General features: G+C 65.5%; 48 protein-coding genes and 3 pseudogenes (1 of these 51 running past the window's edge). 24 read left to right on the forward strand and 27 right to left on the reverse strand.

The window, feature by feature from the left end; all coding sequences use genetic code 11:
• A protein-coding gene (locus tag HCN51_RS39440) for a DUF6119 family protein (protein WP_168017182.1) crosses the window boundary here: on the forward strand, positions 1 to 337 show its 3' end. It extends 1,337 nt beyond the left edge of the window; only the last 337 of its 1,674 coding nucleotides appear in the window; its start codon lies off the left edge, out of view; the stop codon is at positions 335 to 337.
• 550 nt (positions 338 to 887) lie between these two features.
• Here the strand turns inward: HCN51_RS39440 and HCN51_RS39445 are convergent.
• The gene (locus HCN51_RS39445; protein ID WP_168017183.1) at positions 888 to 4,385 is read right to left on the reverse strand and encodes a DEAD/DEAH box helicase; all 3,498 of its coding nucleotides are present in this window, start codon (positions 4,383 to 4,385) and stop codon (positions 888 to 890) included.
• Positions 4,375 to 5,139 (reverse strand): Hachiman antiphage defense system protein HamA, encoded by a 765-nt coding sequence (locus HCN51_RS39450; RefSeq protein WP_168017184.1) that lies wholly within the window; start codon positions 5,137 to 5,139, stop codon positions 4,375 to 4,377. Before HCN51_RS39450 ends, HCN51_RS39445 begins: the two co-directional genes overlap by 11 nt.
• A gap of 402 nt (positions 5,140 to 5,541) precedes the next feature.
• Between HCN51_RS39450 and HCN51_RS39455 the strand changes: the two genes are divergently transcribed.
• Positions 5,542 to 5,682, forward strand: a complete 141-nt coding sequence (locus tag HCN51_RS39455; RefSeq protein WP_168017185.1) for a hypothetical protein — start codon at positions 5,542 to 5,544, stop codon at positions 5,680 to 5,682.
• A gap of 1,121 nt (positions 5,683 to 6,803) precedes the next feature.
• Here HCN51_RS39455 and HCN51_RS39460 read toward each other — a convergent pair.
• The 4 genes from HCN51_RS39460 to HCN51_RS39475 all read right to left on the reverse strand — a co-directional run bounded on the left by HCN51_RS39460 (position 6,804) and on the right by HCN51_RS39475 (position 11,880).
• Positions 6,804 to 8,396, reverse strand: a complete 1,593-nt coding sequence (locus HCN51_RS39460) for a tyrosine-type recombinase/integrase (protein ID WP_168017186.1) — start codon at positions 8,394 to 8,396, stop codon at positions 6,804 to 6,806.
• Between the two features lie 201 nt (positions 8,397 to 8,597).
• Positions 8,598 to 9,878 (reverse strand): tyrosine-type recombinase/integrase, encoded by a 1,281-nt coding sequence (locus HCN51_RS39465; protein ID WP_206068410.1) that lies wholly within the window; start codon positions 9,876 to 9,878, stop codon positions 8,598 to 8,600.
• Positions 9,879 to 10,072: 194 nt separating this feature from the next.
• Entirely contained in the window at positions 10,073 to 11,713 is a 1,641-nt protein-coding gene (locus HCN51_RS39470) for a hypothetical protein (protein ID WP_168017187.1), read from the reverse strand.
• Complete coding sequence (locus HCN51_RS39475; protein WP_168017188.1) at positions 11,710 to 11,880, reverse strand: hypothetical protein; 171 nt, start codon at positions 11,878 to 11,880, stop codon at positions 11,710 to 11,712. Before HCN51_RS39475 ends, HCN51_RS39470 begins: the two co-directional genes overlap by 4 nt.
• 136 nt (positions 11,881 to 12,016) lie before the next feature.
• Here HCN51_RS39475 and HCN51_RS39480 point away from each other — a divergent pair, with 136 nt between their 5' ends.
• The 5 genes from HCN51_RS39480 to HCN51_RS39500 all read left to right on the forward strand — a co-directional run bounded on the left by HCN51_RS39480 (position 12,017) and on the right by HCN51_RS39500 (position 16,851).
• A complete protein-coding gene (locus HCN51_RS39480; protein ID WP_168017189.1) occupies positions 12,017 to 14,647 on the forward strand; it encodes a TOTE conflict system archaeo-eukaryotic primase domain-containing protein in 2,631 nt (876 codons plus the stop codon).
• A gap of 116 nt (positions 14,648 to 14,763) precedes the next feature.
• Positions 14,764 to 15,009 (forward strand): hypothetical protein, encoded by a 246-nt coding sequence (locus HCN51_RS39485; protein ID WP_168017190.1) that lies wholly within the window; start codon positions 14,764 to 14,766, stop codon positions 15,007 to 15,009.
• Positions 15,006 to 15,395, forward strand: a complete 390-nt coding sequence (locus tag HCN51_RS39490) for a PIN domain-containing protein (RefSeq protein WP_168017191.1) — start codon at positions 15,006 to 15,008, stop codon at positions 15,393 to 15,395. Before HCN51_RS39485 ends, HCN51_RS39490 begins: the two co-directional genes overlap by 4 nt.
• A 65-nt stretch (positions 15,396 to 15,460) precedes the next feature.
• The gene (locus HCN51_RS39495) at positions 15,461 to 15,688 is read left to right on the forward strand and encodes a hypothetical protein (RefSeq protein WP_346433957.1); all 228 of its coding nucleotides are present in this window, start codon (positions 15,461 to 15,463) and stop codon (positions 15,686 to 15,688) included.
• Positions 15,685 to 16,851 carry a hypothetical protein gene (locus HCN51_RS39500; protein WP_168017192.1) on the forward strand — a complete coding sequence of 389 codons (1,167 nt, stop codon included), beginning with the start codon at positions 15,685 to 15,687 and terminating at the stop codon, positions 16,849 to 16,851. The genes HCN51_RS39495 and HCN51_RS39500 overlap by 4 nt, the downstream gene beginning before the upstream one ends.
• A 1,042-nt stretch (positions 16,852 to 17,893) precedes the next feature.
• On the opposite strand, the gene HCN51_RS39505 is transcribed toward HCN51_RS39500, so the two are convergent.
• The 5 genes from HCN51_RS39505 to HCN51_RS39525 all read right to left on the reverse strand — a co-directional run bounded on the left by HCN51_RS39505 (position 17,894) and on the right by HCN51_RS39525 (position 22,603).
• Positions 17,894 to 19,126 (reverse strand): MFS transporter, encoded by a 1,233-nt coding sequence (locus HCN51_RS39505; protein WP_168017193.1) that lies wholly within the window; start codon positions 19,124 to 19,126, stop codon positions 17,894 to 17,896.
• 221 nt (positions 19,127 to 19,347) lie between these two features.
• Positions 19,348 to 19,728 (reverse strand): nuclear transport factor 2 family protein, encoded by a 381-nt coding sequence (locus tag HCN51_RS39510; RefSeq protein WP_168017194.1) that lies wholly within the window; start codon positions 19,726 to 19,728, stop codon positions 19,348 to 19,350.
• 216 nt (positions 19,729 to 19,944) lie between these two features.
• Entirely contained in the window at positions 19,945 to 21,246 is a 1,302-nt protein-coding gene (locus HCN51_RS39515) for an MFS transporter (RefSeq protein ID WP_168017195.1), read from the reverse strand.
• 145 nt (positions 21,247 to 21,391) lie between these two features.
• Positions 21,392 to 22,213 carry an isocitrate lyase/PEP mutase family protein gene (locus HCN51_RS39520; protein ID WP_168017196.1) on the reverse strand — a complete coding sequence of 274 codons (822 nt, stop codon included), beginning with the start codon at positions 22,211 to 22,213 and terminating at the stop codon, positions 21,392 to 21,394.
• A 9-nt stretch (positions 22,214 to 22,222) separates the two neighbouring features.
• Positions 22,223 to 22,603 (reverse strand): nuclear transport factor 2 family protein, encoded by a 381-nt coding sequence (locus HCN51_RS39525; protein ID WP_168017197.1) that lies wholly within the window; start codon positions 22,601 to 22,603, stop codon positions 22,223 to 22,225.
• Between the two features lie 271 nt (positions 22,604 to 22,874).
• Here HCN51_RS39525 and HCN51_RS39530 point away from each other — a divergent pair, with 271 nt between their 5' ends.
• Positions 22,875 to 23,462 carry a GNAT family N-acetyltransferase gene (locus HCN51_RS39530; RefSeq protein ID WP_206068412.1) on the forward strand — a complete coding sequence of 196 codons (588 nt, stop codon included), beginning with the start codon at positions 22,875 to 22,877 and terminating at the stop codon, positions 23,460 to 23,462.
• A 49-nt stretch (positions 23,463 to 23,511) separates the two neighbouring features.
• Here HCN51_RS39530 and HCN51_RS39535 read toward each other — a convergent pair whose 3' ends face one another.
• The 3 genes from HCN51_RS39535 to HCN51_RS39545 all read right to left on the reverse strand — a co-directional run bounded on the left by HCN51_RS39535 (position 23,512) and on the right by HCN51_RS39545 (position 25,459).
• Positions 23,512 to 24,150 (reverse strand): sigma-70 family RNA polymerase sigma factor, encoded by a 639-nt coding sequence (locus HCN51_RS39535; RefSeq protein ID WP_168017198.1) that lies wholly within the window; start codon positions 24,148 to 24,150, stop codon positions 23,512 to 23,514.
• A 144-nt stretch (positions 24,151 to 24,294) separates the two neighbouring features.
• Positions 24,295 to 24,486 (reverse strand): hypothetical protein, encoded by a 192-nt coding sequence (locus HCN51_RS39540; protein WP_206068413.1) that lies wholly within the window; start codon positions 24,484 to 24,486, stop codon positions 24,295 to 24,297.
• A gap of 217 nt (positions 24,487 to 24,703) precedes the next feature.
• A complete protein-coding gene (locus HCN51_RS39545; RefSeq protein WP_240973728.1) occupies positions 24,704 to 25,459 on the reverse strand; it encodes an SDR family oxidoreductase in 756 nt (251 codons plus the stop codon).
• Between the two features lie 204 nt (positions 25,460 to 25,663).
• Between HCN51_RS39545 and HCN51_RS39550 the strand changes: the two genes are divergently transcribed.
• A complete protein-coding gene (locus HCN51_RS39550) occupies positions 25,664 to 26,341 on the forward strand; it encodes a DNA-3-methyladenine glycosylase family protein (RefSeq protein ID WP_168017199.1) in 678 nt (225 codons plus the stop codon).
• Positions 26,342 to 26,366: 25 nt separating this feature from the next.
• On the opposite strand, the gene HCN51_RS39555 is transcribed toward HCN51_RS39550, so the two are convergent.
• The 5 genes from HCN51_RS39555 to lpdA all read right to left on the reverse strand — a co-directional run bounded on the left by HCN51_RS39555 (position 26,367) and on the right by lpdA (position 30,251).
• Positions 26,367 to 26,672, reverse strand: a complete 306-nt coding sequence (locus tag HCN51_RS39555) for a DUF427 domain-containing protein (protein ID WP_168017200.1) — start codon at positions 26,670 to 26,672, stop codon at positions 26,367 to 26,369.
• Between the two features lie 160 nt (positions 26,673 to 26,832).
• Positions 26,833 to 27,153 (reverse strand): DUF6510 family protein, encoded by a 321-nt coding sequence (locus HCN51_RS63140; RefSeq protein ID WP_428981567.1) that lies wholly within the window; start codon positions 27,151 to 27,153, stop codon positions 26,833 to 26,835.
• Complete coding sequence (locus tag HCN51_RS39560) at positions 27,150 to 27,971, reverse strand: FAD-binding oxidoreductase (RefSeq protein ID WP_346433958.1); 822 nt, start codon at positions 27,969 to 27,971, stop codon at positions 27,150 to 27,152. The genes HCN51_RS63140 and HCN51_RS39560 overlap by 4 nt, the downstream gene beginning before the upstream one ends.
• Positions 27,964 to 28,473, reverse strand: coding sequence for a molybdopterin-dependent oxidoreductase (locus tag HCN51_RS39565; RefSeq protein ID WP_346433959.1), 510 nt, complete (start codon positions 28,471 to 28,473; stop codon positions 27,964 to 27,966). The genes HCN51_RS39560 and HCN51_RS39565 overlap by 8 nt, the downstream gene beginning before the upstream one ends.
• A 350-nt stretch (positions 28,474 to 28,823) precedes the next feature.
• A complete protein-coding gene (gene lpdA, locus HCN51_RS39570; RefSeq protein ID WP_206068414.1) occupies positions 28,824 to 30,251 on the reverse strand; it encodes a dihydrolipoyl dehydrogenase in 1,428 nt (475 codons plus the stop codon).
• 324 nt (positions 30,252 to 30,575) lie between these two features.
• Here lpdA and HCN51_RS39575 point away from each other — a divergent pair, with 324 nt between their 5' ends.
• The 4 genes from HCN51_RS39575 to HCN51_RS39590 all read left to right on the forward strand — a co-directional run bounded on the left by HCN51_RS39575 (position 30,576) and on the right by HCN51_RS39590 (position 33,375).
• Positions 30,576 to 31,493, forward strand: a complete 918-nt coding sequence (locus HCN51_RS39575) for an NADP-dependent oxidoreductase (RefSeq protein ID WP_168017203.1) — start codon at positions 30,576 to 30,578, stop codon at positions 31,491 to 31,493.
• A 72-nt stretch (positions 31,494 to 31,565) separates the two neighbouring features.
• Positions 31,566 to 31,991, forward strand: a complete 426-nt coding sequence (locus HCN51_RS39580) for a GNAT family N-acetyltransferase (protein ID WP_206068416.1) — start codon at positions 31,566 to 31,568, stop codon at positions 31,989 to 31,991.
• Between the two features lie 281 nt (positions 31,992 to 32,272).
• Positions 32,273 to 32,722 carry a hypothetical protein gene (locus tag HCN51_RS39585; protein ID WP_168017204.1) on the forward strand — a complete coding sequence of 150 codons (450 nt, stop codon included), beginning with the start codon at positions 32,273 to 32,275 and terminating at the stop codon, positions 32,720 to 32,722.
• A gap of 26 nt (positions 32,723 to 32,748) precedes the next feature.
• Complete coding sequence (locus HCN51_RS39590) at positions 32,749 to 33,375, forward strand: TetR/AcrR family transcriptional regulator (RefSeq protein ID WP_168017223.1); 627 nt, start codon at positions 32,749 to 32,751, stop codon at positions 33,373 to 33,375.
• 75 nt (positions 33,376 to 33,450) lie between these two features.
• Here HCN51_RS39590 and HCN51_RS39595 read toward each other — a convergent pair whose 3' ends face one another.
• Positions 33,451 to 34,068, reverse strand: coding sequence for a GNAT family N-acetyltransferase (locus HCN51_RS39595; protein WP_168017205.1), 618 nt, complete (start codon positions 34,066 to 34,068; stop codon positions 33,451 to 33,453).
• Between the two features lie 208 nt (positions 34,069 to 34,276).
• Between HCN51_RS39595 and HCN51_RS39600 the strand changes: the two genes are divergently transcribed.
• On the forward strand, positions 34,277 to 34,645 hold the full coding sequence (locus HCN51_RS39600; RefSeq protein ID WP_168017206.1) for a GNAT family N-acetyltransferase: 369 nt from the start codon (positions 34,277 to 34,279) through the stop codon (positions 34,643 to 34,645).
• A gap of 175 nt (positions 34,646 to 34,820) precedes the next feature.
• Entirely contained in the window at positions 34,821 to 35,243 is a 423-nt protein-coding gene (locus HCN51_RS39605; protein WP_168017207.1) for a DUF5709 domain-containing protein, read from the forward strand.
• Between the two features lie 190 nt (positions 35,244 to 35,433).
• Here the strand turns inward: HCN51_RS39605 and HCN51_RS39610 are convergent, their stop codons facing one another.
• The gene (locus tag HCN51_RS39610; protein WP_168017208.1) at positions 35,434 to 36,378 is read right to left on the reverse strand and encodes an NADP-dependent oxidoreductase; all 945 of its coding nucleotides are present in this window, start codon (positions 36,376 to 36,378) and stop codon (positions 35,434 to 35,436) included.
• Between the two features lie 412 nt (positions 36,379 to 36,790).
• Between HCN51_RS39610 and HCN51_RS39615 the strand changes: the two are divergent.
• A pseudogene (locus HCN51_RS39615) lies at positions 36,791 to 37,976 on the forward strand (IS110 family RNA-guided transposase).
• A 263-nt stretch (positions 37,977 to 38,239) separates the two neighbouring features.
• Here HCN51_RS39615 and HCN51_RS39620 read toward each other — a convergent pair.
• The 3 genes from HCN51_RS39620 to HCN51_RS39630 all read right to left on the reverse strand — a co-directional run bounded on the left by HCN51_RS39620 (position 38,240) and on the right by HCN51_RS39630 (position 42,664).
• Positions 38,240 to 39,328 carry an integrase core domain-containing protein gene (locus HCN51_RS39620; RefSeq protein ID WP_206068420.1) on the reverse strand — a complete coding sequence of 363 codons (1,089 nt, stop codon included), beginning with the start codon at positions 39,326 to 39,328 and terminating at the stop codon, positions 38,240 to 38,242.
• A gap of 292 nt (positions 39,329 to 39,620) precedes the next feature.
• Complete coding sequence (locus tag HCN51_RS39625) at positions 39,621 to 41,276, reverse strand: glycoside hydrolase family 44 protein (RefSeq protein WP_168017210.1); 1,656 nt, start codon at positions 41,274 to 41,276, stop codon at positions 39,621 to 39,623.
• Positions 41,277 to 41,689: 413 nt separating this feature from the next.
• Complete coding sequence (locus HCN51_RS39630) at positions 41,690 to 42,664, reverse strand: LacI family DNA-binding transcriptional regulator (RefSeq protein ID WP_346433960.1); 975 nt, start codon at positions 42,662 to 42,664, stop codon at positions 41,690 to 41,692.
• Positions 42,665 to 42,815: 151 nt separating this feature from the next.
• Here HCN51_RS39630 and HCN51_RS58400 point away from each other — a divergent pair, with 151 nt between their 5' ends.
• From HCN51_RS58400 to HCN51_RS39655, 7 genes and pseudogenes are all read left to right on the forward strand, one after another.
• Positions 42,816 to 43,574: a Gfo/Idh/MocA family protein gene (locus HCN51_RS58400; RefSeq protein WP_346433961.1), complete on the forward strand. Its 759-nt coding sequence runs from the start codon at positions 42,816 to 42,818 to the stop codon at positions 43,572 to 43,574.
• A gap of 188 nt (positions 43,575 to 43,762) precedes the next feature.
• The gene (locus tag HCN51_RS60265; RefSeq protein WP_240973745.1) at positions 43,763 to 43,999 is read left to right on the forward strand and encodes a PmoA family protein; all 237 of its coding nucleotides are present in this window, start codon (positions 43,763 to 43,765) and stop codon (positions 43,997 to 43,999) included.
• A complete protein-coding gene (locus HCN51_RS60270) occupies positions 43,996 to 44,313 on the forward strand; it encodes a DUF6807 family protein (protein WP_240973742.1) in 318 nt (105 codons plus the stop codon). Before HCN51_RS60265 ends, HCN51_RS60270 begins: the two co-directional genes overlap by 4 nt.
• A gap of 30 nt (positions 44,314 to 44,343) precedes the next feature.
• Complete coding sequence (locus HCN51_RS39640; RefSeq protein WP_168017212.1) at positions 44,344 to 45,288, forward strand: carbohydrate ABC transporter permease; 945 nt, start codon at positions 44,344 to 44,346, stop codon at positions 45,286 to 45,288.
• Positions 45,281 to 46,201, forward strand: a complete 921-nt coding sequence (locus HCN51_RS39645) for a carbohydrate ABC transporter permease (RefSeq protein WP_168017213.1) — start codon at positions 45,281 to 45,283, stop codon at positions 46,199 to 46,201. Before HCN51_RS39640 ends, HCN51_RS39645 begins: the two co-directional genes overlap by 8 nt.
• Positions 46,202 to 46,254: 53 nt before the next feature.
• The gene (locus tag HCN51_RS39650) at positions 46,255 to 47,553 is read left to right on the forward strand and encodes an ABC transporter substrate-binding protein (protein WP_168017214.1); all 1,299 of its coding nucleotides are present in this window, start codon (positions 46,255 to 46,257) and stop codon (positions 47,551 to 47,553) included.
• Between the two features lie 49 nt (positions 47,554 to 47,602).
• Positions 47,603 to 48,205 (forward strand): annotated as a pseudogene (locus tag HCN51_RS39655) (IS256 family transposase); the annotation flags it as partial.
• Positions 48,206 to 48,227: 22 nt separating this feature from the next.
• Here HCN51_RS39655 and HCN51_RS39660 read toward each other — a convergent pair.
• Positions 48,228 to 49,772 carry an ISL3 family transposase gene (locus HCN51_RS39660; RefSeq protein ID WP_346433962.1) on the reverse strand — a complete coding sequence of 515 codons (1,545 nt, stop codon included), beginning with the start codon at positions 49,770 to 49,772 and terminating at the stop codon, positions 48,228 to 48,230.
• A gap of 5 nt (positions 49,773 to 49,777) precedes the next feature.
• Here HCN51_RS39660 and HCN51_RS39665 point away from each other — a divergent pair.
• A pseudogene (locus HCN51_RS39665) lies at positions 49,778 to 50,626 on the forward strand (IS256 family transposase); the annotation flags it as partial.
• 464 nt (positions 50,627 to 51,090) lie between these two features.
• Here the strand turns inward: HCN51_RS39665 and HCN51_RS39670 are convergent.
• Both HCN51_RS39670 and HCN51_RS39675 read right to left on the reverse strand, forming a co-directional pair.
• Positions 51,091 to 51,546, reverse strand: coding sequence for a hypothetical protein (locus HCN51_RS39670; protein WP_168017215.1), 456 nt, complete (start codon positions 51,544 to 51,546; stop codon positions 51,091 to 51,093).
• Between the two features lie 49 nt (positions 51,547 to 51,595).
• A partial coding sequence (locus tag HCN51_RS39675; protein WP_206068424.1) for a hypothetical protein occupies positions 51,596 to 52,813 on the reverse strand: 1,218 nt, incomplete at its 5' end.

Consider the following 52,813-nt stretch of genomic DNA (forward strand, 5'->3'; position numbering starts at 1 on the left):
CATCCACGTCAAGGCACCCACTGGGTCGGGAGAACTGAGCCACCTCTTTCGCCAGGCTCTCACGTCCTACGACGCCCTCCGCTACGACCCCGAAGCACGGGAAGAACTGGACAAGCTCGTCAAGGCCACCCGCCCCGGCATGTCCGTCCCGGCACGTCCTACGGTGATCTTCGCGATCGCACTGAAGAGCAAGAAGAAAGGGCAACCGGCTACCTACCGCCCGCTGACCGTGGATACCTTGTTCACCTTCTCCCAGGTCTCTCTCATCCATACGGTTCGGGTATTCGACCTGGTGCAGGTGAAGGTCGAGGTCATCGACATCAGCCCACAGCCATGACAGCCGTGCGGGGCCTCTCCTTCACACTCCTCCGCCGGGATATCGCATGCCTACGCATCGGGCGTGACGGATGACCACGACGATCCTGCGCTTCGCTTCCAGGCCCGGGGCTTGTCCAGGCGCTCCTGCGTGGTGTCGGGGGCGTGGTCATGTCGCAGACGATGGGTGTGGAGTCGGGCGGGATGTCCATGAAGGGACGCCTTTCCGTTGACAAGGGCTTCTGGTGGCCTCTCTGGTGCCGTGAGGCGGCCTCGAACACGTCCGTGCCCGCGGACTTGTCACCGCGGGCAGCATCCCGATTCGTCGGCCGTGATATCCAGCCCTTCCGTGCTGAACTCCAGCCGCAGCCCGGCCAAAGCAGAATCGCACGGCCTGCGGGGCCTGACCACCAGGACATGGGCAAAGCGGCCATATTTGGCGACCGCCAAAGAGTGCGCCAAAGCTCATTGCACACATTGAATTCATAGAGTCGCCCATGGTTTCGTCGGGGTATTCGAGTTCTTGAGCCCCATGCGGTCGAACCCCCAGAGGTCCAATCATGCGTCAACGCTTATGCCTTCGGCGCTTTCGGGAGCAGGTCGTCTGGGCCGCGATAAAGCAGGCGGATGCCGATGCCAGTGCGAAGTCGTCGAGCACGCAACACGCCCTGGCGCTCGCGGTTGAGGCGAATGGCGGCCTCTCCGAGCAGGTCGTAGCCGCTGGACCAGATCTCAATCTTGTCTGGTCCAGTGTCAGTCACGCGCAGCCAGGTACCAGGCTCAGGTACCGTCCCGTACCAGGTGACCTCCTGCAAATCCTCGACCCTGCGGCCCCATCGAAGCGAGCGCTGTGCCCGCGAGGGGTTCACGAATGCCACCCAGGCTGACCGTGACTCGGGTGTAGGCCAGTTTTCGCTCAGGGCCTGCGCAGGGTCAAGGTCGTCAATCCATTGGCGCATTTCGGCAGCCGAGTCGAATGTGGCGGCAGTGCTCTTGACTGCCGATATTGCCGCGAGGCGATGGTCGAAGCCAGAGCGTATGAGGATCGAGGCGGCCCGATTGAACGTTCCCGTCTCGATTGCGGTTACTGCCGTGCCCAACAAGGCGTCGGCCTCGAGGTTGCCTTGGGCAGTTTCGTAGACCCTGGCAGCTTCTATTCCCCAGACCAGCCGGTAGATGACGTCGGCCTCGATGAACTGCGCTATCGCGACGCGGTCGCCGGAAAGGTCGCCGAGGGCCAGACCGTGAACCCAGTGCCTCAATACCTCGTGCCAGTTGTCGAGCACTGTCTCGGGAGCGAAGACTTCCATCGCGAACAGAGTGTCGGCGATCGCCACGAGCAAGTCGGCGGCGGTCTCGTGGTCTGCGTCGGCGATGGCGGCTTCGGCTTGGCCCGCCGAGGCGATGATGCTTCCAGATACTTGGGCGAGCTCGGACCCGGCGTTGGCACCTAGTCCAGCCAAGAACCAGCCGCGGCGTTGGGACGGTGTGGACGTTTGCCACAAGTGCCTAGTCCGGCTGTACACCAGTCCGCGTACGGCAGCGGCTATCGTGTCGTCGTAGCGGCGAAGTTGCCGTTCCCACAGCGAATCGCGCAGAGCATCCGTGACGATCTGCGTCGCGGCGTCGGCGACATTGTCCAAGCCGCTGTCTCCGACGACGCTCAGGATGCCGATGTCGAGCAACGCGAGGTTCGACTGCCAACTCTGGACAGCGGCGGCCCGTCCCTCATCAGTCTCCTGGGACACGATGGGCAGGGACCAGTCGGGGCCGCCAGTGAGGTATTCGAGAAGGGGCTCCACCGAAGTGAGCCTCTGCGATGCGTACATCCTTTTCAGGAGTTCAACGCCGATATCGATGAGACCGGATCGCAGGACCTTGCCGCCATCTCCCTGCGTGAGTGCGAGCCACTCTCGCCAATGTCTTTGAGTTGGCTTGAAGATCGGATAGAGAACGAGCCCTTCAGCGTCAACGAACGCGCGGCCCGCACGCCCGATCACGTTCGCGAACTCGGAACCCTTGAGCACGTCCCTGCCGCGGCGAAGGCCGTGGAAGAGGACCGCCGACGCGGACAGGTTCAGTCCCTGGGCGAGAGTCGGTGAGGCAATAGTGACCTTCAAGCTGCTCCGCTGTAAGAGTCGCTCGATCTCGCGCCGGAAGGGACCGGGTAGCGCTCCGTGGTGGATGGCCACGCCTAACCGAAGACACTCCAATATCGGATGGTCGGCACCGAACCACTCGGCGCCCACGGCGAGCGCATCGTGAAGGTCGACGTCCGTGGGCAGGACGGAGGAAATGAGGTCTCTGCGGTAGAGATCGATGATCGCGCGAGCGTACGGCTCCACGGAATTCCGCTGGGGGCAGAAGACGAGGACGGTCTGGCCTTCTTCGACCAGACGCCACGTGGTGGCGATGACGTGTTCACGTTGGTCCGCCGGGAACATCTTCCTGCGCCGGCCGCTCGGCTTCTTCGCCTCGAAGTAACGCGGGATGAACGGTTGGTCAGGCCCGAGAGTGACAGCCAGTCGCGCATGGTCTTTACGCCACTCGACAAGGCCGAAGCGCTGCTGCGTCGGGCGCCACTCCTCGCGGTGCAGACCGTCCGGGTCATCATCAGTGATCCATGCGACGAAGTCGTCGAGTTCGCTCCCGGACGGAAACACGGCCGAAAGACACAGGATGCGGCGCGTCGAAGCGTCTGGACGACGCAGGAGCCGCTGGATCTGGGCTTCGTAGCGGACCTCACGCTCGGTGGCTCCGATCATGTGCCCCTCGTCCAGGACGACGAGGCCGACATCATCGAGCACAGACGGGTCGGATCGAAGCGCGAAATCCAGCTTCTCCGGGGTCGCCACGACAATTGCGCTGGAGCGCAGGGTGTCCTCGTCGACGTCGCTCGTCCCCATGCTCCCGTAAAGGGACGAGACGCGGATGCCCAGCGGCGAAAAGGTTCGCGCGAGGACCTGCTCAGTCTGGGCGGACAAGGCTCGCAGCGGGGTGACGTACACCGTACGTCGGCCCTGTGCAAGACATGCCAAGATCGACAGCTCGGCGATACGGGTCTTGCCAGCGCTGGTCGGCAGCGCGACAACGAGATCCCGTACGTCCTGAAAGATCCTGCCAACGACGTGGAGTTGAGAGGGCCACAGGTCTATCTCCGAACGTTCCCGCGCCAGGAGCGACTCAACGAAGGTCCGCCGGAGATAGCGCCATCGTTCGACGTTGTCAGCAGCTCCTGGCGGTGGTTCATTCGGGATGTTCGTCTCAAGGCTCGTGTCGAACAGGCCACCGAGCAGATGCCGGGTGAGCCGGTAAACCCACCACGGGCCGGGGGCGCTCACGTCCGAGGACGCCTGCTCGCCAAGCCGCAGCTCTTCGAGGGCCGCATCGAGCAGGTCTCGGCTACCGATCTCGATCGCGAACAAGGCGGCCGAGACCGCCGCAAGATAGTTCTCGCTGAGGAGGAGGACGACGGGGCCGACCTGGTCCGGTGGTGTATCTTCCTCCGTACTGCTGTCCGCTGTGGTCAGGTTCGACAACAGAGCGTCATCGGAGAGTTGGGGAGAGGCACGCAGCGACTGCGCTCGCTGCTCGATCGAACTCAAGTCGCGCAATACGAGGTCGGCCAGCGTCTGTTCCATCGGCGTTAACCGCCCCGACTGTCGGCTCGCGCGGATCAGCGAAAAGGCCCGCGCGGCGTAGCCGCCGAGATGGCTGGCCGCGCCGGCGATGAGTCCATGAAAGACCAGGTCTGCTTCGGGCGTCGCGTTCCGGGTGGCAGCCTCGAGGGCGTAGGAGCTTTGGATAAACCCCTGCTGTGCGACGGCGATCTGCTCGGTCGTGTCGTTGTCCGCGGCCTCCAACAGCTCAAGACTGGTGGCCAGTAACGCGTACCCGTAGTTGAGCAGGTCCGCGTCCAGAAACGGACTGAACGTGGGCGCGTCCCGAGGAAGAACGCCATCGCGCCGGATCATGGATTGGGCCTGCCCACGGGCCAGCAGGCGCCCGCGAAAGCCAGTGTCGGTGGCTATGGCAAGACTTTCTGCCAGATCCCGTGCCTCACGAGCCACCGACGGTCACCCCTTCGTAGGCGTTCTCAATGAACTCTTTGTGGCCGCGGACCCGAAGCGTGATTGTCAGCTGTGGCACGGCGCCTGAGTACGCCTGGAGATCGGCTGCCACATGTCCACTCGGGTCGCTGCTCGTGAAGAGGAACATCAGGTGACTCACGCGGTCGGGGCGGACGCCTTCCAAGAGCTGCATGTCAAGCACGGCCTCGCCGACATCGCCGTCGACCGAGGACAGGAGCCGCTCGGCGAATTGGGTGAGCGAGTGCGGCGAGGGCAACTCATCGTTGCGCGCGAGACCTTCGCGAGCCTCCGCGACGGTGCCCTTGCTCAACGTGACACGGCTTTTCGCCTCTGCCTTGGTGATGTGGGGCTTGCCATCGGCGTCGAGCTTCGCCCCGAGTACGTCATCCCCCCTCATCGCCCACTCTTGATGGTCGCGCTGAATGAGTCGGCTCGGTCCAACCACATAACCGCGCTCTTCATGGAGGTAGGCCGTCGCGAGGATCTCGCCCATGTCCCCGGAACGAGCGCTTGCCTTGGTGGGAAACTTGTTGCGGAGGAACTTAGCCACAGCGTCCTTCCCAAGTCGCTCCGCGATCAGCGCAAGGGACTCAGATTCGGCGTACGCGTTTGGGAGAGTCGCTGACAGGGCCGCAACGCCCGCGGCATCGTCGCACGACTCGATGATGCCGGCATGATGATCGCCAACGGGCACGAATGTCTTGAGGGTGCACCAGCTCCTGAAGTCAGTCATGCCCTCCGCCCACACGTCCGTTCCCCGGGCCCTAGTGTTCGCTGATCGAACTGTACCTTGTAGGACCTACCTATAGAATTCGATGTCTGACCTGCCGGTTCTTGGCGGCCCATTAGCTGGCCATCTCATTGGTTAGCGGCCTTTCAGAGGTACGACGTCTGCTCGTCGTGATCGGATGCATCTGCGCGCGGGACTCATACGGCCGATGGCCGTTGTAGAAGGTCCTGCCGACGCAAGTGCGCGACTCGTACGGGACCGTGCAGCACAAAGGCGCCACCAAGGGCATCATGATCACAACCTCCGGACATAGACCCGCTACAATCCGTAGGCGGCAAGCCGCTCAACCTGATCGACGGTGCTGGCCTGCTCGCCCTTCGTCACCAGCACAACATCCCCGCCCTCGTGAGACGAAGAAGCCACGACGCCAACTCCAGCCTCGACATACGCACCATCTCGCCATGGGTGAAGGGCAGCCGGTTGCTCGGCGACTTCAAGTCCCACCCGCCCTACCAGGCCGACCTGCGGCTTTATCCGGGTCTGTAGTAACGTCATCCGATCAGCCACATGTGAGTCACGTCGTCTCCCGGGCCGTGCCGATCTTCCGGTTGGTTGCCCGCAGCACCTTCAGCACCAACCGCGCCTCGCCCGAGCGCTGTCGTGATACAGCTGCGGCAGCACCGAAACGTAGTGTCGGCGGTCAGCACGATGCCGGCATGCCCCAGCGTGTAGAGCTCGAATGTCTCGCTCCTGCGTTGACCTGCGGCTTTTGGCCGGCTTACCGATCTCGAGCCGCGCCATCTGAACGATCGCCCAAAATTGCTTGGGGAACGCTTAAGCCGAAGGTTAGAGGCCAGCGCGTCCAACGAAACCGCAGATCGGACGTTGTAGCTGAAGTGTTTGAGCATCACCAGGTTGCTGAGTTACGAGCAACGGGTACGGATTGCTAGCGGATGATTGCTCGGCGGTTGCTCAAGGCGCGAAGTCATCCCGCGAGTTCGGCTCTACGCAGCAGCGCTAGATTAGGACAAACTACGCATAATGCCGATGGTCAAGAACGCATGGTTGCTCGGTGGTTGCTCGCGTGTACATCCCACAACCCGGCACGGGATAACACTGGCCGACACGTCGGCGTGGACGATCCCGGCCACAACGATACAAAACAACACTCGATGACACGGAGTGATATTTACCGAGGATTCTCATAATCCGTGGGTCGTGGGTTCAAGTCCCACCCGCCCTACTCACCAATACCGCATTCGACCTGGGGTTTCTCGGTTCTCGTCGGCCTCGAATCGCGTTGTTGATCATGGCTGGTTGCTCGGTGGTTGCTCTTGTGTACGGACCGTGTACGGCGGTAGATCATTTAGACCGCGATCGTCAGTTCAGACCCCGGTGACGACCATCAGAAGATCAAGTCAGAAGGCCTGCACGGCGCCCCCGGTCAGCGACGGCCTGATGAGCAGTCAAGCCTTGTCCAAGTCGGCTCGTCTCCCCCGGCCAAGCGTTCCTGACCAGCAGATAAAAGATCCGCTGCTTCTCGCAGGGATCCTCTCGGCCCCGTTCATGCGCAGACCGGGGATCGATCGGCTGCACCCTCCGATAGCCGTTGAGAGCAAACAGGCAGGCCCGCCGGAGAATCGGCGGGCCAGCCTGGATCGGGTGGCTCAGGTAGTGGTCGTGCCGGTGTGGGTCGGCAGGCTGATCAGCCGGGCAGTCTGGGCGCCTGCAGCAGCGGTATTGACGAGGGCCGCGGTGGATTCCGCGGCGGCCCGGGGCACCTCCGGGTAGACGCTGGTGTAGGTGTCGCGGGTAAAGGTGGAGGAGACATGTCCAAGGGTCTCCTGCACCACCTTCAAATCGACCCCGGCAGCCAGCATCAGCGATGCCGCCCCATGGCGGAGATCATGAAGCCGCACCGGCGGTAGCCCTACTTGGAAGGCCAGCTGGTAGAACTGGTCACTGACCTGCTGCGGATGCAGCGGCCGGCCGATCTCGTCGGTGAAGACGAACCCGCTGTCCGTCCAGGCCTCGCCCGCGGCCAGCCGCTCGGCGGCTTGCCGCTTGCGATGCGCGCGCAGCGCGGTGACGGTGTCCTCATCCAAGGCGATGGTGCGGTCGCTGGCCTCGGTCTTCGGCCTCCCCTGCACCGGCTCCCAGCCGAGCTGGGTGATCTGCCAGTGCACTCCAGCGGTTCCGGCGTTCAGGTCGACGTCCTTCCAGCGCAATCCGACCGCTTCCCCACGGCGCAGCCCGCGCAGAGCGATCAGCCGGTACAGCGCGGACAGCCGGTGGGTGGCCGCCTGGGCGAGGAAGGTGTAGGTGTGTGCGGGCGTCCACACCATCACGGGCGACGGTCGCGGCACGGATGCGTACACGTTGATCATGCTGGCGCGGCTGAGCCGGGCCCCGCGCCGCCGCTGCTCGGCGTCGACCCGGTGCTGTAGGTCACGGTTCCAGTCGGCGACCCGCTCGTCGGTCCACACCAGCGCCTTGGGGCGGTCGGCGTCCGGGAGTTCGACCACCGCGGCCGGGTTGAAGTCGATCAGCCGGTCCTGCTTGATCGCGATGTTCAGCGCGTGCCGGAGCGTGGCGCGGATGCGATGCATGGTGGCCGGGCCGACCGGCCGCCGGTACCGCACCCTGGCCCGCTGCTCCGCATCGCCGCTGGCGCGGGCGGTGGTGATGACGTCGTTGAACTCCTCGATCGCATCGAACATCCCCGCCACATCCGACACCCGCAGCCGATCCAGCCGGATGTCCCCCAAGTAGGGGACGAAGTACAGGCGGATGTGCGCCTCATACGAGCGGCGCGTGGTGGCGTCGATCTTCCGCTTACGCCGCAGAAACTCCTGCATCCACTCCGCCACGGTCACGGTGGGGTTGAGGTCCTGCCGGGTGCGGACCTTGCGCCGCACCTCCTCCACCGGTGGTAGCGCCTTGGTGTCCTTGAGCATGGACAGCATCAGCTCGGTGATCTTCCGCTGGATGTGCGGATCCTCATCCAGCGCCAGCAGCGCCCGGGCGTGCTCCAGTTCGGCCTCGACCTCCTCCAGCGTGGCAAAGCCGCGCCTTCGCAGCGGGTTACGCCGCCGCCCGTCCGCGTGCGCAGGCAGCTCCAACTGATAGGCCCAGCGGCCGTGGGTGCTGCTCCACCACTCCCCGCCACCCGGGCGGCGGAGCTTCGGACAGGCCTTGCCCAGCCTCTTCCCCGTCGCCTCATCCCGGCAGGAACACGTCTTGAAGGTGGTTCCGTTCATCGTCGCTGTCGCGCCTTTCCCTTTGCTCGCTGATCTCGCGTCGCCGACCGCTCGACGTCGCACTTCCTGCGGCGCTCCCCCATCCTTTTAATCCGTAGGTTCCGGGTTCGAGCCCCGGGCGCCCTACCACTCCGACCTGGGGTTTCCCGCGGTTTTGTAGTCGAGTCGTCTGATCGTGAGTCACGGTGGGACACATGTGAGTCACGTACCAGGGCGGGCGTTATTCACCTTGCGTGCGGTCTTGCGAGCCGCCTTGAGGACCAGCCGGGCGGTGGCCCGGGCGCTGTCGTGATACAGCTGCGGCAGCACCGACGTGTACGTATCGGCGGTGAGCACGATGCTGGCGTGTCCGAGCAGGCCCTGCACCACGCGCAGATCGGCTCCTGCGGCCAGGGCCAGCGTCGCGGCGCCGTGCCTCAGGTCGTGCAGCCGCACCGGGGGAAGGTCGCTGGCCAGGACCAGTTTGTGGAAGCGGTAGCTGAGGTAGTCGGGATCGATCGCCTCGCCGCTCTCTCGGGTAAACATCGGGGTTGACGGCGACCAAGCGGTGCCCATCTCACCCCGCTGGGCTCGTTCATGGCGGTGCAGCAACCGCAGACTGTCGACGTCCAGAGCGATCCCACGCTGACTGGAGGCGCTCTTCAGCGGGCATGGGAACAGGCCATGGTCGGTGTGGACGAGTTGGCAGGTGATGGTGAGTTCGCGCCGGTCGGTGTCGAGGTCGAGCCAGCGCAGGCCGACCACCTCGGCGCGCCGCAGACCGCGCAGAGCGATCAGCCACCACAGCACGAATAGGCGGTCGTCGCGGACGAAGGCGAGGAACGCGGTCAGTTGCTCGACCGTCCACACCGCCACAGCGGGGCGCTCGCCGGTGCGTCTCCACGCGGCCACCCGCCGTGGGGTCCACACCATGGGGTGGACGTGGCGTGGCGACGGTAGCCGTAGTCCGCGTGCCGGGTTGTCACGGATCAGGTCTTCCCGGACGGCTTCGTTCAGCGCGGCCCGCAGCGTCGCGCGAATCCTTTCCAGAGTGGCCGCGCTGATCGGCTTGCCGTAGCGAGTGCGGCGCCTGGCCACCGCGGAGAACATCCTCACGACGTGCCGCCTCGACAGGCTGCCAAGCGGGATCAGGCCGAGGTACGGGATGAGAAACAGCCGGACGTGGTCACGATAGGCCTTGTAGGTGGTCGGCCGGATCCGCTGCTCAACCACCGACAACCAGTAGCGCAACCACTGGGCGACGGTACAGAACCCGGTCACCGGCGCCGCCTCCAGCGACTGAGCGAGATCGCGGGCGGCCTGCCGCGCCGCCTCGGCTGTGGGGAAGCCGCCGCGGCGCAGTCGCTGTCGCCGTCCGGACACGTCCGTCACCTGGACGGCGAAGTACCAGCTGCCATGGGCAGGATCGGCCAGCCGGGGGCAGCGATTTCCCATCCGCTTGCCTGTCGCCGCGTCGGCACAGCCACAACGCCGATACACCACGTGGCGATCTCGAACGCATGTCATCGTCACTCACCCCTTCACTTGGGTCACGTGAGATGACGGCAACAACAGCATCTACGTCCAACGAAGATCAGGTAGATCTCCTAGGTCCAATGGTCAGCATGCTGATGAGAAGCCCGCCGGAATGACCTCAACCGATCGTCGAGAGCCCGTTGCCGGTCGCGGTTTCCGGATCACTTGTCGCCGAGCAGGCTGACGGCGCGGGCCAGGACGGTGAGCTGTTCCTTCGCGAGTGCTGTGGATTCGGGGGCGTTCAGGGTTCCGTCCGCATGAGGGTGCAGCCCAAGCAGTGTGCCCTGGACTGGGATGGATAGTTGCGACAGATCCTGGATACGCCCCCGCAGATGATCCTCCGCCGCGGTCAGGATGTCCGTGCCCCACCGCTCGACCACCTGCTCGCTGGTGTCTACGGTCACGTATTCGTCCTCGCCGGTAAGCGCACCGTCGTCGGTCAGCATGTCGAGCATGCCATCGAGCTGGGACTTGCCGTCCGCAAGCCGAAGCTGGCGGGTGATCGGATCGTAGAAGGCGATCAGGCAGTGGTCGCCGCGGCGCAACAACGACTCCTCCAGCCCGCCCTCCCAGGTCGATCGCTCCAACTCCACCCAACCGGCGCCCAGCAGCTCCATCTCCAAGTAATCCAAGACACCGTCCGGATCGTGATCAGTACCGCCGTTACCGTACAACCGCTGGTAGCTCTGCCCTGCCCGACCACCGTCCTGGTCGGCCACCCCAGCAATATCACCGGTAGTGACGATCGCCGCGAGCAACTTGGCTGCTTCTGAAAAGTCGGCGACGTGACAGCCATCTCGGTGGCACCAGTCCTCTCCCGGACACGCCAGAATCACCCGATCCACTGCGTCCACCACGTCTGTTCCATTGGTGGAACGGCTCACGCACAGCAGGTAACTATGCAGCGGGCCAGGCGCAGCGATCAGGCCTTCGGTGCCGTGCAGGGCCCCGCCGTACACGTACACGATGAGTCCGCTCCTGCCTTCACCCGCCCAGCCGGCTACGGCCGCGCGGGCAGTGGCCAGTATGTGCGAATCCACGCCGGGGTCCCATCCGTCCAGTACCCATCGGACGCTGTGGCGCCAGTCCCCCGCAGCCCCGAGGGCGATGGCGAGCGTCTCATGATCTTGAGGCGTGGTTTCGGCGACCGGCAGCCCTCCAAGCGTCGTCGAGGTGGCCAGCAATTCGCTCGCCACTCCCGGATCCTGTGACGCCGGCAACGACTTCGCCGGTTCGACCGCCCACCAGCGCCTGCCCTCGGGAATCAATGCCTCATTAGCCTCCGCGTCGATCGGGACAGTCGTGGCGGGCCCGCGCTCGCCAGCAATACCCAGGAGCGTGCACAGAGCCACTTCCCATTCCCCGATTCCCCCAGGCAACATGGCCAGCTCCGGCCTCTCCGGGTCAGAAGCAGGCAAGCGAACAGTCACGTCGCCAAGCTCGGCCAGGGCACACACCACCAGGGGCCGCTCGGGGAGAGCTTCTGGAGCAAGCGAGTCAGCCCCCGGTTCCGATCTCGGCTTGCCATGCCGGTCCAGACACGGAACCCATGCTGGACGCCGCTCCTGCCGCCACTGGATGCGGTCCAGCGTGGTCAACAATTCCCGCTTGGTTGGATTCGAGTGAAGAAAGCCGGCGGCGGGCCGTACCAGAGCCTCCAGTTCGGCTTTGCGAAGTTCGTCCGGGTGCTCAGGCACGTCAATGAACACCTCTGGCACGGCCAGCTGAGCGAAACGCGCTTGGACCGCAGCGGTGAACTTCGCCGCGAAGTCACCCCTGGTGGACTCGAACGCTTTTCTCATCGGCTCCAAATCAACGCCGTCTCCCACGAGGCTGTCCACATCGAAAGCAGCACTTCGTTCTGGTTGTATGCGTTGAGCATGACCACGACCATAACGGCCGACGCCACCACGGACAGGCCCTTCGCGCCAATACGCCACCGGTTACGGTCCTGAACGATCACCGCCATTGTTTGGCATCTCATCTCGGCGTGCCCCGTGCATGCGGCCTGTCCGATGCGAGCCGCGCCCGAGTGTCGGCGCCCTTGGGACGGTCACCTTAGGTGGGCGCTTGGATGCATGGTGGTAATCACGCAGGATAGGTCCGTGGACTTGTGGGCCGAATGGAACGATCCGGTTGAGCTACGGATGCGGCTGGACGCTGCGTTGGTCGAGATCGCAGAGCTGCGCGAGGAGAATGACCGGCTCAGGCAGCTTCTCCGGCAGCAAGCCTCGGCCTCGATCGAGCGCGGCCCCATCGAACCTGATCGAATCTCCGCTATACCCGGCGAACTGTCGCAGAACGGTTTGCCGTATGCAGACGCGGCTTCACCTTCGTCCGAGAAGCTCGCCTTGTTCAAGGCGTTGTTCGTCGGCCGCCGCGATGTGTATGCGACTCGCTTCTTCAGCCGCAAGTCCGGACGGCACGGGTGGAGCCCTGCGGAGAAGGAGTTCTGGCGTAAACGGGACGACGCCGAGAGGGAGTTCCTACCGCTGACGGATGACGTTCTCATCGCGCACCTGAGCCGGCCCGCCGACGGGCGCGACTCCCATGTCGGGTTGTATCCGATGCTGCCCGACGACACGTGCCAGTTGCTGGCGTGCGATTTCGACGGCGCGGGCTGGCAGGGCGACGCCACCGCCTACGCGGAAGCCTGTACGCGGGCGGGCATCCATACGGCGGCGGAGATTTCCCGGTCCGGAGCCGGCGCCCACGTGTGGATGTTCTTCACCGAGCCTGTACTGGCCACTTCGGCGCGCGCCATCGGCATGGGACTGTTGCGGCAGGCGATCGACCGGCGCGGGACGATGTCGCTGACCAGCTATGACCGGCTGTTCCCCGCGCAGGACTCGCTGCCGGTCAAGGCGGCGGCTCGGTTCCGGTTCGGGAATCTGATCGCGCTGCCGTTGCATGGTGGTAGCCGGGAGCAGGGCACAATGCTGTTCTGCGACCCGCGAACCTGGCAACCGTATGAGGATCAGTTCGCGTTCCTGTCCGGTGTGCGTCGGCTACGCCCGGTCGAGGTGGATGCGCTGGTGAAGCGATTCGGCCAGATCGACGCCGGGCCGTCGACAACGGGCAGGCTGCCGGCCAAGCCTCGTAAGGGCGCGCCGGGTGTCGCTCCTCAACAGGTGCACGCGCGGCTTGGCGCCATGCTGGCGATCTCGACCGACGGCCTGCCCGCGCCGCTGATCGCCGCACTCAAACACCTGGCCGCCTTTCACAACCCTGAGTTCTACCGGCGGCAGTCGATGCGGTACTCGACCTTCGCCACCCCGCGATTCGTACGCTGCTTCGACGACAGCGACCCCGACTGGCTACGACTCCCACGAGGACTGGCGGAACAAGCCGAACACCTCGTTGCGGCAGCGGGCGGCGCCATCGAAATCGCCACCACGGTCCCGGATCATGACCCGATCGCGGTGCGTTTCACCGGTGAGCTGACGAACGTGCAGGACGAGGCGGTCACCGCGATGGCCAAGCACCTCACGGGAGTTCTCGTCGCGCCACCTGGCGCGGGCAAGACCGTGATGGCCTGCGCACTGATCGCCCGCCACCAAGTACCAGCCGCGATCATCGTCAACCGCGCCGAACTGCTCGACCAATGGAAGGAACGGCTGAAGACGTTCCTCGACCTTGACGGAGCGCAGGTGGGCGCCAAGGGCCGGGGCAAAGACGAGCGGCACGGTGTCGTCGATGTCATCATGCTGCAGTCCGTAGCCCACCGCGACGCCGACCCGTCACTGCTGGACCAGTACGGCATGGTCATCGTCGACGAATGTCACGCGGTCGGCGCTCCGGCCGCCGAGGCGGCGATCCGTCAAGTGGCCGTGAAACGTTGGATCGGGCTATCGGCGACGCCGTACCGGGCCGACCAGATGGACGCGCTCATCACAATGCAGTGCGGACCGATCCGGCACGAAATCACCGCTGAACTGTCGTTCGCCCAGCGATTGATCGTTCACTCGACCGACTTCAGCACCGAAGAGATCGGAAACGACGGCGCCTCCTTCCAAGCGATCTACGGCGAACTGGCCGCAAACGCGACTCGGACCGCCCAGATCGCCGCCGACGTCGCGGACGCGGCAAGCCGGGGCAGGAACAGCCTGATCTTGACCAATCGAATGGAACACCTCCAACGCCTGGCTGCGGCCATGGAAGACCAGGGCGTGGCAGCGACGCTTCTGCACGGGCGGCTCAGCGCCGCGGAACGCGACTACGTCCGCACCCGCCTGGCCGATCCCGATGCAGGCCCGCTGGTGCTGGTGGCCATCGACAAGGTCGCAGGCGAGGGGTTCGACCTGCCCTGGCTGGACGCCCTGTTCCTCGCGATGCCGATCTCGTTCAAAGGAAAGGTGATTCAGCACGTCGGCCGGATCATGCGAGACGCCGCCGTCAAGCACGACGTCGAGGTGCACGACTATCTGGACGCACAGGTCCCACAGCTGGAACGCATGTACGGCAAGCGGCGCCGCACCCTCACCCGCCTCGGCTTCACCACCACAGCATCCGGCTCCGATGGGCGCCCACCGACCACCGGCGCTACCCCGCCTCCTTCCCCGCCAGAGAAGCTGGCAGAGATCGCACGGCCACCCGGCCAGGAGCCGACCGCATCGCAGGTGCGCGCGTGGGCTCGCGGACAAGGACTCCCGGTCGCTGACCGCGGTAGGCTCCGTCCCGAGATCTGGGAGGCCTGGCATGCCGCCGCCGGCACCATGTCCGAGAAGAGCCCGTGACCGGACCAGCACTTGTATGGGACGGACGGATACTGCCCATCGGCGCGAGTAAGGCTCTGCCACCAGTTACGCTGAAGGTGCAACACAGGCGCCACGGCGGAGGGAGTCGAGCGACGGTGAGCGTGGACCTCGAACACGAGCCCATTCATGACCTCGCCCGCCGGGTCATCCGGCTGGCCGAGGAAACCCAGCACGCCGCCCAAGTGCTCGAACGCCGCCTGGATGCGCTGGAACGCCGCTCCGAAGCCGCCGGCAGGGCCGAACGCATTTTGAGCGTTGCCGCCGGCATGCGGACCCACCTCGATCAGGACCGACTGTCCGTGGAAGATCTGTACGACCCGGACACGGGTCTTCCCGCGTGATCATCGACTCCAGCGCCATCATTGCCGTCATCAACGGTGAGCCCGAGGCCGTCCCATTCGCCCACACCATCGCCGCAAACGTATGTCGCATCTCGGCCGTCAACTACGTCGAAGCGGCCATCGTGGCGGACAACCGTGGTGAGGCCATGCGCAACGCCTTCGACACGCTCGTTGATGAGATGGGGCTCATCATCGAGCCGGTAACACCCCATCAGGCCAGGATCGCGCGCCGGGCGTACCAGACCTACGGCAAGGGCAACAATTCCAAGGCCAAACTCAACATGGGCGACTGCTTCGCCTACGCTCTCGCCAAAGACCTCGACCAGCCCCTGCTCTTCAAAGGCGACGACTTCCCGCACACCGACATCACCCCTGCACAGCCCTGACGGTCCAGAGCTCCCTCTGCCCGAGCTGATCACCAAGGTTCCTCGCGGGAGTATCGTGTGCTGGTGTGACTCGCCACCCCCCTGACGATCATCTGAATGAACTGATCGAGCAGGCGATCGTGGACGCCTACGACGACGATGACGAGCAGCTCTCCGGCTTGCACGTCGTGATCGGCGACAATCTGGCGGTGCCGTTCGAAACGACCGTGCTCGGCCTGCCGCTCCCCGGCTCGCCACCGGGCGGAGCCGAATGGATCCACACGTTCCGCCGCTGGGCCAAGGTGAGGGCATGAGCGAATACCAGTACTACGAGTTCCTCGCCATCGACCGGCCGCTCACCAACCAGCAACAGGCCGAGGTCCGCGCCCTGTCCACCCGGGCCAGCATCACCGCCACCAGCTTCACCAACGAATACCACTGGGGCGACTTCCACGGAGACCCGTCCCGCCTGATGGAGCGTTACTACGACGCCCACCTGTACCTGGCCAACTGGGGTACCCATCGGATCATGCTCCGCCTGCCCAAAGCCGTACTCGACCCCAAGCAGGCGGAATGCTACCGCGTCGGCGACCAGGTCAGCGCCTGGACCAGCGGCGAACACGTCATCCTGGACTTCACCAGCGAGGCGGACGAGGAGTCCTGGGAAGACGACGTCGAATGCTCACTGTCGGCGATCGTCGGCATCCGCGCCGAACTGGCCACCGGTGACCTGCGGCCGCTCTACTTGGCCTGGTTGTCGGCGTACGGGACATGGGAACGCGACGAGGACGCCTTCGACTACGTAGAAGAGGAGGAGCTGGAACCGCCCGTCCCGCCGGGACTGGGCTCGCTCAGCGCGCCACAACGGGCCCTGGCCGACTTCCTGCGCCTGGACGACGACCTGCTCGCAGCCGCCGCCGAAGCCAGCCCGCCGGCGCAGCCCGTACAGCACGATCAGAAGGCCCTGGCCGCCTGGATCCGGGCGCTGCCCGCCGAACGCAAGGACGCGCTGCTGCTGCGGGTGATCGAAGAGGACGGCGCGAAAGTTCGGTGGGAGCTGCTACGCGAGTCCGGCGGCGGAACCACCGGCCAGAAGGTGGAGACGGGGCGGACGGTCGCCGAACTGCTGGACGCCGCCGCAGCCCGCCGCCACGCCCGCGAGCAGCAGGAGACCGCCCAGCGCGCCGAAGAACAGACCCGCCGGGAACAGGAACGACGACAGGCCAGGGAACTGCGCCTGAACCGGCTCGCCCAGGACCTCGACGCCGCGTGGGACGTGGTGGAGAACTCCATCGGCACCAACAAGCCCCGCGAATACGACCTGGCCGTCGAGCTCCTGCGCGACCTGCACGCCCTGGCCCTCCGCGACGAGCACACCGGCGCCTTCACCCAGCGCCTCACCCACCTCCGGGAACGACACCAGGGCAAGCCCAGCCTCATCAAGCGGCTCAACGACGCGGGCCTCACAGCCGAGTAACCGGTGATTGCATGCCTGGTGAGCAGCGGCCCGCACCAGCAAGATTCACCTACCCACGCTGCCCGGCCAGCCGAGAAGTGCGCATGGTCACGAGGTGCCCACCGTTCCACGGTTGCTCATCGGCGCCTGATACGGCATAACACCAGGCGGCACTCTCGGACATCTTGAGCGCGGACAACACATGACATCGCGACACAAGAGGACACGATTCGGTAGTGTGCGGCATTGAGAACTGCGACTTTTAATCCGTAGGTTCCGGGTTCGAGCCCCGGGCGCCCTACCACTCCACACCCCATCCGACCTGCACTTTCTCGGTTCCCGGCCCTCTTTTGCGAGGCGGAGATGGCCGAGTTCATGCTCGTCACATGCTCTTCGGCACGCTTCCGGCACATCGGCGGGTCGATAGAGGGAGCGAAATGCGCCGATTTGCACCGTCGGGCCATTGGCAGCCTTGGCCGGACCGCAAAGCCAGACCCGCACAACAGCCAACAGCAGGACTTGATGGAAGCGTTGGCGAGCAGGACACGCTCGACGTGATCGCGGACTCGTCCAAGCAGTGGTCAAGCCGCCTTCGGCCGGGTTCGCGGTCGCGCAGCGGTTGTCCACTGCAGAGCGCGAGAACAGCCCGATCGGCCCAGTCCGACTTCGGCCGTCCGACCTGACGCCGCAGCACCTCCATTTCGCGACGCAACACCATGCTCTCCGCGTCCTTCGACGCTTGGCTACGGCTCGGCAACATCAGCCAGGCGAATACCCGGAGCGTGATCAGGTCGAGCAGGCGGACCAGCACAGACGCGATCTTGTCTGCACGAATGAATCTCGTCAAACCACAGGTCAGAGCCGCCGTGACTAGTTCTGACGCGTACAGGATTGCGTCCGGTCCGCGGATGCCAGGCAGGCACGGCGGAGGTCAGCCTTCGTCAGGTCTGCCCTGCGCCGGTAGGCGATTCGCTCCAGTGCGTAGTAGATGCCCGCCGAGATCAAAGAGTTCGGCTACACCGACAGCCAGAACCTGCTGTACCGGTACATCACATTGTCATAATCACTCAGAGGGCTGGCTGATCGTGCCAGCGTGCGGGTTGCGGGCGGCGATGACGGTGAGCAGGGTGGCGATGAGCGCGAGTGCTCCGTATCCGAGCGTGATGTGCGGCACTGAGAACACGCTGGAGAGCTGTGCGGAAATGAGGCTAGGAATGGTCGCACCGCTGTAGCTGAGGAGATAGACCACGGCGAAGATCGGGGCCCGGTCGGTCAGCCTGCTGTCGTAGAGAAGGCCACGGGTGGCGGCGCTGATGGCGATGCCTTGAGCGGCCCCGGCGACGATGGTGGTGGCGATGAACAATAGCAGTGCGCCGGTGGTAATCGCTGTGATCACGCCGATCCATCCGGCCAGGAAGGCGATCATGCCGATGCGTTGAGCCGTGGCCGGCGGGAAACGGCTCCCCAGGGGAGCGCCCAGAGCGCTGGGGCCCATGTAAGCGGCGAACACCAGTCCAAGGACGAGTGGACTGTTGGTATGAAGTTGATCTTCGACCAGTGCGGGCACGAGGGTCTGGTAGAACGCTCCGGTCGCCCAGGTGGCCAGGAACACCGCGGCCGCGACGGGGAGCAGATGTCTGACTCGGACCGGTACGCGAACGCTGGGCCGCAGAGACCGCCAACCGCCCGGCGCCGGGGTCACGGTATCCGAGCTGATGGCGACGAGTGCGGCGGACAGCAGCAACAGACCGACGACAATCAGGTAGATGAAGTTGCGTGGCCAGGGGCCGAACTGAACCAACGCTCCGGAGGCGATGGCACCGACGGCCAGTCCGAGCATGACTGTCTGGCTGGAGGCAACGGAGGCCAGCCAGGTCGGCCTGGTCGGTGCGGCATCGACGATGTAGGCGGTGAGGCTGCTGCTTGCCAGCCCGGCGCCAAGACCCATCAGGAACCGGCCGGCGAGCAGGATGCCGAGGTCGTGCACGTTCAAAAGCAGCAGACAACCCAGTACGAGCAGTCCGAGGCTGACGATTGCGGTGGGCCGCCGGCCTACATGATTGGACACTCGTCCCAGCACCAGCAGGGTGCTGAGAGTAGCGGCGGAGTAGGCGACGAGGGTCAGCGAGATCCCGGCGGTGGTGAGTCCGTCCTCGGCTCGGTAAATGTTGAACAGCGGGATCGTCGAGCCCACTGCGGCAAACACGGCCACCAGGGAGACCACCGCGGAAACGAACGCCAGCCGGAGCCTTGTGTCCCGGCTGCCCAGGCTGGTCGCTGGGGTCACGTGTTGCATCGAGCCGTGTTCCTCTTTCCGGACCAAGCCAGCGCTTCTGGAGGTTGCGCGGTGCGCACGGCGACGTAGCCGAGATCGTTCGGTGGGCCTTCTCGGATGAGTCCTCGGGACGTGTTCCATCGTCCGGAGCAGCCGGGCATGTCGCAGAGGATCATGAGGGACGGCTCACCGTACGGTCTCGGCTTGTTGCCGCGTCGCGACCAGTAGCGTCGCAGGCACCGTCAGGCGCCCGGAGCGATCACGCAGGCGGAGCCACAGACCCAGGCCTCCTCACGCTTCTGGTACGTGTCCGTATACAGAGCTTCCTGCTTCGCTCCATCCGCGAGCATGGTGTAGGTGCTCCGGCCGTGGATCAGCGCAACGTCGCTGAGGATGCGGATGTTGACGTCGTGCACGGCGAGATCCTTAAAGGGGCGCGGCCTTGCGATGTAGTCGAGGAACTCGGCACGGTTACGGGTGATTCCCGGAAGCTGCACGATGAAGTCCTCGGCAAGGAACTCGCTGAAGCGCTTGACATCGTTGAACTGGTCGGAGTGGACATAATCGTTGTTGAGTTGCTCGAGGATCGCCAGGTCGTCGGCCGACTGCTTGGTGTCGTTCATCTTCTTGCTCCTACTCTGTGCGGTTCGGTGCTCGTTGTAGGTGGGCACAAAGAACTGCGCCATGGTCTGATTGATTGGTGTCGGATCGCGGCGCCGTCTTACCTTCACTGTCGCGATCTCGCTCGTTCGTCGCGGCTCTCGCGCCGCCAGCCCTTGGCGGTCAGCGCGGGATGACGCCGAGGGGCGATGTAAGCCCCTTGCCACGCTCCAATCTCCTCATCCCCTCCGGACGAGTGTTACGACCCGCCCAGCCACCACGGCGAGTACGGCGGAGGCCAGGACGATGAAGCCCGCCGCAAAGAACACCGCCTGCAAGGTTGTCGACGAGACCAGGATCGCGCCGAGGCCGGACCCTGCCGCCAGGGCTATCTGAAGGTTTGTCACATTCACCGCCGATGCGGCCTCCGGGGATTCCGGGGCCGCGTCGAGTATCCAGACCAGCGTTCCCGGGTTCACGATTCCCCAGAACAAGCCCCACAGCACAAGCAACAGGCTGGCAGCCCAAGGTATGGCGCCCACGCTCGCCAGTGCGATGAGCAGGGCAGCCACTACCGCCGCCGCCCCGGCGAAGCTGCCGATCACTCCGCGCTTGAACAGCGATCCAGCGATGAGTGAGCCAACGATGCCACCGATGCCGTAGATGACGTACAGCAGAGAGATCACGCCGCTGGACAGATGCGTATGGTCCATCAGGAACGGGGTGACATAGGTCCAGGCGGCGAACTGTCCGATGAACACCATCGCGCCCGCTGCCATCCCGAACCGGGCGGCCCGCCGTGTCACGACTCCCACGAGATCACGCAGGTGTGTACGCCCCTCCGGCGGAATACCGGGCAGCACGACTACCTGCACGACCACGACGAGCAGCGTCGCCGCCGCCGCAATGGCGAAAGTGAGACGCCAGCCGACGAGGTTGCCCAGGAACTGCCCCGCAGGCAGCCCCACCACCGTCCCACCCGAAATACCAGCCGCGATGACGGTGATGGCGCGAGTGCCGCCAGCCGGGCCCACCAGCTTGGGTCCGACCGGTGAGACCACGGTCCAGAAGGCCCCGAGAGTGGCGCCGAAGATCATACGGGCGATCAGCACCAGGACGAAATCCGGCGCCACTGCGACGACCGCGTTCGACACCAGCACCGTCAGCCCCAGGACGAGGATGACGGAACGCCTGTTGAAGCGGCCGGAGCCGAGGAAGAACAGCGGCGCCGACACCGCCGCGCTGAACCCCGGCACGAGCACCATCAGCCCTGCGAGGCCGAGCGAGACATGCAATCCGTCGGCGATCTCCGGTAGCAGCCCCACTGGCAGCGTCTCCGTCATGACGATGACGAACGCACCGAGCGCGACCGCACCGACGGACGCCCAGCTCCGCCTGCTACCGGGCTCGGCACCAGTGGCAGCAGCGCGGGCGGCTGAAGTCTGGGCCGGGACGCGGACGGCCGCGGTGCAGAAGGATGCCGTGACCACCCGCATCTGCGATGCGTGGTGCGTCAGCGTCGGCTCTTCGTTTTCGATCATGTGTTCTCCTGGCTACTCACATGCTTCTGACCGGACTCTGCTCGGTTAGCGCGCCACGGCGTATCTGCACGAGCCCCTCGGGCGGCCAGAACAGCTCACGGCGAGATCTGGCTCTATGCGCCAAGTGCAGGGCTGCGCGGCCGTGTTAGCCCTTGATGAGGTCGATGATGTGGCCGAAGTTGAGATCGGATGCGAGTGCCGTCAGGTCTCCCTTCGCAAGCTTCGCCGCAGCCGCTTGTGCTGCTCCGAGAGCGTGCGTGTAGGGGTCGACCCCGAGGCTGATCCGGCGGACACCGACTGTCTGGAGGTCCGCGAGGGTAACCGCGTCTTGGGGACCGACGAGGACGTTGACCGGCTTGGGGGCGACGGCCCTGACGACTGCGCTGATGGAGGCCAGATCCGGCAGGCTCGGCGCATAGAGAACGTCAGCTCCTGCCTCCGCGTAGGCGGAGAGACGGCGGATTGTGTCATCGAGGTCGGAAATTCCCCACAGGAAGTTGTCCGTCCGACCAGTCAGAACGATCCGTCCGTACGCGGCCGCGGCGGCGGCCTCGATGCGGCGAACCGCGTCGTCGAAGTCACGAATCGGGCTGGAAGGGTCACCAGTAGTGTCCTCGACTCCGATGCCGGCGATATTGCGGGCGACGGCAGCGTCGACAGTGGCCCGAACATCCTTGGGAGTCTCGCCGTAGCCGTCCTCGAAGTCTCCGTTGATCGGTAGGCCGCTCACGGACGTGAGCAGGGCGGCATGGTTCAGGTGCTCATCTCGGCCAACAGCGTGGATGCCGTCGAGCCGGCCCAGGGTCGCGGCGAGGACCGCTGAAGAGGTCGCGATGGACTTGAACCCGGCCTCCTTGAACAGCAGGGCCGAGGGGCCGTCCCATGCGTTGGGCATGATGAACGTGCCGGGGCCACGGTGGAGTTCGGCGAACCGTTCGTAGCGCGTCTGGACCGCGACGTCGGACATGGCGGCGGGTCAGGCACCCGGGGCGATCGCGCAGGCGGAGACGCAGAGCCAGACGCCCTCACGCTTCTGGTACACGTCCGTGTACAGCGCGTCGTGCTCCACCCCATCGGCGATCATGGTGTACGTCACCCTGCCGTGGATCAGCGCGACGTCGCCGAGGATTCGGATCTTGACTTCGTGCAGAACTTGATCCTTGAAGGGGCGGAGCCTGGCGATGTCTTCGAGGTACTCCTCACGATTGCGGGTGACGCCCGGTGTCTGCACGATGAAGTCCTCAGCGAGGAATTCACCGAGGCGCTTGGCATCGCTGGCCTGGTCCGAGCGGTTGTAGTCGAGGTTGAGCTGCTCGAGGATCGCCAGATCTTCGGCCGGCGACTTGGTGTCGTTCATCTCTCGTTCCTTCTTCATCGAGCCGGGCGTTCACCGCGGCTGGGTCGTCGTTTCCGCGCCGTCTACGCGGCCCCGGCTCGGCCGGTGTCCACAAATAGGACTATATAGTCCAAGTTAGATCACCTCGACGCCACTAGGCAAGCGTGCGGAACATGAGCCGAACTGGCTTGACTCCGGGAGCTTAGATGGACGACTTCGTCCGATCCGGCGTAGTGTAATCAGCCCCTGATCGCCCTGTTGGGTGTGTCCTGTCCCCCGTCGAGGAGCAGCGTTGTCTCACGAGGTCACCATTGTCGGCTCGACCATCAGCACACCACGGTTGCGGCTGCGTCCGTGGCATCAGGCAGACGCAGCGGAGGCGCTCGACATCTACGGCAGCACGGAGGTCTCCCGGTGGCTGGCCCCGGCCATGGATCGCGTCAACGATCTCGACCAGATGCGGGCGGTGATCACCAGATGGATCGCCACACCCCTGGGATCCGAAGGGCGTCCGACTGGCCGGTGGGTGATCGAAGAGACCGAGAGCGGGCGCGTCGCCGGCTCGGGGCAGATCCTTCCGCTACCGCCGGAGGGCGACGACCTGGAGCTGGGCTACCAGCTCGCTCCCTGGGCGTGGGGCCGCGGGCTGGCGGCCGAGGCAGGTCACGCTCTGGCCCACTACGCCTTCAGCAACGGCGAGGAAGAGGTCTTCGCCGTCGTACGACCCCGGAACGATCGCGGTGCACGCGCCGCCCGTCGCATCGGGATGGAGTGGGTCGGAGAAACGGAGAAGTACTACGAACTGCGGCTTCAAGTCTTCCGGCTCCGCAAGGGCGACCTGGACACCTCCGCGCTCGAGCCGGGCCCCGTCGAACGCTGATCCCGGTTCACGCCTGGTCGTTCTCGATCGAGATGGCTGCAGGCGACCCTCAGGCCGACCGAATCGCAGGCGCCTCAGGCAGGTAGCCATCGGCCACCAGCGCGACACGGAGTTTCTTCCTCGCGTCGAAGAGCACCTTGTACAGCGCGTTGTGGGTCGAGCCCAGTTCTTCGGCCAGAACATCCATCGGCATGCCGTCGAGAACCGTCGCGACGAACACGAGCCGCTGCCGATCGGACAGGTTCTCGTTCACCGCAGCCGAGACAGCGTCCGCGAATTCCCGCACCTGCGCCTCACTCTCGGGGCCGACGTCGAGCCGAGAAGCGAGCTTGGACCAATCCTCTTGTTCGTAGGGGATCTCGTGGCGACGCCAGAAGTGGCGGTTCATCTTCGTGGCCACGTTGAGGATCGCGAACTTGCTCGCCCACGTGGTGAACCGCGCCTCACCCCGGAAGGTGTCCAACCGCTCGGTGACAGCCATCAGTGCGTCAGCGGCGGCCTGATGGGCGATGTCCTCGAGTTCCGGGCCGTCCAGCTTGAGGAGGGAGGCGCGTCGACGAGCCTCGGAACGCGCGACGCGGAGCAGCAAGGGATACAACTCGGCGCATGTCACCTCTCTCCGTGGGCCTGCGGCGGCGAGATCCCGCACCCATCGGCGGTTCTCTTGATCGATCTCCGAGTCGTCCACCGCAAACCTCTTCCGTCAGAGCAGCACAAGCCGTGTACGCGCTGGTCGAGCCGCTCCCGACACTGCGCCTACGCCCACCGTATAATGGACGATATAGTCCATCCAAATGTGCTCTGTCTCGTGGATGGCCGTGCTTCGCGGACTCTATAGTCCGGCTTGTTCGGTTACTGCAGGCCAGGCTGAGATCAGGCCGGCCACGATGAGCACCGGCAGCAGGCCCTTCAAGTCCTGGGCGCACGGACCGCAGGCCGGAAGGTGTGCATGGATGCCCGGGAACCGCTCACCCGGGTCGTCGCCCGCAGCGAGCGGTTCCGCATGGACGTCCAGCATCGCCATCGCTTCGTCCCAGCCCGCGTCGCGTGGATCGGTCGGAGAAGGTCGTCCGGTCGAGCCCAGTGATCATTTCGCTGATCGCCGGATGCGTTGTGCGCTTTGTCGTCCACGCGGCCATGGACAATGGTCAACGAGATGGCGCGCGTTGGCGCCACGCTTGGCGTCGAGCGGCGACGCCGAATGCCGGCAGAGCAGGCCTGCCAATTTGTGACGAATTCGGTCAGATGGCCAAGCCTGCGCCCCCGGACACGACGATCTCTTGCCCGGTGACGTACGCGGCATCGTCCGAAGCCAGGAAAGCGACCGTCCCGGCGACGTCTTCTGGCGTCCCGAGGCGGCCGAAGGGGTTGCGCTCGGCCATCGCGGTCATCGTCCCCGCGACGTCTTCGGTTGCCGTCCGGATCGAGGCCCGCGTCATCGGGGTGTCGGTCATTCCGGGGCTGACCGCGTTGATGCGGATGCGGCGCGGCGCGAGCTCCAGGGCCAGAGTCGGGATCATGGAGAGCATCGCGCCGTGGGACCCGGCGGCGACGCTGCTACCGGTCAGGCTGCGCGTTGCTCCGATCCCCACGGTGACGATGACCGAAGCACCGTCGGACAGCAGCGGCAACGCCTTGACCAGGGTGAAGAACACCCCTTTGGTGTTGACGGCGAACACGTCGTCGTACGCGGCCTCGTCCCAAGACTCCAGCGTCATGGGATGGTTCACGCCGGCGTTCAGGAACAGCGTGGTCAGATTGCCGAATTGCACTCCGACTTCGGACATGACCCGATCAGTGTCCGAGAGCGAGCGTGCGTCAGCTTGCAGGACCAGGACATCGTCGGGCAACTCCTCCCGCGCCCGGGCGACGCTCTCGGGGCGCCGTCCGGTGACCGCGACGCGGTAACCGCGCTCGCGCAGAGTCCGCGCGGCCGCCTTCCCGATTCCACTGGTGCCGCCCGTGATCAGGGCTGTACGTGCCGACATGACAATCATCCCATCCTCGTTGTTGGCTCGACTGGACAGCCCCATGGCATCGCGTGGGTGCCAGGCATGCAGGACAACTCGCCCGCAGTCACCGAGCTCACAGGCCGGCGAGCCGGCCTCCCGCCCTCATCGTGTACCTGGATGTCTAGCCGGTCCGTCCGGAGCGCAAACCTCTACTGGACTATATCGTCCAAGTTTGCCAGGCTGGTGACTATGACCATGACCCGTACGGGGAAGCGTGCGACCAAGGAGCAGCATGCGGCTGCTGAGTACTTGGGCTCGCTCGACGACCCGCTCGCCCGGTGGGTGCAGTCGACCGGACCGATCGATGCCTACGACGCGCATCTGGCCGTTACGGTGCGCAGCCCGCTCGAATGGTTCTCCTTCGCCGTCACCTCGCGGCAACTCAGCAGGGCATCCCGCTTGGCGATCTACGCTCGGCTGCTCGCGCAGTTCGGCGGCGCCATCACTGCAGAGCGTGTCGTCTCGACCGACGAACGGATCCTGCGCGACGTCGGGTTGTCTCACCAGAAGGCCCGGACGATCCGTGCACTCGCCGAACGCGTGGATGACGGCCTGCTGGATCCGGACGAACTCGCGGCCATGACGGATGCCGAGATCCACGCCCTCCTCGTGGCCGTACCCGGTATCGGTCCATCGTCCGCGCAACGGTTCATGCTGCATTACCTGCGCAGGTCAGACATCTTCCTGGCCGGTGACCTCACTGTGCGCCAAGCGATCACCGTACTCGATCAGCTGAACAGCGTGATCACGCCGAAGGGCGCGGAGCAGCGAAGTGGGCCGTGGCAACCGTATCGGTCGTATGCCACGTCGTACCTGAGGGGTTACATGTGGGAACTGCACCCTGCCGTTCTTCCTGCGCATGGCTGACCTGTTCGGTCATCGTCGTGGCCTATCAGCTCTCGATCCGAATCTGGCCCTGATCGAACGCGACATAGCCACTGAAGTCGCGGCCTACACGCGCCGCCGCCGACTCATAGAGGTCCGGGTAGGACCAAGCCCCGTCATGGAGCACCATCTCGCCGGTCAGGACGTCGTGATACTGGGCCCTTCCCTTCCAGGGACAGGCATAGGGCGTGGCGCTGTCGCGGAGCGCGCCGGCCACGACCGAGTCCGGCGGGAAGTAGACATTTCCCTCAATCCTGACAACCGCCTCGTTCGTGGCCTCGGCCACGACGGTCTCCCCGACCACAGCTTTCATTCCGTTTCCTCTCGTCGATCCTTCACCTGGCCGCATCCGCCCTCGCGACCGGCCCAGGGTGGGCACCGGCAAGCACCCACCCCGTACCCTCATCAGCCCTTCCCAGTCCAGGCCGGACCTTCGTGTCGGAACGGGCGGCTTGGCCGCCCGGCGGTCGCGGTCAGGCGGGGCCTGGGGTGGGCAGGAACAGCCATGAGCTGGAGCCCGAGAGGTCGAGCCAGGTGCCCCGTGGTGTCCTGGCCACGCGGGCGACCATCGCCTCACACCGGCGACAGCGCAGCACGGTTCCCGGTCCACCCAGGTATGCCGATAGTTGTCCGAATGCTTGTGTGGCGCCGCAGCTGCCGCAGCGGACCGTGACGGTGGTCGGGTCGCTTGCGAGGATCCCGGCGAAATCACCGGCGGCGGCGTTGCCGTCCAAGACCGCACCTGACTCGGCGCCGCCGTGGGGTGTGGCCGGGGGCGAGAGATCCGAGCTCATCGATCAGCTCCTGTTGGTCCGAATCGTTCCGTGCGTATGCGATCGTCGGGGTATCCCGCCTTGTGGAGCAGGCGTGTGGCGTGGTCGACGAAGCCAGAGGATCCGCACACGTAGACCCGGACCGCCAGGGGCTCCGGCCACGCGGACGGCGGTTCGATGTCCTCGATCGCGAGGTGTGAGGCTGGACGGGGGTGCCCGTAGGGGATCTTGCGCGAGTAGACGAGCCGCACTTCGGCGGACCCTGGTGCGGACAGATCGGCCGACAACTCTTCCAGCTCAGGCCCGTACATGAGATCGCGAGGGCCGCGAAGCGAATACACGAGCATCGTCGGCGTCGAATCCCCTGCTCGCTTCCGGGCTCGCAGCATGGTGACCAGCGGCACCACCCCTGACCCGCCGGCGATCAGGAGTACCGGACCGCCCCCGATGGACGGGTCCCCCGGCTCCCAGACGAACCATCCGCCGATGGGCCCGCGCACATCGAGCTCGTCACCGAGCTCCATGCTCTCCACCAGGTACGGCGAGACCTCGCCGTGAGGCAGGAGATCGACGGTGACGGCGACGCGGTTGGACGCGGCGGGCTCCGCCAGCGAGTAGCTGCGTTGGGCCGAGTAGCCGTCCGCGGCTGTGAGACGTAGGTCTACGTGCTGACCGGGCAGATGGCCGGTCCAGCCGGGGACGTCCAGGGCGAGTGTCCGGGAATGCCAGGACTGCGGGTGCAGACCGATGAGCGTCGCCTTGCGCCAGTGAATGCCTCCTGGCGGAGCCTCCTCAGCAGAGCTGTCGGCCTGACCCCCGGTCGAAGTCGTGTCAGTCACCGGCGTAGCGCTCCTCGCGCCATGGGTTCCCGTAGTTGTGATAGCCGAAGCCTTCCCAAAAGCCCGGTTCGTCGGAGCGCTGCATCGTGACGCCGTTCACCCACTTCGCGGACTTCCAGAAGTAGAGATGGGGCACCAGCAGCCTGGCCGGACCACCGTGCTCGACGTGAAGCGGCTCTCCCTCATACTCGTACACGATCCAGGCCTTGCCCCCGACAAGGTCCTCCAAGGGGAGGTTCGTGGTGTAGCCCCCGTACGAATGCACCATCGCGTATTCGTCGTCGGTCTCGACCTCCTCGAAGAAGGTGTCGAGCGCCACGCCCCGCCAGCGGGTCCCGAGCTTCGTCCACCGGGTCACGCAGTGGATGTCGACGTTGATCTCCTCGGAGGGCAGGGCCATCATCTCGGTCCAGCTCCACCGCCTCGGCTGGCCGCTCTCAGGCGTGATGGTGAAGCTCCACACCTCCGTCGAGATCAGCTGTGTCGGCCCGGCCGTCAGCACGGGGAATCCGTGGGTCAGATGCTGACCGGGCGGCAGATCGACGGCACGCGGATCGTGATGGCCGAAGAAGCCACGGGAGATTGTCACCCTGTGCTCTCTTCCAGACTCAACGGTCTCTAGTGGTGGGCGTCTCACGGTCGGGTCGATGGCGACAGCGACCCCGGCAATGGACGGTTTAGTCCAACCTAAGGTCCTGCCGGAGCCACTGTCAACGCGCACGCAGTCCGCCGCGCGCATCGCGCTTCTCCGGGAGGCCGCTGGTCCGAGGCAGAGGTCCTCCCCCGGCTACGTCAGCGTGTGCGAGCGGCACCCGTCGATCATGCACAGACGCGGCTGTGGTGCGGAGACGGCTAAAGGTTGATCATGTGGCCGGCGATGCCTTCGATGGCTTCCTTCATCGCCTCCGACAGTGTCGGGTGAGCAAAGATGTTGCGGGCCACCTCGTCGGCCGTCAGGTCCCACTGCTGGGCCAGCGTCAACGCGGGTAGCAGCTCGGTGACCTCCGGGCCGATCAGGTGCGCGCCGAGCAACTCGTTGTGCGTCGCGTCCGCGACGACCTTGACGAATCCGACGCCTTCAGCCAGCCCACGGGCCTTGCCGTTGGCAGAGAAGGGGAACTGCGCGACCTTGACGTCGTATCCCTTCTCCTTCGCCTGGGCTTCGGAGTATCCGAAGGAGGCGATCTGCGGCCGGCAGAACGTCGCCCGCGGGATCATGTCGAAGTCGATCTCCATGGTCTCTGCGCCGGCGATCGTCTCCGCGGCGACCACGCCCATCGCCTCGGCGGTGTGAGCGAGCATCAGCTTGCCGGTGCAGTCACCGATCGCGTAGACGCCCTCGACGTTGGTGCGACCGCGAGCATCGACCGCGATCGCACCACGGTCGGTGAGCGCGACACCGGCGGCTTCCAGGCCGAAGCCCTGCGTGCGCGGCGCGAAGCCGAAGGCTGCCAGGAACTTGTCAGCCTCGATCAGCCGCTCGTCGCCGCCGGTGGACGGGGCCACCGTCACCCGTACGCCGGAGCCGGTGTCCTGGACGCCCTTGACCGCCGTGGACAGCAGCACCTTGACGCCCAGCTTCTTGTAGGCGCGGAGCAGTTCCCTGGACACATCGGTGTCCTCGGTCGGCACCATCCGGTCCAGGAACTCCACGATGGTGACGTCGACACCGAAGTTCTTGAGCACGTAGGCGAACTCCACCCCGATCGCGCCCGAACCGCCGATGACGATGGACTTCGGCAGCTGATCGGTGAGGATCTGCTCCTCATAGGTGACCACGTTCTCGGAGAGCGTGACCCCCGGTACCAGCCGCACCGTGGCACCAACGGCGATGATCAAATTGTCGAAGGTGTAGGACGCGGTCCGGGAGTCGTTGACGACGTCGATCGACGTGGGCCCGGTGAGGGTGCCCCAGCCGTTGATCTCAGTGATCTTGTTCTTCTTCATCAGGTAGTGCACGCCCTTGGCGCTCGCCTCGGCGACGCCACGGCTGCGCTTGTGGGTGACGGCGAAGTCCATGCCCGGCTCACCCGTGATACCGAAGGTGTCCTTCTCCTGGGTGATGATGTGGGCGATCTCCGCGTTGCGCAGCAACGCCTTGGACGGAATGCAGCCGACATTGAGGCAGACACCGCCCCAATACTTTTCCTCGACGACGGCGACCGACTTGCCGAGCTGCGCGGCGCGGATGGCGGCGACGTATCCCCCTGGGCCGGCACCGAGGACAAGGACATCGAAATGGGTCACGAGCCAGAGCCTAGACCGCCTCGGTCGCGCCATACGTCACGCCGGTCCACGACGGGACCTCCCAACGCACCGGGGAACGGCGGCTCTTCCATGCGGTCGCCGACCGATGACTCCGCACGGCTGCTCGCCCGAGGTCACCGCCTCCTCCCGCCGCCGAGCATGCGATACGCCCGCCGGGCCCCCCGAAGGGCAGCCGGAGCTTCAGGCGACGCCTGGCCTCGGAGGCGGCGCGGCGGGGCTGCGTTCCCCGTCGCAGATCGTCCGATCAGCCGGGTAAGACAGGGACGTCCCGCGTCACCAAGGGGATGAGCCGAAGTTTCGTGTCGGCGAGCGACTGATACAGCGAGAGGCGTACCGATGAAGGCCATTGTGGTGACGGACGAGGCGGCGGGAACGGCCGGGATGACGCTGGCGGAACGGCCTGAGCCGGAGGCGACGGGGAACGATGTTCTGGTTGAGGTTCACGCGTCGGGATTCACCCCCGGCGAGCTGACGTGGCCAGGAACGTGGACCGACCGCCTCGGCCGGGACCGCACGCCGTCGATCCCCGGCCACGAGGTGGCCGGGGTGGTCACCGCGCTCGGCTATGGCACGAGAGGACTGTCGGTGGGGCAGCGGGTGTTCGGGCTCGCGGAATGGACTCGTGACGGCACCCTGGCCGAGTTCGTGGCCGTCGAGGCGCGTAACCTCGCGCCGCTGCCGGGCGACGTCGACTTCACGGTGGGGGCGAGCCTGCCGATCTCGGGCCTGACCGCGTGGCAGGGACTGTTCGTGCACGGCCGCTTCGAGGTGGGGCAGAGCGTTCTCGTGCATGGTGCGGCCGGTGGAGTCGGTTCGATGGTGACTCAGCTCGCCAAGGAGGCCGGCGCCTACGTCATCGGCACGGGACGCGCCGCCGACCGTCAGACGGCGCTCGACTTCGGCGCGCAGGAGTTCGTCGACCTGGACAATGACACCCTGGAAGACGTCGGCGGCGTCGACCTGGTCTTCGATGTGATCGGTGGCGACATCTCCAGGCGGTCCGCGGGCCTGGTCCGCGCCGACGGAATGCTGGTGACCATCGCCGGCCCGCCCGAGGCGCAGCCGGCCGGGGGTCTGGCGGTCGACTTCGTGGTCGAGGCCGATCGCGCACAACTGGGTGAGATCGTCCAGCGGGTCCGGGACGGCCGGCTGCGCACGAACATCGGTAACGTGGCGACCCTCGACGACGCCGTCGCCGCCTTCAACCCGACTGAACGGATCAAAGGAAAGACGATCATTCGTATTCGTCCCTGAAGGATCCGGCACACCCCAGAACATGCATGACCGGCCCCGGCAGGCGAACGAGTAACCACGAATGAGCATCCCATGACCGACCCGACCCGCTACGCCTTCGAGTACCCCGAGGGGAAGAACTCCCTCAGCGAGGACCAGAGCGTCCTCATGGACGAGGTGATCGACGATCCCCGTGCTCCCGCGTTCGACTTCACAGTCGTCAATGACGAGAACGCCGGCATCTACGAGGCCATCCTCGACGACCGCGAGATCGCCGGACTGCCCTACGACGCCGCCGGCGACGACCGGCTCGTACTGCTGGCGACCTCGGTGTTCCCCAAGTACCGCAAACAGGGCATCGCCACCGAGCTCATCAGACGCGTCCTCGACGACGTGCGCGCGCAGGGCAAGACGGTCACCATCATGTGCCCGGTCGTACGCGCCTTCATCGATCACAACCCCGAGTACACCGACCTTGTCGATCCCGAGCACCCCGGAGTAGCCAAAGGCCACCGATGACCTTGGCTGCTCCTGGCGCCGCATCATCGCCCATGACCTGGCCGTTGACCTCAAGCAGCTCGAGAAGAACCTCATCTGGGCCGAGGTCACCGGCCGGGTGCCGGCCCGTGCTCGACGCCGGCACCGTGAGCATCACCGTCTGTGGCACAGCTCGGTAGCCGTTCACGGACCAGCGTCCGTCAACGACGCCGAGGATGTGCATGCCCACGCACCTCTTTGGACTATTTAGTCCCATCCTGTGGCAGAATATGTGAGCGATTTCGACTGGCCGGGAGGGATTGATGACGACACACTTCGCGGAAGTCTTGGCCCGCGAAAGCGCTTCCCTGTCTGGCGTCACCGACCGGGCCAAGCTCGCCTGCTGGCGTCGCCGCGTCGTCAAGGAGCTCATGACCCCGCAATCACCGTACGTGCTGGCGCTGCGGCAATCGGGCGATGTGCCCGAGCGGGCCGATCTCCTCGAGCGCTGGTGCGAGCTCATCGCAGAGACGTTGGACCGGTTGCTCAAGTCCGGCGCCACAGAGGACTTGCCGTGCCCTTCCGCGCAGACCTCGAGAGCGGATGTCGACGTCCGGAAGACCGCCGTGCTGATCCTTGCAGCGCTTCACGGAGGCAGCACCCTGAGCCAGATCGCACGAGACCCTTGGCCGCTCAACGCCGCGCTCGACATCGCGCTCGCGCCTTTTGCAGGAGCCGAGGATGACAGCCCTGCGAGGACGGAGAACGAGTAGTCCGATATCAGTAACATGAAGACGTGATGACGACCGCTGACTCGCACACTGGCAGACGCCTGACGGCGCGCGGCGCAAAGACGCGGGCAAAGATCGTCGCCGCAGCGGCCGACCTGATGTACGTCAAGGGAGTCGGGGACACCACGCTCGACGACGTGCTCGCAGCGAGTGGAGTGAGCAAATCGCAGCTGTACCACCACTTCGACGGCAAGGAAGCGCTCGTGCGAGCCGTCATCGATCACGTGGGAGAACGCGTCATCCAGCGTGAGCGCGATGCCCTCGGCCATGTCTCGACCATCCCGGGCCTGCGACGCTGGCGGGATGCGCTGGTACAGAGCAACGCCCTACGGCATGGCGCCTACGGCTGTGCGCTCGGCACGCTGGCCTCGGAGGTCTCCGATCAGGACGAGCTCGCGCGCCAGGCGTTGGTCCAGCTTTTCAGCGAATGGCAGGAGCTCCTGGCAGGCGTGTTGCGCAGGCTTCAGGACAAGGGCACACTTCCGGCCGAGGCTCCCATCGACCAGCTCGCGACCGGGCTCATCGCCGCTCTCCAGGGCGGATACATGCTGGCCCAGACCGCGCGCGATGTCACACCGATGGCGACCTCCATCGACATGGCGCTGGCGTACATCGAGAGCCTGTCTGCCGATTGAGCCAACATCGGAGGCATACGATTCGGCCCGGCCATCGATCAGGTCTCGAGGAGACGTCGGGCGCCGTCGTCGAGCTCACCAGTCGTTCAACCCGTCCGGGTCATAGGAGTGGTCCAGCGAGATCCCGGGCCGGATCCTGTGCAGGTCCGCCCGGCCCATCCGCAGCACCTCGAGCCGCACGCCGTCGCGTACCCAGGTGAAGTCATCGACGGCGGTCATTCCGAGCCGCCTGGCAACGGCAAGGCTGCCGACGTTCTGCGCCGGCGCCGCGACGAAGAGCTCCTCGACATCGGCGGCAAGAAAGGCCTGGTGTGCCAGCGCATGGCCGATCTGGCCAGCCACGCCACGGCCACGAGCCTCGGGCCGCAGATGCCACCCCATCACAAGCCGGGGATCGCGCGGGCTGAAGGAAAGCAGGGTCGCGCCGCCGAGGAGCCGGCCGTCATCGGCCGCCTCCACGGCCCACATGCCCTGCGGCACAGGGCTCCGTGACGATCGCAGATCCCAGTCTCCCAGCAACTCCCGCATCTCGGCGAGATCACGCACAGGCCGCCGCCTGCCGATGGCCTTGGCGACGGCCGGGTCCCCGTAGATCTCGAACGCCCCCTGGGCATCTTCGGCGGACCAGGAACGCAGGATGAGGGTCGGGGTGACGATGCGCTCAGGCTCGATGGTGACGTGCAGATCGTCCATGACGTCAGTGCTCCCTGTCCTCTTCTCGGCTCGTTCGTCATCGATGGCGGACCCGAGCAACCTCGAGAGGGAAACGGGACCTTATAGTCCAAATATATGGTACCTATGTGTATGTTGGCAGCAGATGAACGTCACACGTGGATGGGACAGTCCGGATGGCAGGCGTGCACGAGGGCGCGGCGTACCTCCACGCTGGAAGGGTGAGCCGATGAACGGCGAGGAACAGGTACCGGTGACCGAGGTGCTGATCGACAACACCGATCAAGGGCGGTTCGAGCTTCACCGCGCACGCGATCTGGTCGGCTGGCTCTACTACACCCACCTGAAGCCCAGCCGGTACGCCCTGCTGCACACCGAGGTGGAGCCGAGCCATCAGCACCAGGGCGTGGCGAGCGCGATGGTGCGGCACGTGCTCGACGAGATCCGCGCCCGCGAGGGCACGATCACCGCCATCTGCCCCTTTGTCGCCGACTACCTTTCACGAACGACCACCCATACCGATTTGATCGACCCTCGGCACCCGGGCTACTCCGATCGTGCTGCCGCCGAGTCGGTGAGCACGAAGGCCGGCGACTGAGACCACCGAGCCCCCGACGCCTGCTGAGCTTCCATCGACTCAGCCACGACCCGGTCACCCAGGCACGGCCAAGCTCCGCGCCACCGCTGCTCACCGCCTTCGGCCGTACACGGCTGAGTCCTTGACCAGTGACCCGGTCGGCCCAGCGCACCATGCAACCCACTGAGGAGAAACCATGGACGACTACGTCCCCGGACTACTGCCACCAGAGGAGAGTCTCGATGACGACGAACTCGGCGAGGACGGCGACGGCCCCGGCTATCTGCCGGGGGATCGCCCCATCGGCAGCCTGGCCTGGGGGCTGACCGCCGACGAAGCTCGCACCCATGAACCCTTCAGCCAGAGACTTGCCCATGAGGTTCCCGACATCGCAGCCGCAGAGTTCGGTGACGGGATCGGTGACGCATCCGATACCGACGGCGAGCTCATCGACGACCAGGTCGGATATCTGAGGGCAGGGCGGCTCGTCTGGGCCACCCAAGACGCCGGCGACCCGTCATCGGATCTTTGGGCCGAAGACATCGGCGTCGACCGTGCGGGAGCGTCCGCGGAGGAGGCCGCGATCCATATCGTCTCCGGCGACCAGTTCGAAGTGTAGGAGGGTTCCAAGGAGCAGTTCTGGGTCCATCCTGCAGAAGCCCTGACCGACGCCCCTTGGTCAAGCAACGCCCACCGGGTCAGGTGTTGCGATCGCCCCTGGAACCCATGTTGTAGACGATCATGCCGGCAACCTGTCCGTCGGCCCTCGCCGTGCCGATCCACCGCCCGGCGATCACGTCGTCGGCTCCTCATGGGCGAACGCGGATGACGGTCTTTCCCTTGGGCCGCTCGGCCGGGTTAAAGGCGGCGACGGCATCGTCGAGGGTTGCGATGTTGCCGATGTTGGTCCGCACTCGCCCGTCACGGACACGCCGGATGATCTCCCCCAGTTGAGGGCGATCCGGCACGACAACGAAGTCGACCGCTAGGCCGTCGGCGGGCCGCACCTCGGGCGGGCCGGCGATGGCCACCAGCATCCCTCCGGCTCGAACCAGACCCGCGGACCGGTTCCCGATGTCTCCGCCGAAGACGTCAAACACCAGATCGACTCCACCGATGTCGTCCAGGACGTCGTTCTCGAGGTCGACGAACTCCTGCGCGCCGAAGTCCAGCGCCGCCTGCCGACCGGTGGCGCGTCCGGTGCCGATGACGTAGGCGCCGGCCTCGCGGGCGAGCTGCGTCGCCATCGAGCCGACCGCACCAGCCGCACCGTGCACGAGGACGCTCTGCCCCGCCCGGAGGCGGCCGTGCTCAAACAGTCCCTGCCACGCGGTCAGCCCCGACATCACAACGCTCGCGCCTACCACGAACTCGACGTCGCCCGGGAGCGGCGCGAGGTTGCGCGCCTCGACGACTGCGTACTCCGCCAGCGTGCCGTCACGAGTCCAGTCCGTGAGGCCGAACACCCGCTGGCCCACCGATAGCCCCGTCGTGCCATAGCTGAGGGCTCTGACCACTCCGGCCACTTCGTGGCCGGGGATCGACGGCGTCCGGTCACGGCCGAGGCGATCGGTCCAGGTCGAGGGCCACGACAGCTCATCCCAGGTGAATCCGGACGCATGAACCTCAACGACCACATCGCCGTAGTTCGCGCCCGAGAGGCTGGCGAGCCTAGCCGTCTGCGGATCGGGCCGCTCCACCAGTTTCATCCCAGCCGTCCCGGCGCCCCGGTCCGTCACCACGATCGCTTTCATCCGATACCTCCCCGCATCCAGTCCTCGCCGCAAGTCTCTGCACGGCTCGATGGACTATATCGTCCATATCTTGTCAAGGAGATGCACTACGCCAGATGCGGATGTCCTAATGAGTCTTGGGAGTAAGCCATCCGGCAGACTCCGTGGTGGATGGTGGCCGCCGGCAGGTGAGCACTCGGGTGTCCCGGACCTCGAGTCCTGATGAAAGATCGTGCCCCTGCCGGTTGGTCGGGAGAGTTGATCGCTGATGGGATGTCGTGCCCGCCCGCATGCAGCGTGAGCACTGCTTCATTAGGTCGCAGATGCCTCTCCCACGGGCTGCTGACCAGCGAGAACGAAGACATCGACGGGAGGATTTGTGCGGCTATTCGTGGGAGACGACTGGGCCGAGGACCACCACGATGTGGAGCTGATGGACGCCACCGGCACGCGGCTGGCCAAGGCCCGGCTGCCGGAGGGGGTGGCAGGCATGGTCCGGCTGCACGCGATGCTCGCCGAGCAGCTCGGCCCGGACATCGAAGATGAGGAGGAAGCCGTCCGTCAGGTGCTGATCGGCATCGAGACCGACCGGGGCCCGTGGGTGCAGGCGTTGGTGGCGGCCAGCTACCAGGTGTTCGCGGTCAACCCGCTGCAGGCCGCCGACTACCGCAAGCGGCATAAGGTGTCGGGCACCAAGAGCGACGCCGCCGACGCGCACGTGGTGGCCGACATGGTGCGCACCGACGCCCATCAGCTGCGCGCTGTGGCTGGCGACAGCGACCCGGCTGAGGCCATCAAGGTGGTCACCCGCGCGCATAAGACGCTGATCTGGGAGCGCACCCGGCAAACCCAGCGGCTGCGGCACGCACTGCGCGACTACTTCCCCGCCGCCCGGGCCGCCTTCGACGACCTGGACGCACCCGAAGCCCTCGACCTGCTGGCCGGGCGGCCAATCCTGCCGCCGCCGCAAGGCTGACGATCAGCCAGATCAGCGCGGCGCTCAAGCGGGCCGGGCACCGCGGCGACCTGGCCGCCAAGGCCGCACCAATCCAGGACGCCCTGCGCACCGAGCACCTGGGCTAGCCCGAGGTGGTCACCGCCGCCTACGCCGCCTCCGGCCGCGCCCTGATCGCCGTCCTTGCCACCCTGAACCAGCAAGTCGCGGCCCTGCACAAGGCGGTCGAGGCGCATTTTGGGCAGCACCCGGCCGCTGAGATGATCTGCTCTAGCCGGGGCTGGGACCGATCCTCGGTGCCCGGGTGCTCGCAGAATGCGGCGATGACCCCCAGCGGTATGCCAGTGCCAAGGCGCGTAAGAACTACGCCGGCACCAGCCCGATCACCCGGGCCTCGGGCAAGAAGAAGGTCGTCGCGGCCCGCTACGTGCACAACGACCGGCTGATCGACGCCTTGCTCACCCAGGCGGCCACTGCCGTCCGCGTCTCGCCCGGCGCCCGCGCCTACTACGACAAGCAACGGGCCCGCGGCGCCGACTACAACGCCGCCCTGCGCCAGGTCGCCAACCGCCTCGTCGGCATCCTGCACGGCTGCCTCAAGACCGGCGCCCTCTACGACGAGGGAACCGCCTGGTCGCATCACGCCGAATCGCTTGCTACTTGACAACTAAAGCTCCTGGGATGTCTTTCAGAGCCCGGGACGATTTTGGACTGAATCATCCTGTGACAACTAGACTGTCGGAGTTCTGTCCCGTCAGGGCCGGCCACCCGTCATCACCCGAGAACAAGAGCGCGCATGCCGACACCGAGTCCAATCATCGGTGACGTCGCTCTGATCCCCGCACACCGACACGACCAGCCAGCCCGGTGATCAACCATGACCGACCTCACCGTCACTGCGCCTGCCGAAAATTCGATCCATGCAGGTCAAGCGGCATGTGAATATTCGTGGAGGACACCGCCGAGCCGAGCTCGTCGGCGTATCTTTAGGTCGGTGATTCGCTCTGGATCTGTGATCGGATCGGGGACGGTACGCAGCGGCGCTGCTTGGTCCAGGGCTTGGTGTGCTCGATGGTGGTTGTAGAAGTGTTCGTACTCGCGTAGGGCGTGCCGCAGGTGGTGTTCGTTCCATACGAGGCAGCGGTCGAGGAGCTCGTGACGGCACGACTGCACCCACCGCTCCATGATGGAGTTCATGCGCGGCATTCGGATGTCGGTGAGCACGGTCTTGATGCCGGCTTCAGCAGGGATCTCATCCATGAGGACGGGGAACTTCTCATCCCTGTCTCTGATCAGATAGCGTGCTCGGCAGCCCGCATCGTCCAGGTCCATCACCAGGTTCCTGATCGCTTGGGTGACCCAGTCGGCGCTCGGGTGCGCGGTAGTGCCGAGCACCCGAATGCGCCTGGTGGTGTGCTCGATGACGGCCAGGATGTACTGGCGCTGTCCGTTCAGGGTGATGGTCTCGAGGAAGTCGCAGGCCAGCAGGGCATTGGCTTGCGAGCGTAGGAAGTCCGCCCAGGTGGTGGACGCTCGCTCGGGCGCTGGATCGAGCCCCTCTTGTTTGAGGATCTCCCAGACCGTGGATGGTGCGACCTTGACGCCTAGCGTGGTGAGCTCTCCGTGAACGCGCCGATAGCCCCAGCCCGGGTTCTCCCGGACCAGGCGCAGAATGAGGGCGCGGATGGAGCGGACCGTGGGTGGGCGCCCGGGCCGCTTCGGCCGGCAGGTGCGGGCATGGCGCCGTTTCATCAGATCACGGTGCCAGCGCAATACGGTGTCCGGGCGGACGAGGAGTCGCAGCCGGTCGAGAACCTCGCGGGGCAGCGGGGTCAGGAGAGCGGACAGAAAAGCCCGGTCTTCGGGTGCGAATCTCGCTTTGGTGTCGGCACCGAGTTGGCGTTCCAGGACGGTGATCTGGTGACGCAGGATGAGGATCTCCACGTCTTTGTCCCGATCACTCATGGGCAGCAACCGCAGCGCGGCAAAGGCGTTCGCAATGGTCAGATAGGCCAAGCGAAGGAGCACAGCGGATCATCCTGCCGTACGCGCTTTCGTCTCCCGGGGGACGGGAGCTCGCGTACGCCAAGCAAAGCCCTCGTAGAGTCATGACCTGGGCGGATGTAATTGTCGGCAGGGCGCAATGTGGAGCTGGTCGACCGGCGGCACCAGGCAGGTCAGCGGGTGAATGCCTTCTCGCGGGGCAGCGGGCCGATGCCGGAGCGGCGTCGTAGGACAGGGTTCGCCGCGGCCGTTCGTGCGCCCCCGACCGGTGGCGGCACCTGGGCCGAGCCCTGCCGACGCGCCGTCAACGCCGACGTGTCGGCAGGTCCAGCAGGGTGATCGAGTTCGCCGGGTACGTCGCTGTGACTCGGCCCTGGCGCACCAGGAGATCGTCACCACGCACGATCGAGCCGAGATCGGCCGGGCCGTAGGTGAACCGCTGCGCCTTGGCGTTGCCGTGCAGTCCGGCGATCGACAACGGTGCGGTCAGCTCACCGCCGGTCTTGTTGATGACCATCAGGGTCAGCGCCTTGTCGCGGGAGCGTTGCGCCCCGTACACCGCCAGCTGCCCCTGATCGCCACTGGCCGCCGACACGCTCACGTCACCGAACCGGCTCCCCGCACCGTCGTAGTTGCGATACATCCGAAACGCGTAGGCGCCCGGCTGGGTCGGCTGGGGTTCGCCCCAGATGGTGGCGAGGTCGAGGCCCTCGCGCCCGAAGATGCCGAGAACGTCGGCCTGCGCCAGGGCGCCGTTGATGTCGTCCAGCGCCCCCCAGTTGTACTCGGTGATCGCGGTCTTCGTCCCGGGGTAGTACTGCGCGACCCAGTCCTTCATCTTGCGGATGAACTGCAGCGGCGGCGCGTTCACGCCCGAAGGGCCGATCCAGGACTCCTCGACGTACGTCGGGTCCCACAGCGAACGGGTGGAGCGCAGCCGCCACGCGTTCGACTCGGGGTCCTTGCCGCCGTTGATCTGCGGGTAGTAGTGCTGGTCGAAGTAGTCGAGCATGCGCTTGCCGCCGTGCGTGTCGCTGTAGTCCTTCATGTTCTTCAGGAACCACTGCGACAGGTTGAGCCCGCCGTGCGCGGCCGCGTCGGCGCCCGGCGCGCACCCGTCCACCCCGGACGCGACCCACTCGCAGTACCCCCAGCCGGACGGGCCGAGCACCGCCGCGCTCGGGTCGGCGGCCTTGATCGCCGCGGCGGTCGTGGTGCTCTTGCCGCCCAGTTCGTCGTAGGAGACCGCCTCAGGGTGCACGTCGCGGTGCGTGGAGCTCCACAGCACCGGCTCGTTGTCGAGCTCGTAGATCGGTACGCCGCCGCGCGCCGCCGTGCCGAACTGGCTCACCAGGTGCGCCACCATCTCGCCGGTGAACGCGGCGTCCACCGGGACCGAGGTGTCGGTGGGCACCGCCCCGGTAAGGTCGGCGTTGTCGAGCCGGCCGTTGCCGCAGCCGGCGTCCCACGGGTCGAAGGCGTCCTGCGCGGGGAACCGGCCGGCGGGGAATCCGCAGGCGAACGGGTGCTGAGCGGGCGAGTCCTTGGCCACCCACCCGCTCATCGGCACGGTGACGACCTGCTTGCTACCGCGGTCCTGGCTGGTCTTGACGTACGCCTCGACCGTGTTGTCGGGGCCGGCGACGATGTTCTCGAAGTACCAGTCGCTTCCGGTGTTGTAGGTGTGGTTCTTGAAGTTGTAGCGGGTGCTCGCGTTGCCGCCCCAGCGCGTCACCGGCAGGCCGATCTCGGCCGCGAACGCCGGGTCGGCCCCGTTCATGCCGTAGATGTCGGGACTGATCGGGTGCCGGGGGGCGGACAGGTCCACCGACAGCGCGGGCCCGGCCACGGCCGCCGCCGGCTGCAGGGACGCCTGGGCGGTCAGCGTCCCCGCCACCAAAGACACCGCCACGCCGAGGGTCGCGAGCGGTCGCAGCTTCCGCCGTCGTCGAGCATCCATCGTCGGCGCTCCCGTCATCCGTTCATGGTCAACAATCGACGAGCGTGACCAGCTGCCTTACGGGTGTCAAGGCGCTGCGATCGCGTCCAGCGGGTGCTCGGCTCGCGTGAGGGGTACGTTTCCTGGTCAAGCCCGTCAGCTGCTTGTGAACGACCCGGCCGCGGTTCCGGTGGCGGCCTGAAAGTTGCAGAGCCGGCCGCCGCGACGGTGACCAGCGAGACGGCGTTCCTGGTCGCCTTCGTGCCGGTGAACCGGCGGACGCTGGAGGTGGACCGGCTTCACCGTCGACGACGTGCGGTACTACAGCGACGCGCTCAAGCCTTGGATCGCCCGCCGCGACGGGCCGGTGAAGACTGCACAACATGCTGGCCGGGCGTGACGGGGCGCGCCACGAGCTCCTCGACCTGCTGCGCCTAGCGACCGGCGGGACGGCGTGCGGCGCCAGTCGTCTCGCGGATGATGAGTTGATTGAGGGTGCTCTCAGCGACCTCCGGCATGGGCTCGCCCCGAACGGCGGCGATGAGCCGCAGCATGGCGTCACGGCCCTGTTTCTCGCGATCGACCGCGACCGTGGAGAGCGCCGGTGTGGCGAAGCGTCCCATCTCCTCGTCGTCCCAGCCGAAAACGCTGAGGTCCTGCGGCACCATCCAGCCTCGTGACAACGCTCCTCGCACCACACCCATAGCGAGAAGGTCGTTCGCCGCCACCACCGCAGTGACGCCCGAATCGGCCGGCAGGCTCGTGATCGCGTCATATCCGTATTGCGCCGACCAGCCGCCTTCGATGACTCCGTATGAGGTGAGCCGCATCGCCTCAATCGTCTCCTCGTACACGAGTCGTCGATTGCGGGCGGAGGCGTACCCTTGCGGGCCTGCGACGTGGAGGAATGTTCGATGGCCCAGACCTGCGAGGTATTCGATGATCTCCTTGACGGGCGAGCCGTCAGCGAGTTGTCCCATGCCGCGCATGCGGTCGTCGTAGTCGCCGGTGACCAGGATCGGCACCCGGTTGTGGGCGGTGGCGTCGAAGGTCAGCGGTGCCAGTGACAGAATCCCTTCGATCTGCCCGGAGTCGGCGATCTCTCGCACCCGCTCGGACCGGGTCTCTATGCCTCCTTCGACTCCGATGAGTTCGAGCTGGTAGCCCATCTCGTGCACAGTCAGCGCGGCGCCGTCGAGTAGTCGGAGGGGAAAGTAACTGGCGGAAGGCAGGACGACCGCCAGCCGATTGGTACGGCGGGTGCGCATCGCGCGGGCCAGCAGGTTGGGGTGGTAGTCAAGCTCCTTGACCGCCGCGTCGATCTTCTCCCGGGTCGCCGGCTTGAGGCCGCCGTTATGGCGGAAGTAGCGCGACACGGTTTGGTGGGAGACACCTGCAAGCCGCGCCACCTCGTGGATGGTGGCGCGACGAGGCGGTTCTGGGGCCAAGGCGGTCCTCCTGGGTGGAGCGCTGTGGGGGCATTGACACCCCATAGACGTCGCTTTATGTTAAACCAACATTAAACGTGATCGATCACTTTTGGCCTCCCAGGGAGGATCTGTGCCCGATTTGTCGTTTCCAATCCGAGTTGGGATCGTGGGAGCCGGGGCCATCGCTCGTACCAGTCACCTTCCGGCTCTGCTCGCGAGGGGCGATGCGGTCAAGGTCGTCGCCGTCTGCGACCTCGATCCCGGCCGTGCCAAAGAGCTGGCCGATGCCTACGACATCCCCGGGCGCTACACCGAGTCGACAGACGTGGTGGCGCGAGAGAACCCCGATCTCATCGCCGTCGCCACACCACCGGTCGCGCATCGCGAGGCAGTGATCACCGCCCTGGGCGCCGGGGCGTGGGGCTGGTGCGAGAAACCACCGACACTGTCGCTCGCGGAGTACGACGAGATCACGGCCTACGAGAAGGACGGCGGCCCGACCGTGGGCCACGGCATCCACCAGATGGATCTCCTGCTCAACCTGCTCGGCGACTGGCATGAGGTACACGCCGTGGCGGCGACGCTCGGCCGCCGGACCGAGACCGAGGACGTTTCGTTCGCCATCGTCCGCTTCGCTTGCGGCGCCATCGGCTCAAGCGTCAATAGCGTCATGTCCCCCCGTGAGACGAGCTGCCTGCGTTTCGACTTCACCGACGCCACGGCCGAGGCCGAGCACCTCTACGGCCACGACAACTCCCACTGGCGCTGGACCCCCGCGCCGCACGTCAGCGACACAGGCAGGATCGCCGGTTGGGCGCCTGACGAGAACACCACCCAGCTCGCATTCCATCCAGCTCGCCACGCTGCTGGCCGCCATGGAAGCCGGTGAGCGTCCCCCGGCCAGCGGCGCCGATGGCAGGCGCGTCATGGAACTGATCACCGCCATCTACCAGTCCGCCATCACCGGGCGTCCCGTCAGCCGAATCGAGCTGAGCCAGGACAACCCCTTCTACCACTCACTGAACGGTGGCGACCCGCCCACCGCGATAACCCGCCTGCGACAGAAGGAAACCGGCCGTGCCAAACACCAAGCTGAGCGTCCGCGACGAGGACAAGGCGTTGATCATCACCGCCGACGACGTCCCGATCGCCCACTATCTCTACCGTCCGGACGCCCCCGCGGCCGAAGCGCCCGAACCCTACCTGCATCCCATCCGCCCGGCGGCCGATTACGCGGGCTTCTTCTGGCGCGGCCCCAGGTCTTGGACGCACGGAACGATCACCGCTGCCGGCGGGCAGGGGGCGAGGAGATGATGGGCGCCGAGGCCGCGTGGATCGCTCTTTCCGGGCAGCACGACGAGATCGACGGCGGCGGCACCGTGCTGGCCATCGCCGGACACTCCAGCGCGTCCGTACCGATCAAGTGGTTCGTGCACGGAGACCCGTTTCCCGTGATCAGTCCCTCTCCGACCTTTGACGAAGAGATCGCGCTGGCCGACGGCGACCACCGTAGTCAGCACCATCCGCAAGCCCGGCCCCGCGCCTCCGGAAGGTGCGGGCGGCTACGGACCTGGACGCCTTCTGTCGTATCCCGCCGGCAAACGCCGGATGAAGGAGCACACATATGACCACCCCACCGGAGGAAGGGGCCACGTCCGATGAGCGCGCTCGGTGAGCTCCGTACGCTCAGCCGGTCCCGGCATCGGCTGAGCCCTGCCGAGAAACTTGAGCAGAAACGCGACACCAAGACCGCAGCGGTCTTCCTGACACCGTGGCTGGTCGGATTGCTCGCCATCACGATCGGTCCGGTGCTCGCCTCCCTTTATCTCGCATTCACCGACTACAACCTCTTGCAGGACCCGAACTTCACCGGCCTGGCGAACATCCGTCGCATGCTCGGCGACGAACGCCTCGGCAAGGCACTGGCGGTGACATTCGTCTACGTGCTCGTCTCCGTCCCGCTCCAGCTCATCGTCGCGCTGGCCCTCGCGTTGCTGCTCGACCGCGGGCTGCGCGGGCTGGCGTTCTACCGCTCGATCCTCTACCTGCCGTCGCTGCTCGGCGGAAGCGTGGCCATCGCCGTGCTGTGGCGGCTGGTGTTCGGAACGGATGGCCTGGTCAACGCTCTCCTAGCGCTGTTCGGCGTTGAAGGCGTGGGATGGGTCGCCGACCCCGACACCGTACTCGGCACGCTCGTCATCCTGCACGTCTGGACGTTCGGCGCACCCATGGTGATCTTCCTGGCCGGGCTTCGCCAGATCCCTCGCCAGTTCTACGAGGCCGCCGCCACCGACGGCGCCTCCCGGCTGCGGCAGTTGACGTCGATCACCTTCCCACTGCTCAGCCCGATCATCTTCTTCAACCTCGTCCTCGGGCTGATCGGTTCCTTCCAGGCCTTCACCCAAGCCTTCATCGTCTCCAACGGGACTGGCGGCCCGAACGACGCCACGCTCTTCTTCTCGCTGTACCTCTACCAGGAGGGCTTCGTCGGCTTCCGCATGGGATACGCCTCGGCGCTCGCCTGGTTGCTGCTGATCATCATCGGCGCGTTCACCGCGCTGAATTTCTGGGCCTCGAAGTATTGGGTCTTCTACAATGACTGAAGCCTTCCAACGCACCAGCCCGCGGCCTGCGCCCTCCATACCCCAGGCGCCTCCGCCCCTCCGCCGCCATCAGGGCCGGCACCCGCGACGACGCGTCATCAGCGTGGTCAAGCACGTCTGCCTGATCGCCGTTTCGATCATCATGCTCTATCCGCTGCTATGGATGGTCGTCAGCTCGCTGCGTCCTAACGAGGACATCTTCACCAGCCCGGGCCTTTTCATCGACACCTTCGACTTCAGCCACTACCCCACCGGATGGAACGCGCTGAGCCAACCGTTCAGCGGCTACTTGCTGAACTCCGCTCTGGTCGTCCTCGGGTCGGTGATCGGGAACCTGCTCTCGTGCTCCATGGCCGCCTACGCCTTCGCGCGCCTGAAGTTTCGTGCCAGACGGCTCGCCTTCGCGACCATGCTCATCACGATCATGCTGCCTGTCCACGTGCTGATCATCCCGCAGTACGTGTTGTACGCCCAGCTCGGCTGGATCAACACCTACCTGCCCTTGATCGTGCCGAAGTTCCTCGCCACCGACGCGTTCTTCGTCTTCCTGATGACCCAGTTCATCCGGGGCCTCCCCCGCGAACTCGACGAAGCGGCGCGCATCGATGGCGCCGGTCACGCACACATCTACCTGCGCATCATGCTCCCCTTGATGACGCCCGCCTTGGCCACCACCGCCATCTTCACGTTCATCTGGACCTGGAACGACTTCTTCTCCCAGCTCGTCTTCGTCACCAAACCGAACCTCTTCACGGTCCCGGTCGCGCTCCGCTCCTTCATCGACGCCCAGTCGAAGTCCGACTTCGGCGCCCTGTTCGCCATGAGCGTTGTCTCGCTGGTTCCGGTCTTCCTTGTCTTCCTGTTCGGCCAGCGCTTCCTCGTGCGCGGCATCGCCCTCACCGGCGGCAAGTGACCACCGACGGCTCCAGCGGAAAGGAAATCATGGCTACACGTACACACCGGCGTATGCGCGTGGGCATCGCGGCCGCGCTCGCCAGCATCATGCTCGCCGCCTGCGGCACTGCCGGGAACAACGTCGATCGACCCGAGCTGTCGGACGGGAAGGTGACGATCACGTTCTCCTGGTGGGGCGCGGACGCGCGAACCCAGCTCACCCTGCAGGCCATCAAGCTCTTCGAGAAGGATCACCCCAACATCACCGTGGAACCCCAGTACGCCGACTGGAGCGGCTACTGGGACCGCCTCGCCACCACCACCGCAGCCGGCGAAATGCCTGACGTCTCCCAGTTCGATGAGCTCTACTTGGCGTCTTACGCCCAGCGGGGAGCGTTGCAGGATCTGTCCAAGACCTCCAACATTCTGAACACCTCCGCCCTCGCCCCGCAGATCCTCGACGCGGGCCGCGTCGGCAACACCCTCTACGCCGTCCCCGTCGGCGCGGCCACCAACGGGATCATCATCAACACCACGCTTTTCAAGAAGTACGGCGTCAAGGTGCCCGACGTCGACAACTGGACCTGGGACGAATTCATCAAGGCGGCCACCGACGTGACCAAGGCGTCCAAGGGCGAAGTGCACGGTCTCAGCCCGTTCGGAGCTGATTCCTTCACCCTGACCGTCTGGGCCCGCCAGCATGGCAGCAGCCTGTTCGACGACGACGGAAAGGTGGTCGTCGATCCCGCGGTCCTGGCCGCTTACTGGCAACGCGAGCTCGACTTCATCAAGAGCGGCGCGTCCCCTTCGGTGGCCCAGCTCAGCGAGATCCAAGGCGTTCCCCTCGACCAGAACCATCTCGCTACCGGCAAGACCGCCATGGGGTTCATCCCGGCCGGCCAGTTCACCGCCTACCAGTCCGCGGCGCCTGACTACGACTTCGCCATCGCCGACTGGCCGACCGATCCCGACACCAAGCCCAACGCCCAGTACCTCAAGCCGAGCATGTACTGGGCGATGTCCGCCACGACCGAGCATCCCGCCGAGGCCGCCCTGCTGATCAACTTTCTGACCAACGACACGCGGGTCGGCGCACTGTTCGGAACCGACCGTGGCGTTCCGGCCAACCCGAAGTTCCAAGAGGCGATCAAACCGAAGCTCGACGAGAGCGGCCAGGAAGCGCTCGCCTTCACCACCGCCGTCACCAAGAAGGTCGGCGCCGCGCCTCCTATCACCCCCAAGGGGGCCAGCGAAGTCGCGACTGTGCTCGATCGCTACAACCAGCAGGTCCTGTACGGAAAGGCGACCCCGCAGGCCGCAGCCCAGGCGTTCATCAAAGAGCTCCAGGCTTCCATCACCGCCGCTGGTTGAGGGACTGTACGGTCACTGGTGTAACTCCTGATCATGGAGAACGCACCTGATGAGTACTGTGATCCAGGCATCGACGGAGATCGACCTGGAGGACGCCGCGGTGGCGCGCAAGAAGCCCGAGAACTCGACGGATCGGGAGCTGGTGGCCAAGCTGGTCGGCCAGGCCCGCGCCGAGGGCCTGGAGTTGGTCGGTGAGAACGGGCTGCTGGGCCGGCTGACCAAGCTGGTGCTGGAGTCCGCCCTGGAGGGCGAGATCACCGACCATCTCGGCTACGACAAGCACCAGCGCTCCGGCGGCGAGACGACCAACAGCCGTAACGGCGCCCGCTCCAAGACCGTCATCACCGATGTCGGGCCGGTGGAGATCACCGTGCCGCGCGATCGGGACGGCAGCTTCGAGCCGAAGATCGTGCGCAAGCGGCAGCGGCGGCTGTCCGGCGTCGATGAGATGGTCATCTCGCTGGCCGCCAAGGGGCTGACCACCGGCGAGATCTCCGCGCACCTGGCCGAGGTCTACGGCGCCGAGGTGTCCAAGCAGACCATCTCGGCCATCACCGACAAGGTGCTGGACGGGATGGCCGAGTGGCAGAACCGGCCGCTGGATCCGGTCTACCCGGTGATCTTCATCGACGCCATCCACGTCAAGCTGCGGGCTCTGTCGCAGATTGCGTGATCTAGGCGGAACGCAGGGTGCGTTTGCGTAGCAGGTCGAGTTTCGCGCGGCCGAACATTTGGCGTTTGAGCATCTTGACGCGATTGACCTGCCCTTCGACAGGGCCGGAGCTGTGAGGCAGTGTCAGGCCGTTGCGGACAGCGTTGAGATCCCGGCGGAGGTTGCGGGCGAAGGAAGCGAGCGCGGTGAATGAGTCCTTTTCGACCGCGGAGATCCAGGCGTCGAGCTGGTGGCCGTGGAGCTGGGTCATCATGAGGGCGAAGTCCTGGACATGCCGGGCCAGCCGGTTCAGAGCGCGGCTGCGTTTGCGAAGGGTTCGCAACTGACCGGCATCGTCGGAGCTCAGGTTGTCGGGGTTGGACATGATCCAGCGGGTGATGTCGCGGCCCGAAGGCGGCCTGGGGGCGGGGATGGCGATCTGACCGGCACCGGTGCGAAAGCGCCGTAGGTAGCGTTGCACTTGTTGCTCGGTGCCGGAGTATCCGAACGTGGTGATCTCCCGGGTGAGCTGGGCGGCGTTTCGAATGCCCTCGTTCCAGCGGCGGTGCAGGTGTTCGTGGTATCCGTCCAGGATGCTGGCACGGTTTTGACTCATGGCGATCACGGTGTCGACCTCGGCGGCGTTGGCCAGCTTGCGGACGGTTGCGGGGTGCAGGCCGAGCTCTCGGCCGATGGCCGCCTTGCTGAGACCTTGTTTCAGCAGCTCATGCACGGCGGCGTGATGTCGACGCAGTCGGGTGACGACTTTGAGCTCGCGGTGGTGCATCACGGGTGGTGGTTCGGCGGTGCAGGTGGCTGCGGCCGCGGCGGCCAGCACTGCTGCGAGGTCGTGGCGGACGGTGGCGACGTTCTTCTCCACGGCCTGGCCGAGGTTCTGCCACAGATGGAACCGGTCTGCCACTTGCACTGCGTCGGGTGCGCCTTGGCGTGCCCCGTCAGCGTAGCCGCCTGCTCGATCTCGGCAGATTACCTCCGGTAACGAGTGCTCACGCAGCCACGCTGCCAGAGAGTCTCCGTCCCTGCCGTCGATCATGTCCACGACCCTGCGGGTTTCGAGATCCACCATGATCGTGCCGTAGCGGTGACCCTTACGTGTGGCGAAGTCATCGACACCCAGCACCCGCACGTGTCCGATCGGCTGCTCAGGCAAGGCCCTGACGCGACGCAGCAGGGTGTCGCGGCCCACTTGCAGACCCAGCGAGGCTGCCAGGCGAACGCCGGCCCGGCCCGCCAGCTCCATCCCTATCGATGCCAACAGCTGCTGCAGGGCGTCGGTGAAGCGCGCATGCGGCCGGGTCAGGCCCGGCACCTGCTCGGCGAACGTCTTCACCGGACACGTGACGCTCACACAGCGAAAACGCCTGACCACCAACTCGATGATCACGCAGGCACCACCCACCACGGCGTCCTTGAGCCGGCGCACGTACCTGCCGTGAACCCGAGCCGATACCCCGCCACAGCTCGTGCACGCCGCTCGCATCCCGCTTACCCGAGCACGAATACTCACTATCCCGCCTTCGCGCTTGGCATCCTCCACGGTCAGCACCGTCAGGTGCGGGAGCAGAACGTCAATCCACTGCGCAAGACACGAAGATCATTATTCCTTCGTGGAACCCGCAACAAGACCGACGAATCGAGGATCACGCAATCTGCGACAGAGCCAAGCTGCGCGACGGCCAGGTCGCCAACCGGCCCATCTACGTCGCGCTGGCCGTCACCGTCGACGGCGAGCGCGACATCCTCGGCCTGTGGGCCGGCGACGGCGGCGAGGGCGCCAAGTTCTGGCTGCACGTGCTGACCGAGATCAAGAACCGCGGCGTGGCCGATGCGCTGATGGTGGTTTGCGACGGCCTCAAGGGGCTGCCGCAGGCCATCGAAAGCATCTGGCCGCAAGCCGTAGTCCAAACGTGTGTCGTTCACCTGCTGCGCGCCTCGTTCCGGTATGCCGCCCGCCAGCACTGGGACGCCATCGCCAAGGCGCTCAAGCCGGTCTACACCGCCCCGACCGAAGCCGCCGCGCTGGAGCGGTTCTACGAGTTCGCCGAGACCTGGGGCGGCAAGTACCCGGCGATCGTGAAGTTGTGGGAGGACGCCTGGGCCGAGTTCGTGCCCTTCCTGAACTTCGACACCGAGATTCGCCGGGTGATCTGCTCGACCAACGCCATCGAGTCGGTCAACGCCCGCATCCGGCGGGCGGTCAAGGCCCGCGGCCACTTCCCCAACGAGCAGGCCGCGCTCAAGTGCGTCTACATGGCGATCATGAGCCTGGACCCGACCGGCAAGGGCCGCAAACGCTGGATCACCCGCTGGAAGGCCGCCCTGAACGCCTTCGCCATCACCTTCGAAGGCCGCCTGACCCCGACCACCCGTCAATCAAACAAAACCGAGATACACCACTGACTGGACACACCCTCGCTCAGCGGAGGTCTGTCCCGCATTTGATTATGTCGTCACGGAAGTTGGTGCACACAGTGGGCGAGCATCACGACGACAACGCGAGGTGCGCGCCTACCTTGAGGAACTCCATGATCTGAGCCATGAGGAAAGGCGGGTGACGGCTTCATGTCGACAAACACCTTCCGTGACCGGATGCAGGTCGCCAGGAGCCTCTTGAAGCGGACTACGGCCGACTCACACTCGAGGCCCCACCTCATCGGGCACTTCGAGACGCGTTATGTCCCCGGCATGCTCCAGGTCCCGGCCTGCTGCATGATCGCGAATTCGACGACGTTGACGCTGCGGTTGCGGCGCGAATACACCGCCAGCAGATGCTGCATGACCCGGTCATAAGGTTCGAGTTCCTCATCGGTGAGTCTGTGCTTCTGTGGCTGATCTACCAGGCGACGGTGATGCGACTGCTGTACTTACCAGCCTACGTACGCGTAAACGCTCACGAGCGCAGTGGGCTTGATACCCTGCCTTTCGATGGCCTTCATCGCTTCGGGGCGATTGTGTTCCTCGGAGACGCTCCACGCATAAGCAGCAACGGTGGCGCCTTCCCACCGGGGTGATTTCAGCCACACATTTAGCGGCCGGCTGTCCACCTTGGTGGTCCAGTTCCGGCTGTGCAGATAGGCTACCGCCTTCCCTAGCGATTTCTCCTCAGTATCGCCACCGACATCAACCAAGAAAGCATGGGTTACTAAAATTTCTGACCCCGTTGAGACTTCTTGGCGTTCTTTCCAGACAACTGTGCCGATCTTATTGATTTCTCCCAGTACGCCGGGGTCGACCTCTTCGGGTTGCTGCGCACACGCTCCAACAAGAAGAGAGATGACAAGAGCAAGTGCAGGCAGCTTTCGTCTCCGCGTAACCCTCATCTTTTTATATCTTCTCGCTCACGGCATCAATTGAGGATGATATCGTATCTTACATGTAGGTCCAGCATGCGGGCACAGATTTTCCGCATGCGAAGAGCTCAGGGGCGGCCTTCTCGTATGCTAGTAGAGCGTTACGGCGCTCCTCTGCGATTCGCCCGTTTTCCGGATTCTGCGGGGTGGCCTCGGGCCTGCCGACGTAGCCACTATTTGCCCAAGCCACGTATCGCTTGGCGCTGACCTTTCCGGTTTTCACGTCCGTGACCGCTCCGGAGCAGGTGCAGTAGGCGATTGCCGCGTCCATGTCAGTCATGGGACGATTAAGACCCTCTATGCGCGCTTTCAGGTAGCGCATATATGCCGCCGCCGCATGAATTGCAAACGAAGGGTTTTTCATCATATCCGCGATCTGGCCATCGTCATATTTTTTGGCGGCAAACCCCTCCTTGTATGCGTTAAGCGCGTGCCTTACTTTATAGATTTCCAATTGGGAAACGCCAACCGACGCCCCTTCTCCATCCGCCCAAAAGCTGACATTATCGTTAAACATCTGATTGGCCTGCCAGTGGCTTTCGTACATGAGAACTGCAGCCAAGGCATTCACGTTTTTGATTCCGTGATTCGCGGCCGCCTTCTCGATATCCCTCCAGTATCTAACGATGTACTTATAGCTCTCATAAGAGGCCCATCTAGAGGCGCTAGTTCCGTCCTTTGGCTTTGTAGCATACATGCCCGAACCGAGCCTACTGCCTACTTGCTGCATCTTTCGCCACTCGCCGAGCCTTACATCGTTAGCGTTCTTATTCGCCACCTTCTCCATGGCAGCGAAGCTTTCCAACCCGCCCGCCGCCACCCAGCTGAAGGCAAGCTGCTTGTCGGTCATGGTAGGCGACCAGTTGGACATGTATTCGTTTTGCACCTTCTCACTGGCGAACCAAAAGTTCGGCTGGTCGATCGGCCGGCCGTTGGGCATGACCTCCAAGCCCAGCCTCTCGACTTCGTCCTGACCGAGCCAGAACTTCTTCTCGTTTTCCAGCTCGATCATCCGGGCCCAGCTCGGGTCCACAACGACATCGCCCGCACCGACACAGAAACCCATGCGGACACATGTATCGTCAACCGAGCCGCCGCCGACCGGGCCGATGACCTTACCGCCTCCCGATGATCCCGAGCTGCCGTAGCCGCCTGCGGGGAGGGTGTAGCCGCCACCACTCGATCCGGAGCTGCCGTAGCCGGAGCCGGCGAGCGAGCTGCCTCCGATGGTGATGGG

The organism is Nonomuraea composti (genome assembly GCF_012034275.1).
Classification (GTDB): domain Bacteria; phylum Actinomycetota; class Actinomycetes; order Streptosporangiales; family Streptosporangiaceae; genus Nonomuraea; species Nonomuraea composti.

Coding starts and splice junctions, on each gene's coding strand:
- HCN51_RS39450 (WP_168017184.1), bottom strand. CDS start 5,139: ATGACTGACTTCAGGAGCTGGTGCACCCTCAAGACATTCGTGCCCGTT.
- HCN51_RS39460 (WP_168017186.1), bottom strand. CDS start 8,396: ATGAACGGAACCACCTTCAAGACGTGTTCCTGCCGGGATGAGGCGACG.
- HCN51_RS39470 (WP_168017187.1), bottom strand. CDS start 11,713: ATGAGAAAAGCGTTCGAGTCCACCAGGGGTGACTTCGCGGCGAAGTTC.
- HCN51_RS39475 (WP_168017188.1), bottom strand. CDS start 11,880: ATGGCGGTGATCGTTCAGGACCGTAACCGGTGGCGTATTGGCGCGAAG.
- HCN51_RS39500 (WP_168017192.1), top strand. CDS start 15,685: ATGAGCGAATACCAGTACTACGAGTTCCTCGCCATCGACCGGCCGCTC.
- HCN51_RS39505 (WP_168017193.1), bottom strand. CDS start 19,126: ATGCAACACGTGACCCCAGCGACCAGCCTGGGCAGCCGGGACACAAGG.
- HCN51_RS39510 (WP_168017194.1), bottom strand. CDS start 19,728: ATGAACGACACCAAGCAGTCGGCCGACGACCTGGCGATCCTCGAGCAA.
- HCN51_RS39515 (WP_168017195.1), bottom strand. CDS start 21,246: ATGATCGAAAACGAAGAGCCGACGCTGACGCACCACGCATCGCAGATG.
- HCN51_RS39520 (WP_168017196.1), bottom strand. CDS start 22,213: ATGTCCGACGTCGCGGTCCAGACGCGCTACGAACGGTTCGCCGAACTC.
- HCN51_RS39525 (WP_168017197.1), bottom strand. CDS start 22,603: ATGAACGACACCAAGTCGCCGGCCGAAGATCTGGCGATCCTCGAGCAG.
- HCN51_RS39540 (WP_206068413.1), bottom strand. CDS start 24,486: ATGGCGATGCTGGACGTCCATGCGGAACCGCTCGCTGCGGGCGACGAC.
- HCN51_RS39545 (WP_240973728.1), bottom strand. CDS start 25,459: ATGATTGTCATGTCGGCACGTACAGCCCTGATCACGGGCGGCACCAGT.
- HCN51_RS39550 (WP_168017199.1), top strand. CDS start 25,664: ATGACCATGACCCGTACGGGGAAGCGTGCGACCAAGGAGCAGCATGCG.
- HCN51_RS39555 (WP_168017200.1), bottom strand. CDS start 26,672: ATGAAAGCTGTGGTCGGGGAGACCGTCGTGGCCGAGGCCACGAACGAG.
- HCN51_RS63140 (WP_428981567.1), bottom strand. CDS start 27,153: ATGAGCTCGGATCTCTCGCCCCCGGCCACACCCCACGGCGGCGCCGAG.
- lpdA (WP_206068414.1), bottom strand. CDS start 30,251: ATGGCGCGACCGAGGCGGTCTAGGCTCTGGCTCGTGACCCATTTCGAT.
- HCN51_RS39575 (WP_168017203.1), top strand. CDS start 30,576: ATGAAGGCCATTGTGGTGACGGACGAGGCGGCGGGAACGGCCGGGATG.
- HCN51_RS39580 (WP_206068416.1), top strand. CDS start 31,566: ATGACCGACCCGACCCGCTACGCCTTCGAGTACCCCGAGGGGAAGAAC.
- HCN51_RS39585 (WP_168017204.1), top strand. CDS start 32,273: ATGACGACACACTTCGCGGAAGTCTTGGCCCGCGAAAGCGCTTCCCTG.
- HCN51_RS39590 (WP_168017223.1), top strand. CDS start 32,749: ATGACGACCGCTGACTCGCACACTGGCAGACGCCTGACGGCGCGCGGC.
- HCN51_RS39595 (WP_168017205.1), bottom strand. CDS start 34,068: ATGGACGATCTGCACGTCACCATCGAGCCTGAGCGCATCGTCACCCCG.
- HCN51_RS39600 (WP_168017206.1), top strand. CDS start 34,277: ATGAACGGCGAGGAACAGGTACCGGTGACCGAGGTGCTGATCGACAAC.
- HCN51_RS39605 (WP_168017207.1), top strand. CDS start 34,821: ATGGACGACTACGTCCCCGGACTACTGCCACCAGAGGAGAGTCTCGAT.
- HCN51_RS39610 (WP_168017208.1), bottom strand. CDS start 36,378: ATGAAAGCGATCGTGGTGACGGACCGGGGCGCCGGGACGGCTGGGATG.
- HCN51_RS39625 (WP_168017210.1), bottom strand. CDS start 41,276: ATGGATGCTCGACGACGGCGGAAGCTGCGACCGCTCGCGACCCTCGGC.
- HCN51_RS60270 (WP_240973742.1), top strand. CDS start 43,996: ATGATGGGCGCCGAGGCCGCGTGGATCGCTCTTTCCGGGCAGCACGAC.
- HCN51_RS39640 (WP_168017212.1), top strand. CDS start 44,344: ATGAGCGCGCTCGGTGAGCTCCGTACGCTCAGCCGGTCCCGGCATCGG.
- HCN51_RS39645 (WP_168017213.1), top strand. CDS start 45,281: ATGACTGAAGCCTTCCAACGCACCAGCCCGCGGCCTGCGCCCTCCATA.
- HCN51_RS39650 (WP_168017214.1), top strand. CDS start 46,255: ATGCGCGTGGGCATCGCGGCCGCGCTCGCCAGCATCATGCTCGCCGCC.
- HCN51_RS39670 (WP_168017215.1), bottom strand. CDS start 51,546: ATGAGGGTTACGCGGAGACGAAAGCTGCCTGCACTTGCTCTTGTCATC.